Below are 54134 nucleotides of genomic sequence, written 5' to 3'. Positions count from 1 at the left end.
CACCCGCATCCGAGACGCCGACGGCAACGAGCACAGCGGCCACGAGTACTTCCGGCGCGGGGGATATCTCAACAGCCACACCTGATCCCCAGGCGGTAGGACCGGTGCTGCTCGGCGGGCTCGCAGCGCCGTCGCGCTCAGATCGTGATGATGAGGAAAATCGATGCAAACCAATCCCTTTGACGATGACAATGGCAGTTTTCTCGTTCTGGTCAACGACCAGGAGCAGCACAGTCTGTGGCCGTCCTTCGCCGATGCGCCGGCGGGCTGGCGCGTGGTCTACGGCGACGCGGGCCGCGCGGCATGTCTTGAATACATCGACGAACACTGGCCCGATATCCGGCCGAAGGACCTGCGCCAACGACTCGCGTAGAGGACGTGTCCGCCCAGAGCGACAAGTCATCTCAACGCTGACATTTCAGACGCCAGTTTGCAGGCCCAAGTAGGGAGTTCGTCGTCCTCATGCTCAATTACGGAACGCAGACAGAAGTTCTCGGACCCCTGACAGCCGCGCAACGGTCGATATGGGTTGCCCAACAACTGCGGCCCGAGGTTCCCTACAACTTCGCCGGATTTGTCACGATCAACCATGACGTAGACACCGAAAGGCTCATGGTCGCCTGCGAATCGATGGCCGCGCGATTCGGCACTCCCTGTGCGCGGCTGGCCCTTGAGGACGGTGAACCGGTCTTTGTGGTGGACCGTTCGTTCCCGCAGACCATGCATTGCATCGATCTGCGAGCCGAGCCCGATGCTGCCGCTGCCGCTCGTCGTTGGATGGACGAGGAATACCGCCGGCCCATCGACTTACTCAGTGAACGGCTCACGCACTTCACCTTATTGCGGATTGCCGACGATCTGTCGTACTTCTACATGCGTACCCATCACGTTCTCCTGGATGGGTACGCCACCAACAATCTGCTGAGGCATATCGCAGATGTGTACTCGGGATCGGTCGCACCGCAGACCGATGTCGATTTCTCTGAGTTCTCCGTGATTCGCGACGCCGACCAGAAGTATCAGCAGTCCGCGCGCAGCGATGCGGATTTCGAGTACTGGAAGAAGGTCTTGGCCGAGCCCGTGGAGACGGCCGACCTTGCGGGCATGGAACGTGTGGTCACGCCGCGCCACCCCCAGGTGCGCGATTTGGTTTGCGACGAGCTGTTGTCGCAGAACGGACTTGGCCAGATCGAGGTAGCCAGAGTCATCGCAACGCTGGCCACCTTCATCGCGAAAACAACCGGACGCCAGAATGTTTCGCTGTCGCTGCCGGTATCGGGGCGCACGACGGCGGCGCTGAAAAGATGCGGTGGCATGGTGTCCAACCTGGTGCCGTTGTCCGTCACCGTCGATGCCGCGGACACCATCGGAGCGCTCGACGACCAGGTCGCCAAAGCCGTTGTGGGCGCGTTGCGGCACCAACAGTTCCGGCGCTGGCCGGAGCTGGTGGCCGATGCGGGTCGCCGCGACACCAACATCGAGTTCGGTCAGGTCATCAACGTCTTCGATTTCGCGGATGTGTTCTTCTTCGGGCCGTCGGAGGCGGTGGTCAATGTGCTGACCACCTTCCCGGTCCAGGACATCGCGATCAACATCTATCCGCGACCGGGTGGTGGCACCTCGCGCATCCAGTTCGCGTGGAACCCCGACAGGTATACGACCGGCGAGATCGACAGGCACATAACCCGTTTGGAATCACTGCTGGGGCGTCTGCTGGGTGCCGATCCCACGGTGGTGGTGGGTGAGCTGCCGCTGCTGGACCAGCGGGAGCACGATCTGGTGCTGTCACAGTGGTCCGGTGCGGGAGCGCAGGCGCAGGTTGGGGTGGCGCCGCAATTGCTGGCCGCGACAGCAGCCAGCAGGCCGGATGCAGTGGCCGTGGTCGACGGCGCGCGGGAGCTGACCTACCGGGAACTCGATGAATGGTCGACGCGGTGGGCGCGGGTGTTGATCGAGAATGGGGTCGGCCCGGAACGTGCGGTGGGCGTGGCGATGGATCGCTGCGCCGAGCTGGTGGTGGCGTGGTGGGCCGTGGCCAAGGCCGGCGGCGTATACGTGCCGGTGGACGGCGCTCATCCGGTCGAGCGGATCGCCACGGTGCTGGATTCGGTGGCAGCGGTGTGCGTTGTGACCCGTGGCACCGAAGAGGTTTCCTGGGCTGGCGCGCGCCCCGTGCTGCGTATCGATGGCTGCGACGTGTCCGGGCAGTCGTCCGAACCCATCACCGATGCCGATCGGTCAGCGGCGCTGCGGGCCGAGAACACCGCATACGTAATTTTCACATCGGGCTCCACCGGTACCCCCAAGGGCGTGGCCGTTGGTCACGCGGGGTTGCCGGGAGTCGCTGCAGCACAATGTGATCTGCTGAAACTGGGCGGCGATGCGCGGGTGCTGATGGTGGCCTCGCCGACATTCGACGCCTCGGTCTTCGAGATGGTGTGGGCAGTGAGTGCGGGGGCAGCGCTGGTGGTGGCACCGCGTGACGTCTACGCCGCAGACGCGTTGACTGAGTTTTTGCAGGCACAGCACGTCACTGCCGCGGTGTTGACCCCGACGGTGTTGTCATCGCTGGACCGGACGCGGTTGGCGGCGGTACGTACGGTGGTCACCGCGGGTGAGGACTGCCCGCGTGAGCTGGTGGACGCGTGGGCGCCTGATCGGCGGTTGATCAACGCGTACGGCCCCAGCGAGGCGACCATCTGGGCAACCTCCACACCGATGACAGCCGGGCAGCCGGTGGGTATCGGTGCCCCGATTCCGGGCATGCAAACCCTGGTGCTGGATGCGGGGCTGAACCCGGCGCCCATCGGCGTGGTGGGCGAGTTGTATCTAGCCGGTGCGGCACTCGCATCCGGCTACGTGGGCCGCGCGGTGTTGACGGCGGAACGGTTCGTGGCCAACCCGTACGGTCCGACCGGGCAGCGGATGTATCGCACGGGGGACCTGGTGCGCTGGAACGCCGATGGCGTGCTGCAGTACATGGGCCGGGCGGACGAGCAGGTCAAGATCCGCGGTAACCGCATCGAACTCGGCGAAGTACAAGCAGTACTCGCCGATGTACACGGCGTAGAGCAGGCCGTGGTCACCGTCCGCCAGGACCGTCCCGGCGATCGGCGCCTGGTGGGCTACGTCACCGGCGCCATCGATCCCGCCCAGGCCCGCGCGGCGCTCGGTGATCGGTTGCCTGCCTACATGATTCCGTCCGCGATCATCGTCCTGGATGCGCTTCCGCTCACCCCCAACGGCAAGCTCGACATCCGGGCACTCCCAGCGCCTGAGCTCACGGCCGGCGCGTACCGAGCACCATCAGAGGAGGTAGAGCAGACGCTCGCTGCTATCTACGCACAGGTCCTCGGGCTCCCGCGGGTCGGCGTGGACGATTCGTTCTTCGACCTTGGCGGAGACAGCATCATGTCGATGCAGGTGGTGTCGCGTGCACGAGCTGCCGGGGTGCTGTGCCGACCGCGCGATGTCTTCGTCGAGCAGACCGTGGCACGGCTGGCCCGCGTGGCCACCCTGGTCACCGGCGATGAGGATGCGGCCGATGACGGGGTGGGCGAGGTGCTTGCGACGCCGGTCATGCGATGGCTGCAGGGCATGCAGGGTGAAACCGGCCACTTCAATCAGACAATGGTCGTGTCGGTCCCGGCCGCGGTGACCGAAGCCGATGTGACGGTGGTGCTGCAAGCGCTACTGGACCACCACGCGATGTTGCGGCTGCGTGCCGAGGACACCGGTGCGGATGGGTGGTCATTGACAGTCCCCGAGGCGGGGGCGGTGGACGCGCGCGACTGCCTGCGTTGCGTGGACGCCTTGTCCGACGAGGCATTGTTGCAGGCCCGAGACCGACTGAACCCGGCCACCGGGACGATGCTGAGCGCACTGTGGGTGCGCTCCACAGCGCAGCTGGCATTGGTTGTGCACCACCTCGCCGTGGACGGAGTGTCTTGGCGAATCCTGCTGGAAGACATCAATATCGGTTGGGCTCAGCATCACGCCGGGCAACCGGTGGCTCTACCGTCGACTGGCACGTCCTTCGCCCGGTGGGCGGCGCTGATCGATCGGCACGCGCGCACCACCGAGGTGGCTGGGCATGCCGAGGCGTGGACGAGGGTACAGACGACCCCTGCGCTGCTGCCTGCCGTGCAGCCGGAGGTTGACACCTACGCGACCGCCCACACGATGTCGGTGTCTGTGGACGCCGACACCACCCGCATCTTGCTGGGTGAGGCCCCTGCGGCGTTCCACGCCGGGGTGGGCGACATCTTGTTGATCGCGTTCGGGCTGGCAGTCGCGCAGCTGACGGGTAACACCGGTGCGCCGGTCGGTATCGACGTGGAAGGCCATGGGCGCCACGAGGACTTGGATCCCAGTGTGACCGCACGGGTCGATCTGTCGCGCACTGTCGGGTGGTTCACCAGTAAATACCCGGTGGCCCTGAACCTTGGCAGGCTGGACTGGGCGCAGGTGAGCGCCGGCGATGCCGCGTTGGGTGCGGTGATCAAGGCAGCCAAGGAGCAGCTGCGTGCGCTGCCCGACGGCATCACCTACGGTCTGCTGCGATATCTGAACCCCGAGGTGGATCTCGCTGGGGCAGAACCGGTTATCGGGTTCAACTACCTGGGGCGGCTGGGCGGTGCCGGCGATCAGGGCGGCGAGCTGTGGCTGCCGAGCCCCGACGCCGTCGCTGCGGCCGCGGTGACCGCTGCTGTGCCGCTGGCGTTGGCTCATACCGTGACCCTGAACGCGGGTGTTTGGGAAACGGGCACCGGCACCGAGCCTCGTCTGCAGGCCAACTGGACCTGGGCGTCCTCGATGGACGATGCGCAGATCGGCCGATTGAGCCAGCTCTGGATCGAGGCGCTGACAGGTATCTGCGCACATGTGCGTTGCGGCGGAGGGGGATTGACGCCGACAGATATCCTGCCCGCATCGCTCACTCAACATCAGATCGACGAGCTGGAGCGCCAGCACCGAGTTGCCGATGTGCTGCCGCTGACGCCGCTGCAGCAGGGGCTGCTCTTCCATGCCACCGCCCATGCCAACAGCGATGATGTGTATGCGGTGCAACTGGACCTCACTCTTGCGGGTGCGCTCGATGCGCAGGGGCTGCGCGACGCGGTGGATACGGTCATCGCCCGACATCCCAACCTCGCGGCTCGCTTTCACCCACAGTTCGATCCGCCGGTGCAGATCATCCCCGCTGATCCCGAAACCCCTTGGCAGTACATAGAAATCGGCGGCATCGATATCGACGACCAGATCGAGCAGGTGTGTGCGGCCGAACGCGCAGCGGTCTGCGATCTGACCAGCCCGCCCCTGTTCCGGGTGGCGTTGATCCGGATCGGACACGACCAACACCGCTTTGTGCTCACCAGCCACCACAGTGTGCTCGACGGTTGGTCGTTGCCCATCCTGTTGCAAGAGGTCTTCGCGACTCTGGGCGGGCACGCGCTGCCGCCGGCCGTCCCGTTCCGCAGGTTCGTGACATGGCTGACCGAACAGGATCATGACGCCGCACTCGCCGCTTGGCAGGACGCGCTGGCCGGGTTCGAGACGCCCGCGCTGGTGGGTCCCTCGCACAAGCTGGGATCGGGGCGGCGCGAGACTCAATCACTGCGACTGTCCGAGCCGGCCACGCGCGCACTGACCGACCTTGCACGCACACATCACACCACCGTCAACACCGTCCTGCAGGCAGGCTGGGCGCAGCTGCTGGTCTGGTTGACCGGTCAGCACGACGTGGCATTCGGGGCCGCCGTCTCCGGCCGTCCTGCCGAGGTGGCAGGCGCCGAATCGATGGTGGGCCTGTTGATCAACACGGTCCCGGTGCGCGCACGCATTACCGCGACCACCACCACCGCCGGGCTGCTGGAGCAGCTGCAGAGCCTGTCCAATCGCACCCTGGACCACCAACACGTCGCGCTTCCCGAGATTCACCGCGTCACCGGGCAGGACCAGCTCTTCGACACCTTGTTCGTCTACGAGAACTACCCGATCGACCCGGCGGCATTCGAGACGATCATGGGGACAGGCGAATTGGCCATCGCGGGGTTCTCCAGCCGGGAAGCCACCCACTACCCACTGGCACTACAGGTGACGCCCGGTCGGGAACTGGCGCTGACCATCGAACATGACACCGAAGTGTTCGATGCCGAGAGCGCCGAGGTCTTGGTTCGTCGACTCGAACTCGTGTTGGCGGCAATGGCCGCCGATCCATCGCAGAGATTGTCCGCGGTGGACGTGCTGGGAGCCGACGAGCGTGAACGTCTGGACGCGATGGGCAACCGGGCAGTGCTGCTCCGCCCGGCGACGGGGACGTCGATTCCGGCGTTGTTCGCGGGACAGGTGGCGCGGACCTCCGATGCGGCCGCGCTGACCTGCAGAGGCCGGTCGTGGACGTACGGTGAGGTTGATCGGGATTCGAATCGGCTGGCGCACTATCTGATTGGCTTAGGTGCTGGCCCAGGCCGGTGCGTTGCGGTGATGTTCCCGCGCTCGGCGCGGGGCATCATCGCGATCTTGGCGGTGCTCAAGACCGGGGCGGCATACGTGCCGATTGACCCGGCGGTGCCCGATGCCCGGATCGATTTCGTGATCGGCGATGCGGGGCCGGTGGCCGTGGTCGCCACTGCCGAATTGGCGAGCCGGTTCGCGGCGCAGAATGTCGTGGTTGTCGACGTCGATGACCCGGTGGTCGGCGAACAGTCCGATGCATCGCTGCCGTCGCCCGCCTCTGACGACGTCGCGCATGTCATCTACACCTCGGGCACTACGGGTATTCCCAAGGGAGTGGCGACAACTCACCACAACGTCACGCAGTTGTTGGAGTCGTTGCACGTCGGTTTGCCGTCGGGGCCGGGGCAGGTGTGGTCTCAGTGGTACTCGTACGCCTTTGATGCCTCGGTGGAAGAGATCTGGGGTGCGCTGTTCCACGGTTCGCGGCTACTGGTCATACCGGAGTCGATCGGTCCGAATGAGTTCCAGGCCTTGCTGATTGACGAACATGTCACCGTGCTGCATCAGACCCCGTCGGCGGTGTCGGCGCTGTCCGTGGAGGCACTCGATTCGGTGGCACTGGTGGTGGCCGCCGAGGCATGTTCGGCCGAGCTGGTGGATCGTTGGGCACCAGGGCGAGTGATGACGAACGCCTACGGGCCTACCGAGACCACGATGTGCGTGACGGTCAGCAAGCCATTGGCCGCGGGTTCTGGGACGCCGACGATCGGTGGCCCGGTGCCCGGAGCCGCACTGTTTGTGCTCGATGCCTGGCTGCGGCCGGTGCCGGTCGGTGTGGTCGGCGAGTTGTATGTGTCGGGGCTCGGCCTTGGACTCGGTTATGTGAGCCGCTCGTCGTTGACCGCCTCGCGGTTTGTGGCGTGCCCCTTCGGCGACCCGGGCCAGCGTATGTACCGCACTGGCGATTTGGTGCGGTGGCGTGCGGATGGAAACCTGCAGTACCTGGGCCGCGCTGATGCGCAGGTCAAGATCCGCGGCTATCGCATCGAACTCGGCGAGATCCAGGCGGCCCTTGCCGACGTCGTAGGTGTCGACCAGGCGGTGGTGATCGTGCGCGAGGATCGGCCGGGCGATAAGCGTTTGGTCGGTTACGTCACCGAGTCGGTAGCGGGACTGGTCGATACCGCCGGCGCGCGTGTGGTGCTGGGTGAGCGCCTGCCGCCGTACATGGTGCCTGCCGCGATCGTGGCGGTAGACGCCTTGCCGTTGACGGTCAATGGGAAACTCGACACCCGCGCCCTCCCGGAGCCGCAGTATCAGGAAACCCAATACCGGGCCCCGTCCAACGCGGTCGAGGAGATCCTGGCTGATATTTATGCGCAGGTGCTCGGTCTGGTACGCGTGGGCGTCGACGATTCGTTCTTCGATTTGGGCGGGGACTCGCTGTCGGCGATGCGTTTGATCGCGGCCATCAACAAGTCGATGAACACGCACCTGACCGTGCGTGCTCTTTTTGACACCCCCACGATCGCCCAGCTGGCTCCGGGCCTGCGCACCGAATCGGGCGGCCGCGCGCCGTTGGTGTCGGTACCGCGTCCCGCGGTCGTTCCGCTGTCGTTCTCGCAGCGGCGGTTGTGGTTCCTTGACCAATTGCATGGTGCTTCACCGGTGTACAACATGGCGGTCGCGCTGCGGCTGAGCGGGCAGCTGGACCTGGACGCATTGGGTGCGGCATTGTCCGATGTGGTGAGCCGCCACGAATCGCTGCGCACCGTGTTCCGCGATGAGGACGGCGTGCCGTACCAGCAGGTGCTGCCACCCGAGAGCGTGGAATTCGGCTGGGATGTCGTCGACGCCAGCGCTTGGCTGCCCGCGCAGCTGGATGACGCGATCGGCTCCGTGGCGCGTCACACGTTCGATCTCGCGGCCGAGATACCGCTGTATGCACAGCTTTTCGCGGTGTCCGACGTCGAGCACGTGCTGGTGGCCACGGTGCATCACATCGCCGCCGACGGCTGGTCGGTGGCCCCGCTCATGCGCGATCTGACCGTGGCCTATGCCAGCCGGTGCGGGGGATATGCACCCGACTGGGCGCCGCTGCCGGTGCAGTATGCCGATTACACGCTGTGGCAACGGGATCAGCTGGGCGATCTCGAAGACAGCGGGAGCGCCATCGCCACCCAGGTCGCCTATTGGCAGGATGCGCTGGCCGGGATGCCTGAACATCTGTCGCTGCCCACCGACCGGCCCTACCCGGCGGTGGCCGATTACCGCGGCGCCAGTGTGGATCTGGACTGGCCGGAAGAGCTGCAGCAGGGAGTGCGTGCATTGGCACGTGCGCATGGAGCGACCAGCTTCATGGTGATCCAGGCGGCGCTGGCGGTGCTGCTGTCCAAGATCGGCGCCACCTCCGATGTGGCGGTGGGGTTCGCGGTCGCCGGGCGTGATGAGCCGGCGCTCGACGAGCTGGTCGGTTTCTTCGTCAACACGTTGGTGCTGCGGGTCGATGCCGGCGGTGACCCCACGTTCGCGGATCTGCTGACACAGGTCCGCGCTCGCAGTCTGGGTGCGCTCGAACACCAGGACGTGCCCTTCGAGGTGCTGGTGGAGTGGCTCAACCCCATCCGGTCCCGCAGTAGTCATCCACTTGTTCAGGTCGGGTTGACCTGGCAGAACCTTCCCGGGCAGGATGCCGCGGCATTGGCGCTGGGCGATCTGCGGATCACGCAGATACCGGTGCACACCAACACCGCCCGGATGGACCTGACGTTCTCTCTGGGTGAGCGTTTCACCGACACCGGCGCGCCCGCCGGGATCGGTGGTGCGGTCGAGTTCCGCACCGACGTCTTCGATGTGGAGAGTGTGCAGTCGCTGATGGCACGGCTGCGGCGGGTGCTTGAGGCTGTCGCGGTAGATCCTTCGCAGCGGTTGTCGGCGGTGGATGTGCTCGATGCCGCCGAAGGTGCCCGGCTCGATGAGCTGGGCAACCGCGCGGTGCTCTCTGCTCCGGTAACACCGACGTCGATACCGGAACTGTTCGCAGCGCAGGTGGTTCGCAATCCAGCGGCGACCGCGATGAGATGCGGGCAGCGGTCGTGGACCTACCGCGAGCTCGATGATGAATCGAATCGTTTGGCGCACTTGCTCGTTGAGCACGGTGCGGGACCGGGTCAGTGCGTGGCGTTGCTCTCCGAACGCCGTGGTGAGGCGATCGTCGCGATTCTGTCGGTACTCAAGAGCGGGGCGGCGTATCTGCCGATTGCTCCGGCAGTTCCCGATTCGCGCATCGAATTCATGATCAACGATGCGCGACCGATCGCCGCGATAACCAGTGCGGCACTGCGCTCACGCCTGGACGGGTACACGCTGCCGATCATCGATGTCAGTGACTCCGGGGCGAACACCCAGCCCGGCACCGCCCTGGCGGGGCCGTCCCCCGATGACATCGCGCACATCGTGTACACCTCGGGTACCACCGGTATTCCCAAGGGCGTGGCGACAACTCACCACAACGTGACACAAGTGCTGGGGTATGAGCACCTCGGTGTGCCGTCGGGGCCGGGGCAGGTGTGGTCTCAGTGGTACTCGTATGCCTTCGATGCCTCGGTGGAAGAGATCTGGGGTCCGCTGCTGCACGGTGGCAGCCTCGTGGTGGTACCCGAATCGTTGGTCCCGGAAGACTTCCAGGAATTCCTGGTTACGGAGCGCGTCACGGTCTTGCATCAAACGCCGTCCGCGGCGGCAGCACTGTCGCCGGAGGCGCTGGAGGGCATGGCCCTGGTGGTGGCTGCCGAAGCATGCTCTGCGGAGATGGTGGACCGGTGGGCGCCCGGACGGTTGATGGTCAATGCGTACGGCCCCACCGAGTCCACACTGTGCGTGACAGTGAGTCCGCCCCTGGCCGCTGGCTCGGGCACACCGGCGATCGGTGTGCCGGTCGCCGGCGCGGCGCTCTTCGTGCTGGACACCTCGATGCGACGGGTTCCGATTGGGGTGGTCGGGGAGCTGTATATCGCGGGCCACGGGCTGGGGGCCGGGTATCTGCACCGGTCCGGGCTAACCGCTTCGCGTTTTGTGGCATGCCCATTCGCGGGCCAAGAAGGACTCCGCATGTATCGCACCGGGGATTTGGTGCGGTGGGGTACCGACGGGCAACTGCACTACATGGGGCGTGCCGATGATCAGGTGAAGATCCGCGGTTATCGCATCGAGCTCGGCGAGATCCAGACCGCGCTAGCCGATCTCGAGGGCATCGAGCAGGCAGTGGTGATCGTGCGTGAGGACCGCCCGGGCGATAAGCGACTCGTCGGATACGTCACCGGGACCGTCGAGCCGGCCCAGGCACGAGCCGCACTGGCCGAACGGATACCGGCCTACATGGTCCCTGCGGCGATTGTGGTCATCGACGTTTTGCCGTTGACAGTCAACGGAAAGCTCGACACCCGTGCGTTGCCGGAGCCGCAGTATCAGGAAACCCAGTACCGGGCCCCGTCCAATCCGGTCGAGGAAGCCCTGGCCGGCCTGTATGCCGACGTGCTCGGTCTGGAACGGGTGGGCGTCGACGACTCGTTCTTCGATCTGGGCGGAGACTCGCTGTCCGCCATGCGCCTGATCGCCGCCATCAACAAGTCGATGAACACCCACCTGACGGTGCGCGCGCTCTTCGACACCCCCACGGTGAGCAGCCTGAGCGGACAACTGGACAAGCATGCCAGTGACCCGCGCTATGTGGCGGTACACGGCTCCGAGGTCGCCGAGGTACGTGCCGCGGACCTGACGCTGGACAAGTTCATTGACGCGGAAACCCTCAGCACCGCAACGACATTGCCGAATCCCAGTGGGGAGGCGCGCACCGTCCTGCTGACCGGGGCGACGGGCTTCCTCGGTCGCTACCTGGTGCTGCAATGGCTCGAAAAGCTGGAATTGCTTGACGGCAAGCTGATCTGTTTGGTGCGGGCCTCATCGGATGAGGAGGCCCGCCGCCGCCTGGAACAGATCTTCGACAGCGGCGACCCGGAACTGTTGCGGCACTTCCATGAACTGGCCGAAGACCATTTGGAGGTCATCGCCGGTGATAAGGGTGAAGTAGACCTCGGTTTGACCGAGCAGACCTGGCAGCGACTGGCCGATACCGTTGACGTGATCGTCGATTCGGCGGCCGTCGTCAGTGGCGCCCTGTCCTATGGCGAGTTGTTCGGGCCCAACGTGGCCGGTACCGCAGAGCTGATCCGGTTGGCCCTCACCACGAAGCTGAAGATGTTCACCTTCGTGTCGACGGCCAATGTGGGTGATCCGGTCAAAAAGGTGGCCTTCACCGAGGACGCCGATATCCGTGACATCTGTGCCACGCGTGTCATCAAGGACACGTACGCCAATGGCTACGGCAGCAGTAAGTGGGCCGGCGAGGTGCTGCTGCGAGAAGCCCATGATCTGTGTGGACTGCCGATCGGGGTCTTCCGCTGCGACATGATCCTGGCCGACACCACCTATGCGGGTCAGCTGAACTCGTCGGATGTGTTCAGCAAGATGATCCTGAGCATCGTGACCACCGGCCTGGCACCCAAGTCGTTCTATCGCCTTGACGCTGAAGGCAATCGGAGGCGTGCGCACTTCGACGGGCTACCCGTGGAGTTCGTTGCCGAGGCCATCACCACCTTGGGTGTTCAGGTGGTTGACGGATTCCAGACCTATCACGTGATGAACCCGCACGATGACGGCATCGGTCTCGATGAGTATGTCGACTGGTTGATCGAGGCCGGGTACCCCATCGAGCGTGTCGACGATTTCCAGGACTGGTTGCAACGGTTCGGGACAGGATTGCAAGCACTGCCCGAGAAGCACCGGCGAAACTCGGTGCTGCAGATGTATCTGACGCTGGTGCAGGATCCCGAGCGGGTCAGTCCCATCGTGCCGACTACAGGTTCATTCGCCCCAGCCGATCGGTTCCGTGCCGCGGTGCAGGAAGCCAAGATTGGCTCCGAGAGAGACATTCCTCAGGTCGGGGCGCCGAACATCGTCAAGTACGTCACCGATATGGAGCTGCTCGGGATGCTCTAGGCGTCGGCTGGCTGCTGTTCAGTCGCGGGGCCGATGAATTCGAGACCGGCGTTGATCGCGGGGCGGTGCCGCAGGATCCGGAAGTGCGCCAGGCGCCCGAGTCCCTTGGTCGCCATGAAACGTGCACCGGGCCATGACTGCGCCAGCCGCTCGCTCGATGCGTACGGCGTGTCTGGGTCGTCGGGATCGTGGATCAGCAGCAGCGGCGGATGCCCAGCAGTCGCCGCGACGCGAACCAACTCGGTTTCGGGCAGTGTCATCTCGATACGGCGCTCGAGCTGGCGCTGCAGTCCGGCGCGTATCCGCTTGCCGAAGCCGTGGCGTGCGGCGAAGAGGTCCAAGTAAAGGGGGAAGTCGCCCATCGGTGCCAGGTACACCAAGCGGCCCACCGATGCGCCATAGGAGGCCGCGAAGGTGGTCGCGTTGGCCCCCAGGGAATGGGCGACCACCGCGTGGGCGGGCCCATGCTCCTTGATGACGGCCGCCACCGCGTGTGCGCACTCGATGAGCGTGGTGCGCCCCGGTGCGAGCGCGCCCCCAGCGGACTCGCTATGGCTGGGCAGGTCGAAGGCGATGACGCGGTAACCGGCCTGCAGCAGAGGCTTGATGAAGATCCCGAGGTGCGTGCGCTGCCCGCCCCAGCCGTGGACCAGGTAGACCGTCGGCCCCTCGCCCCATGACTCACCCGCAATACGGTGCCCGTCCCAGTGGGCCTCCAGCGGTTCGCCGGGGGGCACACCGGGCGGCATGCGCAGACTCGATTCGATGACCGGCGGGGTGCACCACAGTTCGACCGCCCAGCGGGAACCGATGGCCGGTGCGAAGCGCTCCAGCCACCAGAAAGCCCTGCGTATCCGGTCGGACACCGGTGGCTGGACACCGGAGCCCTCCACGTCGAGGGCGGCCCCCGCGTCCTTGGTGGGTGCGGAATCCGTCTTCTCTCGTTCGGTCACGTCGAAGGAGTCTATTGGCGCCACCCCGGGACGCACGAGGCGCGACCGTCAACGGTCTTCGAGGGAGGCCCGTCCTGCCGCCGTGAGGTCACCGAAGAGGCGCAGGCGCGCCAGCCCACCGTCGGGGTAGATGTCCAGGCGCACGTCGGTGACGGGCTGCTGGTTCTCCAGCAGGAAACGGTGCCGGGTGTCGGGCTGCAGCGGGGTGCGTGGCAGCAGCGGAACCCAGTCACCTTGGGCGGTCCGGCCTTGCAGCCCCGCCGCACCGGGACTGTTGCCCACGAAGTACGAGGTGTCGATCTCAGCCAGGCGCAGTACCCCTTCACCGGCGAGCCGCACCTGCACCCAGTCGTTGGCATCGTCGCGGCGGCGCGCGGTTTCCCATCCGTCGCCCATCACCCGGGCAACGCCGGGGAACAACAGATTCTGCGGTGAGCTGTAGAAGCGGTTGGAGCAATCGGTCACCAGGCCGCCGTTCTCGATGGCGGCCAGGTCGAACTGCCCGGCGTCAAGGAATCGCGGGTCGGGCCGGCCATGGCCATGCACGCGCAGTCGGGCGACTCCGCCGTCCGGGTGCATGGTCAACCGCACATGTGTCCACCGTTGTGTGGAGTGGACGTCGAAGACGTTGCGGCTGTCTCCGTAGACCTTGGTGCGCCCGATGATACTGTGCCAGTGAGTATTCCGCGCGATATCTTCGGCGGGCGGGTACCCCTCGATCTCGGCGGCATCGACCGATATCTCCGGCGGGTAGTTGCCCTTGAACCATGCGGTGTCGACGACGATGCCCGCGATCAGACCGGGGACACCCAGCCGGACGATGGCGGAGTCGTGGCCGGGCTCGCCCGCGGGGTCGCGCCGGCGCCGGGTCTCCCATCCGTCGTACACCTGTCCCTTGTGCCCGAAGGTTGCGGGCCGGTAGTCGGCGGGCCCGGGCTTGATCAGGTTCTCTTTCTCGGCGAAGAGGTCGTCGTTGGCCCAGATCACCGCGCCGCCGAGCGGCCGCAGCGCCAGATCGGGCAGCATCGTGAAATCTGGCAGCCCGGTGGGTGTATTGCCGGTCATTGCTGGTCGGTATCTCCTGTTGTGGTGCGTTGCACGAGTTGGTCCAGTACCGCCCGGTCGCATCCGGGCGCGATGGCGACCACGTCGTCGGGGGAGTAAGCGCCGCAGTCCAGACCGCGCAGAACCCCGGCGGCCAAGGCCTGCGCCGTCGCCGGTTCGTCGATGACACCGCCGCCCTGCCGTTGCAGGTAGGCGACGATGCGCGGGCCGGCCACCGCGAGCGCGCGCCGATGGAAGCCGTAGGTCGCCAGCCAGCGGGTGATCAGATGTCCCGGGTGCATGTCCCAGCCCTGCCAGTAGCCGCGTTCGAGGGCGCGGGTGACCAGCCGGTGATGTCTGGTGAGTGCCGCCGCCTGCTGTTCGAGGGTGCCGTCGGGGATCACCTGGGTGGAGCCGTCGCATACCCATACCCCGGTCTGTGCGGCGGCGGCGAGCATCACCGCCTTGGCGTGATCGGCCGCGGGATGCTCCAGCGACTGATGCTCGGCGGCGATCCCGCATGCCGCGCTGTAGTCATAGGTTCCGTAATGCAATGCGGTGAGGCGCCCCTGCCCTAGATGGATGGCCTTGGCCAGGGTGGCGGTGCCGTCGGCGCCCAGCACTGCTTGCGGGCTTTCGATCTGAAGCTCGAAACGCAGTGAATCATGGGGTAATCCGTGTACCCGCTCGAGTTCGTCGAACAAACGCAGGGCCGCCTCGACCTGAGCCAGCGCGCGGAATTTCGGGATGGTGGTGACAAATCCGCGCGGCACGCCCGACGCGCCGTCCAGCACCAGTTCCAACGTGCGCACGCTGCGCCGCAGGTGCAGTGAGGTCAGGCCCTTGATCCGGATGCCCAGTACCGCAGGAGGATTCGCCGCGATCGACAGTGAGCGCAAGGTGCGTCCCGCCTTGCGTGCGTCCGCGTCCTCGGTGCTGTCTTCGCGCCAGCCGTAACCGTCCTCGAAGTCCACCCGCAGATCCTGGATGGGGGAGGCGGCAAGCCGTTCCGAGACGCGGGGCAGGACGCCCTGTGTGTCGAGTGCCGCGAGCACGTCTTCGTGGCGCCCGAGGAGTTCGAGCGCGGATTCACCCCACTGCGCAGGGGTCTGCACGCCGGCCAGCGCCGCGCTGACGTACGCGGTGTGGATCGGTTGCGGTTCGCTGCGGCCATCGGGGTAGGCAGACGCCAGCTCGGCGTCCAGACCGGCCACCAGCGCTGCGATGGGAGCCAGCCAGTCGGGACCATCGGCCTCTGGTGGGTGGGACGTAGAAGCCGCTGACACGGGTCCCATGCTCGCAGACTCGCTGCGGCGGCGCTCAGGCGTGTGCAGCTGAGGATTCCTCCTCGGGCTCGTCGGCGACCTGTTCACCGGCGAGAACCGCGCGCATGCGGTCCTTGTCGAGTTGGCCTTCCCAGTTGGCCACCACCATCGTCGCCACGCAGTTACCCAGCAGATTCACCGACACGCGCATCGAGTCCATGATCCGGTCGGCGCCCAGCAGTAGCGCCACGGCGGCCACCGGGATGGCGCCGTGGCCAATCGCCGCGACGGTCGCCGAGAGCGCCAGGAACGATGAACCCGGCACGCCTGCCATGCCTTTGGAGGTGAGCATCAGCACCAGCACGGCGGTGATCTGTTCTCCGAGGGTCAGGTCGACCCCGAGTGCCTGCGCGAGGAACAGCACACAGATCGACAAGTAGAGGGTGGCCCCATCGAGGTTGAAGGAGTACCCGGTGGGAATGACCAGGCCGGTGGTCGTCTTGGAGCAGCCTGCGTGATTGAGCTTGGTCATGATGCGCGGCAGCACCACTTCGGTGGATGCGGTTCCGAGCGCCAGGAAGAGCTCGTCCTTGATGTAGACGACGAATTTCCAGAGATTCACTCCCGCGAAAATCCGCGCGATCACCGCCAGAACTCCGATGAACAGCAGCGCCGCCGCGTAACAGGCCGCGATGAGCTTGCCGTAGCTGCCCAGCGAGCCGATGCCGTATTGACCCACGATGTAGGCCATCGCGCCGAGCGCTCCCAGCGGCGCCAGCCGCATGATCCACCCGATGATGGTGAAGAAGATGTGGCTGAGGTGGTCGATGAACTCGAGGACCACCGGTGGCCCCGATTCGCCGAACTTGGCCAGCGCCAGGCCGAACAGCACCGCGAAGAACAGCACTTGCAGCAGCGCATTCTCGGCGAAGGCCGAGACGATCGAGGAGGGGATGATGCCGAGCAGGAACTCGACGGTATGGGGCAGCTCACCGTTGTTGGTCTTCTTCGCGATGGCATCGGCCCCCGTCGCCAGGGTGCCCGCGTCGATGTGAAATCCCGCTCCCGGTTTGGCGAGATTGCCCACCAGCAGGCCGAACACCAGGGCAAATGTGGTGACCGCCTCGAAGTAGATGAGGGCCTTGACGCCGATCCTGCCGACGGACTTGAGGTCGCCGACATGGGCGATCCCGAGCACCACCGTGCAGAAGATGATTGGGGCGATCAGCATCTTGATCAGCTTGATGAAACCGTCCGCCAGGGGGCGCAGATCAGCGCCGACCTCCGGCCACAGCCACCCGATAAGTACGCCCGCGATGATCGCCACCAGAAGCTGGACGAACAGTGATCGGTACCAGGGCGGTTTGTTCGCCAGGCGCACCATCTCACTGGCGGGTGTTTCGATGGCGGTCGACATGTGCGCGACCGTAACGACGGCCTGTTTATCGGATGTGAACACGGTATTCAGCCCGTATTACGCACGGCGTGCCCGTGCGGTTCGATGGATGTATGCAACCGGATACCGCCACGGGCCTTGTCATCGGTGCGGTGCTGGCAGCCGGCGCCGGAAGCCGCTACGGCATGCCGAAGATCCTTGCCGAGAATGGGCGCTGGCTCGAACTGGCCGTCGCCGCACTGGACCGGGGCGGTTGCGACGAGATCTATGTGACGCGGGGCGCTGCGCCGGCCGAGATACCTTTGCCCGCACGAGGTATCGACGTCGCGCGGTGGCGCGGCGGCGTGTCGGAATCGGTGCGGGCGGTGCTGGACGTTGCGCACCCGCGCACAGATGTGGCCGGGGTACTCATTCATCTGGTGGACCTGCCATCGGTGGGGCCGGAGGTGGTCGGTGCGGTGCTGCACGCCAGTGAGCGCCGCCGATCGGCACTGGTTCGCGCGACATTCGGCGGTCGGCCGGGCCATCCGGTGTACATCGGCTCGGATCATTTCGGCCCGTTGTCGAGCGCGCTGGCGGGCGATCGGGGAGCCGGGCCGTACCTGGCCGCACGCGGCGATGTGATCGAGGTGCCGTGCGAGCATCTCGGCGACGGTTGCGACCACGATTACCGGCCGTAAATCAGATGCCGCGGCGTGTATCGCATGCCGAGGAGATAGACGGCGAAACCGATACCCGCGCCCACGAACCAGGTAAAGGCGGCCAGATACGCGCTGCCCCAGATCACCGTCGCAATGGCCACCGCGGCACCGACCACCGTCGCGGTCACCGCGACCGGGTTGATGCCGCCGCGGTAGTAATACGCCCCCGACGGCGACAGCGTGAACAGATCGTCCACGATGACCGTGCGGCCCCGAACCAGATAGAAGTCGGCGATCAGGACTCCGAAGAGTGGGCCGATCACGGCGCCGAGAATGTCGAGCGTGTAGTGGATGGTGTTGGGGTTGTTGTAGAGATTCCAGGGCGTGATCAGGATCGAGCCGACCGCCGCGATCATCCCGCCGGCACGCCAGCTGATCCGTGTCGGGGCCAGATTGGAGAAATCGAAAGCGGGCGAGACGAAGTTGGCCACGATGTTGATCCCGATGGTGGCGATCGCGAAGGTGAGCACGCCAAGCACCGCCGCGGTGGTGTTGTTGATCTTGTCCACGATCAGCACCGGGTCGGTGATGATGGCGCCGTCCTCGCCGCGTCCGATGACCGTTGCGCCGGCCGACACCGTGCACACCGCCAACACGGCGAAGAACAGGAAGTTCAACGGCAATCCCAGGAAGTTGCCGCGTTTGACCTCGTCGAAGGTGCGGCCATATCGGGAGAAGTCACCGAAATTGAGCATGGGACCCGAGAAGTACGACACCACCAGTGCGATCGCGCTCAGCACCGTCGCCGCTGCGGCGAACCCAGTTTTCGGCGGGCCCGACGCCAAGCCGAAATGCACGTTTTCCCAACCGGCCGCGACGACCAGATAGAGCGCAAGTGCCAGCATCACCGCGTACACCGCGGGCCCGCAGAAGTCGATGAATTTACGTATCGCCTCCATGCCGTTCCAGAAGACTGCGGCCTGCAGCACCCACATCAGCAGGAAGCCGCCCCAGCCAAGGAAAGATAGACCCAGAAAGCCATACTCGTCGGCATTGGCGTAGCGGCCCAGTGAAGGCTCGAACTTCACCGCCAGAAGCACGAATGCCGTTGATGCCAAATAGGTTTGAATGCCATACCAGGCCACGGCGATGAGTCCGCGGATCACGGCCGGAAGATTGGCGCCGCGCACTCCGAACGCGATGCGCGTGGTCACCGGGTAGGGCACGCCGGTCTGTTGCGAAGGGCGCGCCACCAGGTTGCACAGCCAGTACACCGCCACGATGCCGACCAGCAGTGCGAGCAGCACCTGCGATGCTGAGATTCCCAGCGCGAAAAGACTTCCCGCAAAGACGTAGCCGCCGACACTGTGTACGTCGGACATCCAGAACGCAAAGAAGTTGTAGCTGATCCAATTCTGAGTCCGCAGCGGCGCCAGGTCGCCATTGGTCAACGCCGGGTCATAGCCGGGCTTGATCACACTTTCCCCGGCAGCACCGTGTCCGCCGGTCGGGGCGATGGCCTCAGCCGTGAGTGCGCCGCTCACACAACCTCCTCCGAATGTCGACCAGCCAGGAAAGCTGGTGACACCCGAAACTAAGCGGCCGGTGTTGCCACCGTGTTGCGCGGAAACAATATTTTCCCGGATCAGAATCGATCCACCGGAACGTGATTCGATGCGGTGAATCGGGCCGCCTACTATCGTGCGCACGATGGCTCATAACGAGGCTGGACAGCCGGCACCCCGCGACATGGTGGGTTACGGGCGCACGCCACCACACCCGCGGTGGCCTGGCGAGGCGCGGATCGCGGTGCAGTTCGTGCTCAACTACGAAGAGGGCGCGGAAAACAACGTCCTGGATGGCTCGGCGGGCTCGGAGACATTTCTCTCGGAGATGGTCCCGGCCGAGGCATTCCCCAACCGGCACATGAGCATGGAATCGCTGTACGAATACGGCTCACGGGCCGGTCTCTGGCGCGTCTTGAGGGTCTTCGAGCGCCGTGGCCTGCCGTTGACCGTCTTCGCGGTGGCGCAGGCGTTGCAGCGCAATCCGGAGGCGGTGGCCGCGTTCGGTGGGCTTGGGCACGAGATTGCCTGTCACGGGCTGCGCTGGCAGTCCTATCAGTTGGTGTCGCCGGATATCGAGCGTGAGCACATGGCGCAGGCGGTTCAGATCGTGCGCGATCTCACCGGCGCTGCGCCTCTGGGGTGGTACACGGGGCGAGACTCCCCACAGACCCGGCAGCTAGTGGTCGAGCACGGGGGGTTCACCTACGACTCCGACTCGTACGCCGATGATCTGCCGTACTGGGTTCGGGTGCCCGCCCACGGCGGTGTGATCGACCACCTGGTGGTGCCCTACACCCTGGACACGAATGACATGCGGTTCGCCTCACCGGCCGGATTCCCCAGTGGGGAACAATTTTTCACCCATCTGCGTGATGCCTTCGATTGTCTGTACGCCGAGGGGGAGGCGGGCAGCCCGAAGATGCTGTCGGTGGGTTTACATTGCCGGCTGGTGGGTCGGCCGGCGCGCACGGTTGCGCTCGAGCGGTTTCTCGACCACGTACAAGCTCATGAGGGGGTGTGGATCGCCAGACGGCTCGACATCGCCGAGCATTGGCGCCGGATTCACCCCGCCGGTATCGAACCGAACGAATCCAATAGTCCGGCATAGGGTTTGACCGGTGGCTCGGCGAACTCGCCGTGCCCGGATTTACGCAGGCCCATCGACACCAACGATTGCACCAGGTTCACCGCGGCCGCCACGCCGTCGATTACCGGGAGTCCGATCTCTGCCGAGATATCCCGGCACAGTCCGGCCATTCCCGCGCAGCCCAGCACGATCACCTCGCTGCCGTCGTCGCGGGCCGCGCGGCGGCATAGTTCTATGAGAATGTCCTTGGTCTGGGGATTGGTTTCCAAGTCGAGCACCGCGATGTCGCAACCGTGCACGCCCCGGCAGAAACGTGACATCCCATAGCGTTCGGCCAGATCCCAGGCGCGCCCGGCGGTGCGTTCCAGCGTGGTGACCACACTGAACCCCCGGCCCAGGTGACTGGCCATGTGCATGGCGGCCTCGGCGATACCGAGCACCGGACCGGTGGCAAGTTCCCGGGCCGCATCGAGGCCGGGATCGCCGAAGCATGCGAGTACATACCCGTCGGCGCCTTCGATTTCGGCGCGGCGGATTTCGGCCAGCACACCGGGCACACTCAACGCCTCGTCGTAATGACTCTCTATCGATACCGGCCCCATCGCCGGGTTGACGGCGGTGATGCTGGTTCCCGGCCAGGCCGCCGACTCCGCCACCACGCCGATGGCCTTCGTCATGGCCTCGGTGGTATTGGGATTGATGACGCGTATCCGCATGGCCCACAGGGTACGTCGCCCGCGTAGGGTGCGGGGTGTGGCGTTGTCACAGTGCACCGCGTCATGAAACGTTCGCGTTAACTCTGTGTCGCCAGCGATGGCGGCCCGGCGCGAGCGCTGGGAAGATCGGGTGTGAGGCGACGGCGATGGAGGGCGAATGTCACGTACGTTCCGCTACCGGAGGCTGATCAACGAGCTGCGTGCCAACCGGTCCGGGCATGACCAGACGAGCGTGCTCGACGGGCTGCGGCGGGCCATCCTGGACGGTGCGGCGCCGCCGGGCTCGATGATCCCCATCAACGAGGTGGCCGACACGTACCAGATCAGCCCGATCCCGGTGCGGGAAGCACTCAAGACCCTTGTCGCCGAAGGACTTGTCAATCATCGGGCCAATGGCGGATACCGGGTGGCTCAGCTCACGCTGCCGGAACTTCGTGAGATCTATTTCACCCGAGGCGTTCTCGAGCGTGCCGCGCTGGCACAGGCCGCAGCGCTGGCAACCTCGGAGGACCTGGATCGAGCGCTGGCGGAACACGAGCTGCTGCAACAGGCGACCGTCGAGGGTGATGCACGGGCCTTTCACCTGCACTCCCGACGTTTTCACCGCGCCCTGGTGACCCCTTGTGGTATGCATCGCCTGTTGCACATGTTCGAGGCCACCTGGAATCTGACGGAGCCGTTTCAGGTGATGCGGACGGTATCGGCGTCGGATCAACTGCAGCTGCATGCCGACCATGAGGCGATGATCACAGCGGTGGCAAGGCGCGATACCGAGGCCCTGCTCGCGGTGGCGAGCACGCACCACGACCGCTTGGAGTCGGCGATAGTCTCTGCCGCAGGGCAATTGGATGTGATCGTCGATACTTAGCGGATTGACCGGTCGGCAAAATATAGACACCCGGCAACCTGGCCGCAACACGCTGGCCCTAGCGTCGCTTGCGCGGCCGGCGGGTACGCACCGAGACCAGGGAGGTTCCGCGATGAGGAGAGTCCATCCCGTCGATGAGGTGCCGTCCGCGGGCAAGCTCGTCACGCTGGGCATTCAGCATGTGATCGCGTTCTATGCCGGCGCGGTGCTGGTGCCGCTGCTCATCGCGCGCGCCATCGACCTGGACGCCGAGGCGCTGACCATGCTGATCACCGCTGACCTGTTCACGTGCGGTATCGCCTCCATTTTGCAGGCGGTCGGGTTCTGGAAGATCGGTGTGCGCCTGCCGCTGCTGCAAGGGGTCACCTTCGCCACCCTGGCCCCGGTGATCAAGATCGCCAATGACCATGGCGGCGGCCGGGTCGGGCTGCTCACCGTCTACGGCGCCGTCATTGCCGCAGGTGCGTTCACCTTCCTCATCGCCCCGTTCTTCGCCCGCCTCATCCGCTTCTTCCCGCCCATCGTGACCGGCTCGGTCATCACGATCATCGGGGTATCGCTGTTACCGGTGGGCATCGGCGACGCTGTCCGCAACCCGCACAGCCCGGTGGCCGCGCACGATCCCGGCAACGGGCGCTGGCTGATGTACGCGGTGGGCACCATCGTGCTGATCGTGTTGATGCAGAGGTTCTTTCGTGGCTTCTGGAGCACCATCGCGGTGTTGCTCGGGTTGATCGCCGGTACCGCCATTGCCTGGCTCGCCGGTGACACCGATTTCACCCGGGTGGGCGAGGCGGGCTGGATCGGATTCACCTCGCCATTTGCTTTCGGCGCACCGCGTTTCGACGTCATCGCGGTGGTGTCTCTGATCGTGGTGCTGATGGTGACGGCCGTCGAATCCACCGGGGCGGTCTTCGCGACCGCCGAGATCGTCGGCAAGCGGGTGCGCGGGGCGGATATCGCCGCCACCGTGCGTGCGGACGGCATCGCCACCATGATCGGCGGCACCTTCAACTCATTCCCGTACACGGCGTTCTCGGAGAATGTCGGTCTGGTGCGCCTGACCGGGGTCAAGAGTCGTTGGGTAGTAGCGGCCGCCGGGGTGATCATGATGGTGTTGGGCGTGCTGCCCAAGACCGCCAAGGTCGTGGAGTCCATCCCCGCCCCGGTGCTGGGCGGGGCCGCGATGACACTGTTCGCGACGGTGGCTGTGGTCGGCATCCAGACACTCGGCAAGGTCGACTTCAACGACCACCGCAACCTGATCATCGCCAGTACCTCACTGGCCATGGGGATGTACGTACAGTTCTCCCAATCATCGGGCCCGTCGACCGTGCTGGATCACGGACGTGAAGTTCAGGTTCCCGCATTGCCGGGAATCGATCAGGCCGTGCCGGGCCTGCTGCAGATCCCGTTCAGCACCGGTATCACCATGGGCGCTATCACCGCGATCGCCTTGAATCTGTTGTTCTTCCACACCGGCAGCCGGGGTATTGCGGTCGCGGGCGGCGGCGCCATCCGGCTCGCACAGGTCAACGAGATGACGTTGGAAGAGTTCCGTCGCACCTTCGGCGCACTTGTCCAAGACGTGCACTGGGTTGTCGATCGTGCCTACCGCCAGCGTCCCTTCGCCGACGCACACGATCTACGCAGCGCTTTCCAGGAGGCGATGCTCACCGGTAGTGACGAGGAACAGCTCGAACTGATCAGATCGTTCCCCGATTTGGGCGCCGAGGACGAAGCTGGAGAGATGACGGCCGTCGACCACACCATTTTGCAGACTCTCGACGAGGGCGAGTTGAACAACGTGGTGAGCCTGGCCAACGCCTATCGCGAGCATTTCGGTTTTCCGCTGGTGATCTGCGCGCGCGAGACCGAGCGCTATGAGCGGGTGCTGCGCAATGGGTGGAGCCGCATGGAGAACTCCACGACCAGCGAGCGGTCGTTCGCCCTTATCGAGATCGCCAAGATCGCCAACTACCGGTTCGATGATCTGGTGGCCGACGCCAACCCCATCACGACGGCCCGCTTCGGGCGCTTCGAGGACTTCCATGCGGCGCGTTGATTGGCGGGGGATCGAGAGTTTCAACGAGCTCAGCGACGGCCAGGCGATCCACTGGCTCTACGAGTGCTGCGCGTCGCGGATATGGGCAGTGCGGGTCGCTGCAGGCCGGCCATTCCGCGATGAGGACGCGCTGTACCACCGGGCAGATCTGATTTTGGCCGAGCTGACCGACGCGGATGTGGACGAGGCACTCGACGGGCACCCACGGATCGGGGAGCGGGCCGATAACGCGGCGTCGCGCCGCGAGCAGTCGGGGGTCACCGGTGCCGACGCCGCGGTACTGGAGCGTCTACGGGAATGCAATGCCGAGTATGAGGAGCGGTTCGGCTACGTGTACCTGGTCTTTGCGAATGGTAGGCCCGCCGAGGAGCTACTGGCGATTCTTCAGGAGCGGCTCAAGAACGACCCGCAGCACGAGCGCCGGGTGATGAGAATGGAATTGGGAAAGATCAATCGCAGCCGCCTGGAGCGGATGCTGGGTCCGGCGGGCAGGCATGCCGATGACATCGAGACGGAAGGTGGATTGTGACGGGTTTGAGTACCCATGTGCTGGACGCGGTATCTGGGCGACCGGCGCGGGGCGTGCCGGTGACGCTTCTGGACGGCACGGGCACCGAGCTTGCCAGCCGTACAACAGATTCCGACGGCAGGATCGCTGACCTTACTGGTGAGGCGCTGGCCGCTGGGCGGTACCGGCTGGTCTTCGACACCGGCACCTGGTTCACCGACAACGGGATCGAGGGTTTCTACCCGGAAGTGATCATCAGTTTCCAGGCGGACGGTGGTGGGCATCTGCATGTCCCGTTGCTGCTGAGCCCGTACGCCTACTCCACCTATCGCGGCAGCTGAGAAAGGAAACGCACCAGTGGCAATCGTCCTCGGAGGCAATCAGTACGGCAAGGCCGAGAATCGGGTAGTCAGGATCTATCGCGACAGCCCGCGTCATGAGATCAAGGACCTCAACGTTGGCAGCGCGCTGCGTGGGGATTTCGCCGCCGCCTACACAGACGGCGATCAGCGCAAGGTGCTGCCCACCGACAGCCAGAAGCAGACCATCTATGCCTACGCCAAGGAGAAGGGCATAGAGACCATCGAGCGATACGGCCTGGACTTGGCGCATCACTTTGTGGACGAGTACGAACCGGTGACCGGTGCGCGGATCGAGATCGACGAATATTCCTGGGAGAGAGTCGTTGTCGACGGGCGCGAGCATGACCACAGTTGGGTTCGCAAGGGGCAGGAGGTGCGTACCGCGGAGATCACCGTTGACGGTGTGGGTGCGGCGCAGCGGAGTTGGGTGATCGGTGGTCTCAAAGACCTGGTCGTGCTGAAGTCGACGGGTTCGGAGTTTCACGATTTCCTCGAGGACAAGTACACGATCCTGCAGCCCACCAGTGACCGGGTGATGGCCACCTCGCTGGTGGCCAAATGGCGCTTTGTCGGTACCGATATCGACTGGGATGAGACGTATCTGGGGGTCAAGCGGATCATTCTGGAGCGCTTCGCCACCGTGCATTCGCTAGCCCTGCAGCAGACGCTGTACGAGATCGGCAAGGCGATCCTGGAGGCGTATCCGCTGATCGCCGAGGTTCGGCTCTCGGCGCCTAACAAGCACCACTTCGTGTACGACCTGTCACCGTTCGGGCTGGAGAACCCCAACGAGGTTTTCCACGCAGACGACCGTCCGTACGGGCTCATCCAGGCCATCGTGGCCCGCGACGACGCTCCTGAGGCCGGGCCGGCCTGGGACCCGCATCTGGCCTGGCTGGTTTAGCAGCCGCGGTCGAGGTAGCCGGTGATATCGCGCCCACGCACCCGCACCGAGCTGATGGCTGGTTCGCGTAGCCCCATCAGCAGCCGGAACAGCAGCTGTTCGGTGGCCAACCGCTCATCGTCAGACCGGACGCCACGGAAGAGGGTGTCGGCCAACGGTTCCCATCGGTGTGGATCGATGATCAGGAAGTCCGCGTCCTTGCCTTCGTCCAAGTTGCCAAACGTTTCCTCGCGATCCAGCGCGCGGGCCCCGGCAAGGGTGGCGGTGAACAACAGCTCGGCGGGATGCAGGGACACCGCGGCCGACGCCGGTTCGGACATATGGACTTTGAAGCAGTCGTTCAGTACACGCGTCATCAGCCATTCATCGCCGCCGCCCACATCGGTGCCCAGAGCGATGGTGACTCCGCTCTCGACGGTCCGGCGCCACGGCATGGTCCCGGAGCCCAGGAACAGTTGTGAGGTAGGGCAATGCGCTATGGAGGAACCGGTTTCGGCCATGCGTGCCAGTTCGGCATCCTGGCAATGCACCGCGTGCGCCAGGATGCTCCTGCGGCCTAACAGGGTTGAGCCGCCCTTGCGAGAGCCGGGCAGGAAATGACCGTCATAGGTATCCAGATAGCTGCGCACCCCGAACGTGGAGAGAGTGACGTCCACCTCGCCGGTGCCGGGCCGGGCGTTCTCGTTGAGGTGAGAATGGAAGTAGACGCCGCTGCCGCGCACCCCGTCGTACAGCTCACCAAGCGCCGCGAGGGTATCGGGCATGACAGACAGCGAGAACCGGGGCACCAGTGCCACGTCGGTGAGCGGGCCGCCATGCCAGCGCTCGATTTCGTCGGCACAGAGCTGGATTGCGCGCTCGGTGGTGGTGAGCAGCGGCGCGGCGCTGTCGGGCCCGGTGGTCTGCACGCCCCGTCCGCTGACCATCCGCAGGCCCGCGGTACGTGTGGCCGTGAACAAGGCGGCCTGCGCGTCGGGGAAGGCCGAGCCCATCACCATCGCGGCCGTGGTGCCGACGGCGATGCGGCGCCGGCAAAAGCTTTCGGCGGTGTGCTGGGCGAGCACCGGATCGGCCAAACGGGCCTCTGCCGGAAAGATGCAGCGCTGCAGCCACTCCAGCAGTTGGCCGCCGCCATAAGAATCGGTGCAGTAGGTCTGCGGGAAGTGCATGTGGGTGTCGACGAAGCCCGGGAGCAGGAAACCGGGGCGATGATCGCGCACCGGCCACGCGGAGTATGCCTGCGGCAGTTCGGTATAGGTGCCGCAGTAGGCGATCACACCGTCGGATTCGACCGCCAGCACGCCATCGGGGATCGACTGCAGGTGCGTAGCGGCATCGGCGACACCGGGGGAGCCCGCGATGTGGAAGATATGCCCGCGGTAGACGGTGGCGGCAATCGGGTCCATCGCACTATAGTGCACATCGCACGTCAGGTCCGCAGCCCAAGGGTTACCGGCAGGTCGCACCGATGAGTCCAATTACGTTGATCGAGAATGTATTCGTGGCCACCGTGGATCGCGACGGTCGTGAGCTCGACAGCGCGACTGTGGTCATCGACGGCAATCTGATCGCCGCGATACTGGACACCGGTCAGCTGAACCCCTGGCAGGCGCTGCCGGGCATCGAACATGTGGATGGCCGTGGCTGTCTGCTCACACCCGGGCTGGTCAATACACACCACCACCTTTATCAGTGGATCACCCGCGGGCTTGCCGCCGATCACACACTCTTCCAATGGCTTAGCGCCCTGTATCCGGTGTGGGCGGGCATCGACGCCGATGGTCTGCATGTGGCGGCGCAGGGTGCGTTGAGTTGGCTGGCGTTGTCGGGATGTACCACCACCACCGATCACCACTACGTCTTCCCTTCGGGCGCAGGTGATCTGCTGGAAGCCGAGATCGAGGCGGCGCGGGAGGTCGGCCTGCGGTTCGACCCGACACGCGGGTCGATGGACCTGGGGCAGTCGGCCGGCGGCCTGCCACCCGATGATCTGGTGGAGTCGATCGACACCGCCCTGGAGGCCAGCGCCGCGGCCGTCGAACGCTGGCATGACCCGGCACCCGGATCGATGGTGCGCATCGGGCTGGCCCCCTGCTCGCCGTTCTCGGTGACAACCGAGCTGTTGCGGCAGACGGCGGTGTTGGCCCGCGAGCGCGGTGTCCGGATGCACACTCACCTGGCCGAGACCCAGGACGAGACCGACTACTGCACCCAGCGGTTTGGCTGCAGCCCCCTGGATTACATGGACGAGCTGGGCTGGCTGGGACCCGATGTGTGGTTCGCGCACGGTATTCACTTCGACGACGCGGCCATCGCCCGGCTGGCCGGCACGGGAACCGGAATCGCGCACTGCCCGACTTCCAACGGGCGCCTGGGCGCCGGTATCGCCCGTACCCGGGAGCTGCTGGCGGCCGGGGTGCCGGTGGGTCTGGGCGTGGACGGCGCTGCATCCAATGAGTCGGGGCGGATGCTGGAGGAGGCGCACCAGGCGCTGCTGTTCGCCCGCGCGGTCGGAGGGCCCACGGCGCTGAGCACGCGCACCGCGCTGGAGCTGGCGACGTTGGGAGGGGCCCGCCTCCTTGGTCGTGCCGACGAGATCGGCTCTATAGAGGTCGGTAAGTACGCCGACTTGGTGTTGTGGGACCTGCGCACGCTGGGGCACCGCGGAATCGATGATCCGGTGGCCGCATTGGTGCTGGGTGAGGTACCGCCCGTGAAATGTTCGTGGGTGGGCGGCCGGTCCGTCGTCAGGGACGGGCAGATGCTGACGGTGGACACCGATCGGATCGCGGCCGCGGTGCAGGCGGAGCATCATGGATTGATGGGCAGGGTGCGCTGATGGACTTGCACACCATCGACTCGGTGCTGATTCCGCGGGACCGCGCTGATCTGGGCGGTCTCGGGACGCAGGACGGCGTGCTGGCGGGCGGCACGTGGCTGATGAGTCAGCCTCAGCCGGGGTTACGGCGTTTGGTCGACCTCGCCGGTATGCGCTGGCCGGACCTGGTGGTGACCGAAGAGGGCCTGCAGGTCGCGGCTACCTGCAGCATCGAACGACTGATCACTGCCTCATATCCACCCGAATGGCAGGCCACCGTCCTTTTCGGGCAGTGCGCGCGTGCCCTGCTGGCCTCCTTCAAGATCTGGCGCGCCGCGACGGTCGGAGGCAACATCTGCCTGGCCCTGCCCGCAGGGGCGATGATCTCGCTGTGCGCTGCCCTGGATGCCGAGCTACTCATCTGGCGCGGCGACGGAACCGACGAACGCTGCGCCGTTACCGACTTCGTGACCGATATCAACACGACAGTATTGCGTCCCGGTGATGTGTTGCGTGCCATCATCTTTCCCGCCGCGGCGCTCACGCAACCGACAGCATTGCGCAAGGTCGCGTACTCGGCGCTGGGGCGCTCCGGTGCATTGGTGACCGGGCGCCTGGACGGCCGCGACATCGTGCTCGGGGTCTCGGCCGCAACGCGTAGGCCAATCGTGCTGCGGGTTCCCGCTGAACCGGAACGTGTCGCGCGGGCCGCGGCGGCCATCCCGGGCGCGCAGTTCCATACCGATGCTCACGGCACCGCCGACTGGCGGCGTGCGGTCACCTCCCAACTGGCCCGCGAGGTCGCTGACGAGCTGACCGGAGGCCGCGCGTGAAGGTCAACGGTCACATCATCGACAGCAGCCCCCGACCCGGGCAGTGCCTGCGCACCTTCCTGCGCGAGCACGGCCACACCGAGGTCAAAAAGGGTTGCGACGCAGGTGATTGCGGTGCCTGCACGGTGCTGGTGGACGGGGCATCGCAACACTCGTGCATCGTGCCCGCACATCGCGTCACCGATGCCGAGATCCTCACCGTGCGTGGCCTCGGGGACGAGCAGGGCCTGCATCCCATGCAGCACGGCTTCATCGGCCATGCCGGATTCCAATGCGGATTCTGCACCGCCGGAATGGTGTTGACGGCGGCCACACTCACCGAGGATCAGACCGAAGACCTGGGAAATGCGTTGAAAGGCAACCTGTGCCGGTGCACCGGTTACCGGCCTATTCGCGCCGCGATCTGCGGTGCGGCGCCCCCGCAAGGGGTCGTCAGTGCCCCTGCAGCGGCGAAGGTGGTGACCGGCACCGAGCCGTACACCATGGACCAGCTGCCTGCCGGGGTAGGACATATCGCGGTGCTGGGCAGCCCGCACCCGTCGGCCCGTATCACCCGGATCGACACCCGGAAGGCCCGCGACGTGCCGGGAGTGCGCGCGGTGCTGTGTTATCGCGACGACCCAGGTGTGCCGTTCTCCACCGCACGCCATCACGAGCGCACCGACGACCCCGACGACACACTGATTTTCGACCGTGTACTGCGGTTCGCGGGACAGCGCGTCGCCGCGGTGGTGGCGGACTCGCCGACCATCGCGCACCGGGCGCTCGAGCACATCGACATCGAGTACGAGGTACTGCCGGCGATCTTCGATCCGGAGCTCGCGCAGCAGCCCGGTGCACACATGGTGCATGGGGATAAGGGGCCTGGCGCCAGGATCGCCGATCCCGCACGCAATCTGGTCGCCGAGGTGCACGGTGAGGTCGGTGATGTCGAGGCTGCGGTGACCCGGGCCAGGGAATCAGGGGCGGTGGTCAGCGGCAGCTGGCAGACGGCGCGGGTGCAGCACGTGCACCTGGAAACCCACGGCGCGGTGGGCTGGCAGGACGAGCGCGGGCGCTATGTGCTGCGCACCAGCAGTCAGGTCCCGTTCCTGGTGCGCGACGAGCTGTGTCATGTTTTCGGCCTTGCACGCGAACAGGTTCGGGTGTTCGCACCACGCGTCGGCGGCGGGTTCGGCGCCAAACAGGAGATGCTTACCGAGGACTTGGTGCTACTGGCGGTGCGTGTCACCGGGGCGCCCGCGGTCTATGAGTTCAGCCGCACCGACCAATTCACCATCGCGCCGTGCCGTCACCCCATGCGGGTGAACGTGACCGCTGCGGCCGGACCCGACGGGGTGCTGACCGCCCTGGCCGTCGACGTGCTCTCCGATGCCGGGGCCTACGGCAACCACAGCGTCGGGGTGATGTTCCATGGCTGTAACGAGTCGATGGCCCAATACCGCTGTGCCAATAAACGTGTCGACGCGCAGGCCGTGTACACCAACAACATTCCGTCCGGTGCGTTCCGTGGCTATGGGCTGGGGCAGGTGCTGTTCGGTATCGAATCGGCCCTTGATGAGCTGGCACGTGAACTCGGCATCGACCCGTTCGAGTTCCGGCGCCGCAATGCCATCGTCCCGGGAGACCCGTTTGTCAGCTGGGAGGTCGAGGAAGACGACCTGGAGTTCGGCAGCTACGGGCTGGACCAGTGTCTGGACCTCGCGCAGGACGCGCTGGCTCGAGGCGGTGCCGATCCGGCCCATAACGGGTCGGCCCTGTCTGCGGAGTGGAAGGTAGGGGAGGGCATGGCGATCGCCATGATCGCGACCGTGCCGCCGCGTGGGCATGTGGCCGATGCGCGCGCCGAGCTGGACGAGCAAGGGCGTTATCGGATTACCGTGGGCTCCGCCGAGTTCGGCAACGGCACCACCACTGTGCACGCGCAGCTCGCGGCTGCGGTACTGGGATGCGCACCGGGCCAGGTCGACATTCACCAGGCCGACACCGACGGGGTGGGCCACGACACCGGTGCGTTCGGCTCGGCCGGCACCACCGTCGCTGGTCTGGCCGTGCACCGTGCGGCAGAGCTGTTGCGCGACAAGATCATCCGGTTTGCCGCGGCGAAGCTGGCGGTGCCGGAATCACGGTGCGTGTTGGCACCCGACGGCGTGCGAACCGGCGAGGAGCTGCTGGGGCTGGCCGATATCGCGGGGTCGGCACCGGAGCCGTTAGCCGCACTGGGCCGCCATGAGGGCACGCCCCGGTCGGTCGCCTTCAACGTCCAGGCATTCCGCGTCGGTGTGCATCCGGGCACGGGCACCGTGCGCATCCTGCAATCGATACAGACCGCCGACGCGGGGGTGGTCATCAACTCGCAGCAGTGCCGCGGCCAGGTGGAAGGCGGTGTGGCACAGGCCATCGGTTCTGCGCTCTACGAAGAGATCCTGGTGCAGGACGGCTTTGTCAGCACCACGGCACTGCGCAACTATCACATTCCGCGACTGGTGGATTTGCCCGATACCGAGGTCTACTTCGCCGACACCTATGACGCGTTGGGGCCGCTGGGAGCCAAGTCGATGAGTGAGTCCCCGTACAACCCGGTGGCCCCCGCGCTGGCCAACGCGATCCGTGACGCCGTCGGGGTTCGGATGCATCGCCTGCCGATGAACGCGGCACGCGTGTGGCAGGCCATCAACGCATCCGGTACGGGAGCGTCCTCATGAAGAACGTGCTCGGTGATCTGATCGACCTGCTCGAGGGCGGTGGCGCTGTCGCCCTGGCGCGCGTCGTGGAGGTCAGCGGTGCGGCTCCGCGTGAGCCCGGTGCGGCGATGCTGGTGACGGCCGATTCGGCGGTCATCGGATCGCTGTCCGGTGGATGCGTGGAGGCTGCGGTCATCGAGACCGCGCGGGACGTGCTTGCGACGGGGCTGTGTGTGAATGAGCGGTTCGGTGTCGACGACGGTATTGCTCCCGGACTCACCTGCGGCGGTGAGATCGAAGTCGTCACCGAGAGGGTGGGCACCGACAAACTGCCGCTGTTGCAGCGGTTGCGTGCGCTGATCGAGGCGGGGGAGCCGGTGGGGTTGGTGGGCACACTGTCGGGTGTTCCTGATTGGGCTCTGGTGCGGCCGGGTGAATCGGCGCCGTGGTCGCAGATCGACGGCACCATCGCGTCGTTGGTGCGGGCGGGGCGCAGCGCGGTGGCGGGTGCCGATCGCTGTGAGCCCGATCAATCGGCGCGGCCACGCGTGTTTGTGCAGGCGTTCGGAGCACCGCCGCGGATGATCCTGGCAGGGGCCAACGCCTTCGTGCGGGCGTTGAGCCACACGGGAACCCAACTGGGTTACCGGGTTACGGTCGTCGATGCGCGTGAGGTGTTCGCGACGGCGGCGCAGTTCCCGCACGCCCATGAGGTGGTGGTCGACTGGCCGCATCGATACCTGCGCGCCGAGGTGGCGGCCGGGCGCGTCGACGGGCGCACCGTGGTGTGCGTGCTCACCCACGACCCGAAGTTCGATGTGCCGATGCTGGCGGCGGCGCTGACGACAGCATCGGTGGCATTCGTCGGCGCGCTGGGCTCGCGCCGCACCCACACCGAGCGGGTGGCCCGCCTGCGGGAGGAAGGCGTCACCGACGATCAGTTGCGGCGCTTACACAGCCCGCTGGGCCTGGACCTCAATGCCCGCACACCCGAGGAGACCGCGATATCCATTGCAGCGCAAATCATTGCGGAAACCTCGGGAGGATCAGGGCGGGCACTGAGCGACACCGAAGGACCGATCCACCGGTGACGACTAACGGCTAGGCGGCGCGCCTGGCCAGCTGCTCCCGGTGCCATCTACTGCGCTCAGAATGGTGCGCCGAGAATCCCTCGTTGGGATGTGTCCCCAGCCGGCCGTTGGGTTTGTCGAACTGAACGAACACATCGAGATCCTCTGGGGACAAACTGAAATCGAAGATCTGAAGATTCTCCGCCAGCCGGCTCGGCGAGCAGGTCTTGGGAATCACCACATGTCCCAATTCGATATGCCAACGCAGGATGAGTTGCGCGGGGGTCTTGTTGTGTTTTGCGGCCAGCGCAGCCAGTGGGGAGTCCTCGGTGGTGCCGATTCCCTGGGCCAGCGGGCTCCAGGCCTCGGTGACAATTTCCCGATCGGAGTTGAACTGCCGCAACTTTCGCTGCTGGAAGTACGGGTGTAACTCCACCTGGTTGATCACCGGTAGTACGCCGGTCGCATCGACGATGGCGTGAACGTGCTCGGGCTCGAAATTGGATACCCCGATGGCGCGGATGCCGCCGGACAAATAGAGCTGCACGATCTGCTGCCAGGCGGTCACATACTGCCCGTGATCCGGTGCAGGCCAATGGATCAGGAACAGATCCACGTAGTCGGTGCCGAGCATGTCGAGGCTGCGCGCGAAAGCGCCCGCCACATCACAGAAGTCGTCTACCCACAACTTCGTGGTGATGAAGACGTCTTCGCGGGGTATGCCCGAGCGGGCGATGCCCAGACCGACTCCTCGCTCGTTGCCATATCTGGTGGCGGTGTCGATATGTCGGTATCCGGTGTCAAGTGCTTGCCGGACAATGGTTTCCGCTTCGGCATCGGGGATTGCGGCGACGCCGAGCCCGAGCTGCGGGATGTCCACACCATTGTGGAAACGAACTTTCGGGACAGTGCATCGTTGCATGACGGACTCCAATCACTCTGCGGCTGAAGGAGCAGTGGAATTGATACCCGGGAGCGACACGTCCTTGTGACAGTTGAAACTGTAGAACTGTCAGTTGAATTCGGCATCTATGACGCTGCTCACAGAATCGCTGTGAACTTGCTGAAATCGCTGAACAGTAAGGGGATTTGGTGCCCGCAGAACTATTCGATTTACACGATCCTTACGTCGCGAGTGTCGCGATTGGTCCGTGTGCGATGGCAAAAACGAGCGCAGGAGGGGGCTTATGCGGTGGCGTTGGCCTTGACCAGGCGGGCCACGGATTGGGCTTTGTCACTCGTGGCGTCGGTGCGTCCGCGTACCGATACCTCGATGATGTACTGCGATGTCTGGATGGCAGCTCGTTGTGTTTGGCGTGGCGCCAGATGCTGCGGTCCGGTCGAATCGGTGACAATCGCATGCACAAAATCTGATGAAATATGATCCTGCGCAACTTTTTTGATTTCCACATTGGTTGCCGCGCCGGTCCCGGTGCCTTGTGTGGTGAACGGCGTGTCCTGGCAATGGCGCCAGTTGGTCTCCAGGTTGGTGAACCAGATTCGGGCACTGCCCGGAGAATCCAGCTCAATAATCTGGATCTCTATCGTCGTTCCCGAACCAGTTCCCCGGATTTTCCAGCGTGTGGACCATTGCTGCTGTATCGCCTGACGTACCGGAGCTTCGGCGAATGTGGTGCCCCAACTGGGTGAGGCAACACCCAGGCACTCGACAGAACTTGTGCGGGTATCCGCGCTGTGGGCATTGGCTGCCGCGAGATCGAGCCTTTCGACGCGCGCATCCGAATGGAGCCGGAGCGCCAAAAGCGAAGACATCTGGGCATCATCGGGCAGGATCTCGGCGGCGGAACCAACGTGTCCTTGACCCACATTCGCGGCGCCGGGAACCACACACCCGGCCAACAACCCGCCCGCGATGAACAGGCCAGTCAGCTGCACTCGTAGCGCTTGCACCAGCAATTTCTAGTGCGGAAAAGACAGATGGTCAAGCCGCAAATATCGCTGGATTCTTTGTGTTTCAGCTACCGATAGGGTGAAAAAGTGAATGCTTACTTCACCCCGATGCAATGAGAAATGAACACCTGACGGCGAACTGTTCTCAGGTCAACTCAGCGACGAGGCGCGCGCTCTGTGGTTAAGGGCATCTGAACTACCGGTTGACGGGCCAGGTGTGGTGGCTCACGCTTATGCCATGTCTGGAATGAGTGAGCAGGCATTAGTGGCGGCGGTCCAGCAGCGGTTGATGGCGATGTACTCGTGGTTGTCGGCCGAACACGTCTCGGCTGTGGTGCAGGGTGCGCACGCACAGTTCGTCGATTGCCGGGTGCGTGAGTTTGTGCCGTTGTTGGTTGAACGACGTGCCCGCGCGGAGTTGGCGACGGCGAGTTCGTCGAGTGCTGTGACGGCCGAGGGGGCTACCGCGCGTCTCGCGTAGTGGGGTACCGGTGATGTATGCCGTCTATGAGGCGGTGGGCCTCATAGAGGTCTCTGCGCATCGCGGCCGCCCGGCGGTGGTGATGCCGGTGGGTTGAGCTGTGCTTCGGGGTATGTCGGATGAGGTGCTCTGTCTTGGCCATGTTTTGTGACACTTCGCTGACATGCTCGTAGAGCGATACCAGGAGTGTGCGGGCCTGTGCCACAGAGGCATCCTCAGTCACGTGCGCATTTTTACATCTGATCACTCACGTGTACAGCTACCTGCTGGGCCCGGCGAAAGTGCTTCAACTGTCTGTTGAGTCGCGAGCGTGGCTAGGCGTGGGAAGAGCGCTTGTGCAGTCTTTTGACCTGCGGAAAAACTGTGGTGCGCGATACTGGGATTGAACCAGTGACCTCTTCCGTGTCAGGGAAGCGCTCTCCCGCTGAGCTAATCGCGCGGGTCTTTATGGAGGTGGAGACGGGAATCGAACCCGTGTGCACGGCTTTGCAGGCCGTTGCCTCACCACTCGGCCACTCCACCGCTAGGGATGCCTGTCTACCCCTTCGAGCGGATGACGGGATTCGAACCCGCGACCCTCACCTTGGCAAGGTGATGCGCTACCAACTGCGCTACATCCGCGCGCAACGGGTGAGATCGTCACCCGGTGCGAGTTGAAACAGTAGTCGAACGGAAGGTTTATTCACAAATCCCTTGCGTGCGCGGCCCGTCGGCGGCCGGACTGCGGTGTTTCCGGCGTCTCGTGCTAGCCTTTCACCTCGGTTGATCAGCCATCAACGATCAACATGCGGTCTCGTAGCTCAGTGGAAGAGCACTCGCCTCACACGCGAGGGGTCGCTGGTTCGAACCCAGCCGGGACCACCGAAGAAGTACAGGCAGACGAGATCAGCCACTTACTTGCGCCCGTCCAGCTCGGCCAAGAACTCATCGATAGCCGGCCACGTCTCATTGACACCAGCCGACAGCGCCACCAGTCCGAGGTGACTCGCCTCCACCGTGGTGAACCGAACGTCCGCAGACTTGAGCATCGTCATGCCGTGATGCACACACTCCCACGGTGCGATGGCATCACGGTGGCTGCCGAACAGCTGGATCGGCAACGTCAGAGCCGTCAGATCCAGGGTGTAACCGGCCACGTTGACCACGCCCGCGGCGATCTCATCGTGATAGATGAATCGGCCCCACATCTGCGAGACGGCCCGTCCTGGATAACCGGGGAAGGCGTCCTGGAAGCGGTCGATCACTTCGGCCTTGGCCAATGCTTCGGTGTTGTCCAGATTGTTCAGGAGGAACCAGGGCCGCTTGATTTCTCGGTCCCATGAGGTGGCGCGGTAGGCGGCCTGTACCACTGGTGCGGGAATACCGCCGAGCGCTCGTAACACCGTGGTGACGGCATAGCCGTTGGTGCGTTTGGTGATTCGGCGTGCCTCGGGATATCCCGGGATTTTTCCGTAGTCCAACGGGGTGCCGATGGCGACGATCGAGCGGATCGGCAATCCGCGGTCGGCTGAGGCGGTTAAAAGGCTCAGGGTGCCGCCCAGGCTCCACCCAATCAGGTCCAGCTGTGCCTTCCCGGAATCGATGAGTACCCGCTCTATGGCCTGCGGAATGATATCGGCGAAGAAGGCCTCTAGACCCAAATGCCTATCTGCCCAGCCGATCTCGCCGTAGTCAACGACGTACGGTGTGCGTCCCTGCTCGAGCAGGTGTGCCACCAGCGACTGCCCCGGTGCGAGGTCGTAGCATGTCGCCGACGCGGCCAGCGGCGGGACCAATAGGACTGGAACAGCACTGGACTCACGCGGATCGTCAGTGCCGTAACGGCGCAACTGGCGATGTGGCTCGTCGAACAGGGCGACATGGCTGGTCGGTGTGGGTGGGCGCACCCCGTCGCCGAGAGTGAGGGCGAACAAGTTCCTCGCTGAGACCGGAATCGAGACCATAGTGAGTTCGTGTTCTCCTTCTTGCTGACACTGCCCGGTTTAGTGATGGGCACCAAAGCCTTTCAGTAGACCGGTCGATGTACAACGGTTTGTGGCGCGCACGACACGTGGGTGCACAGGCCACAGAGCCTGGGTTGGATCGCAGCGAGGCCGCGCGTTGTCGTCACTGCACTGTGCGTCGTCAGCTTTTGAGGTAGTCGATCGAGGTGTCGATGGCTGCGGCCAGATTGTCTGTGGTGCCGGTGGTGAACATCATGACGACGCCGCCGTGGATGCCGGCCAGGAGCGAGGAGGCGCTACGGTCCGGGTCGATGTCGGGCCTGATGTCGCCCGCCATTTGCATCTGCTCGATACAGGTCCGGATGAACGCGTGCCATTCGCTAAGGAGCTTGGCTGCTATCGCCGTGGCGGCGGGTGTGGTGGGTGCCAGTTGATTCATCAGCACAGTCAGTGAGCAGTCTGCGCCGTGACGGTCGTATTCGCCGAGCAACTGGTCGCGCCAGGCCGCCCAGGCATGCCAGCTCAGGAGTGGGTCGATCCGATCCCGGACGGCGTCGAGCACACCTGTGGCCAGGAAATGAGAGACCGCTGTAAACAGTTCCTCCTTACCGTCAGGAAAGTAGTGAAACAGCTGACTCTTGCTGATCCCGGCGTGTCGGCAGATGTCGTCGAGGGTGGTGTTGATGACGCCGCGATCGATCAGAACTTCGGCGGCGCCGGCAATGATCAGCTGCTTGGTCGCTGTGCCTTTCGCTGTCAAACCCGAGGGCATTTTTTGAGCGTAGTCAAACCGTACTTGCGGGTCCATTTTTCGTGCTGAATCCTGTCTTCAGGGCCGCTACCAGCGGCGTTACCAAGAGGAGGAACGATGTTGCCGGTATTGGTCACGGGTGCGACAGGCAACACCGGAAGGTTGGTCGCCGCGGGATTGCGCCAGCTCGGGGTTGAGGTGCGCGAGGGTTCGCGTCGGGGCCATCCGACGTTCCAGTGGTATGACCAGTCGACCTGGCGGCGCGTACTCGACGGCGTTGGCGCCGTCTACATCGCGACCCCGATCACGGCCTGGGTTCGCAAAGGCGAGCAGTCCCCACCGGTCGGATTCGCTGCGGATGCGGTGGAAGAGTTCGTTGAGGTTGCGGTCACCCAGGGTGTGCAACGTCTGGTGTTGCTGGCCGGGCGTAGCGCCCGAGCCGAACCGGTGAACGAGTTCATGGTGGATCTGGAACGCCCGGTACGTCAGTCGGATGTGGAGTGGACAGTGTTGAGTCCCAGCGTGTTCAGTCAGAGCTTCGCGCTGAGCCCGGTCCGTGAGGGCATTGCCGCTGGGCATGTCGACTACATCGCAGTATCTGATGAGGTCCCTATCGACTTCACCGATGTCACCGATATCGCGGAGGCGGCGGTGCGCGTGCTCACCACTCCAGGACATGGCGGCATGACCTACGAGCTGTCCGGCCCGCGCGCGCTCACCGAGCGCGAAGCCATCGCGATCATTAGTCGTACCCTCGGCCGCGAGATCACTTCTCGCCGGATCGACTTGCAGCAGGCCCTGCAATCGGGCAGCGGCGCGGGCGGACTCACAGAGGATTCGATGGCTCTCATAGACATGGCGATACGAGGGCGGGCAACCAGCGCTTACTCCCTGCCCTCCAACGGAATCCAGCAACTGCTCGACCGCGAACCACGCTCCTTCGAGGAGTTCGCCCGCCAAGCCGCCGCATCTGGCGTTTGGACCTCGACGACCGAGATCACGTGACTTCTTGGCCACCTGTCTCGACGTAGCCACGATGCCGCCCACGAGTGCACGCGTCTGCTCTGCCACTCGACCGTTGCGGATTGCATGACCGCGCGGAGCTCTGCCTACCCGGCGAGCTTATCTGCGTGCGTAGGACCACATCATGTTCGGGCAGCAGGATTCAAGAGTGGTGGCCCAGGTCGGAGGTCATTTCACAGGGGACAGTGGGCTAGTTCGCCGTGAAGGCGTGAGCGAGGATGGTGTCACGTTGGCGGAGTTGCGGTTTCAGTTCCTGTGACTTGGGCTTCTTTGGCTTTCAGGTGGGTATGCAGGGTGCTCGTCGGATATGCAACGGTTTGTGGCATGCACGACATGTGGGTGCACGGCCGCCACCACGCCAGATCGTCTTCACATGAGGGCAGTCTTGCCACTCTGGGGATCGTGTGTTGCCATACTTGCCTCGGTCGGGATGAACTGAAGCACGATAGGGGATACATGGGTGCGTTCACCGGCACCGGAGGAGTCACGAGCGCTTTGCCTCTCGGTGACCTAACACGGTGGTGGAGCTCGCCGTCACGCTACGACCAGATGATGGGCTACTTCTCGACGCGCTCCATGCGTGTGGCGCTGCGTGCTGCCGTCGGCGGATGCGCCGGCGCACTGGCTCTCATCCCACTCGCGATGGAGTTTTCGCCGATGGGGCCGCGTACTGGCGTATGGCGTTGGCTCGACATTCTGGCGAGCCTGCTCGCATTTTTCTGGATGCTGCGCTGGTGGTTAGGGCCGCTGCCGAAGGAATCCGAATCTGTGGTGTTTTCGGTTACTTCGGTTGCCTCCGTGTGCATAGCCTGCTTCGCGGACTCCGACAGGGGCACCGGCATGCACGGCCTTATCTCCTTGTCTCTGATGGCGATCTACATATGTTCCTTCCACGGCGCTCGGCTCATCGTTCTGTACTTGCTTACATCTCTGGCCACACTGACCTTCCTCGCGATTGCGATTGATCTGCAGCAGGGGTGGGCCGTGGCCATGGCGGATTCGGTAGTCACCGCGACGCTGCTGGTTGGGGTGCCGCCGATCATCCACTTCGCGCAACTGGCGCTCACCAGCGATGCCAGGGCGGCTGGGATCGACCCGCTCACCGGCCTGCACAACCGGCGAGGATTCGATGATCAGTCGATGGCCCTGGCCCAGGCGGCACGGGCTGATCGATCTGAGCTGAGCATCATCATGATCGACATCGACCGGTTCAAACAGATCAACGATCGGTTCGGGCACGGTGTCGGCGACCAGGTGATCGCCGATGTGGGTTCGCGCATCAAGGCGATCTCCGGCAGCGCTGCCGTCGTTGGGCGTGTTGGCGGCGAGGAGTTCTGTGTCGCATTACTCGGGCCCGCCGCGCAGGCGCGAGAGGTCGCCGAGCAGATCCGGGCGGGCTCGGAATCGCTGGATGGCATGGTCACGGTCACGGTCAGTGTCGGGCTCGCCACCAGCACGCTGCCCACGTCGAATGCCGCTCCGGACAACCTCATTGGGCAATTAGTCGCCGACGCCGATCACGCGATGTATTCCGCCAAGCGGCAGGGCGGTAACCGGCTTGAGGTCTGGAGCGTCACCGGGTAGGACGGCGCCGCTATCCGACACCGGACATCGTCCCTACGGGCTGGGAGAACGCGCGCAGCATGGCAGGGAAGGCCAGGCGTTCCAGCATGCGTGTCTCGGCCAGCTCAGGCTCGACGTAAAACTGTGCGGCCACACCTTCACGCAGGGCGGTGGCAAGCCGGGCGATGAGCTCGGCATCGATGACTAGTTCCCGCTTCGCGATCGTCATCAGTTCGTTGATGATGCCGGCGGCCTCGCGCCGCAGCCGTGCGTCGTGCTCGGCCAGCACCGCCGCGGCGCTTGGCTCACGGATCGCGTACAACGTGAACTCCATGCTGATGAGATACCAGCGGCGTTGCGCAGGGCCCTTGTCGTCGATGGTGGCGATGAAGGTGCTGATGGGGTCGGGACTCGTGCGGCATTTATCCAGCGCTGCCCGCAGTGCGGCGATCAGTTGGTCGCTGCTGGCATCGAACAGAGTGAAGAAGAGTTCATCCTTGCCCGTGAAGTTTGAATAAAACGCGCCTCGCGTGAATCCTGCCTTTTCGCAGATGTTCTCGATGCTGGCGCCATGGAATCCGCGGTCGGCGAACACATCGAGTGCGGCCTCCATCAGGCGGGTGCGGGTCTGTTCGCGTCGGCGCGTCGAACCGGTCGGCATGGGCGCCCCTTCGGTGGTGTGATCCGTTAAACGTATTTTCGATACAGATACGTATCCTACAGTGATCACGCGCAAAATAGCTGGAGAACCTGCGAGATGGCGGTAGGACGATTCGTAATGGTCAGCCATCTGGTTGATCTGTAATCAAACACTATTCGCTTCAGAATCTTCGGATGCTGCTCCTCTTGACGGGTTTTCCGCAGCGGGAGTAGCTTGTGGTCATCAGATACAGATATGTATTGAAAGGTGAGTACATGACCTCCGGAGATGTTGTGGTGGACGAAGGGTTGTCCGCGTACATGGTCGGTTCCTCCGATGCCGTCCCGATGAGTCCGGCACCGGAGGTGACGGTCGAGCAGGAGCGTGATCGCCGGCTGCGCGAGTTGGCGGCGGCATTCCGGATCTTCGGGGCATTCGGCTTCTCCGAAGGGGTGGCCGGGCACATCACCGTCCGCGACCCGGAGTTCCCCGACACGTTTTGGGTGAATCCCTTCGGTATGAACTTCCGGCACATCACGGTGTCCGATCTGATCCAGGTCGATCACGACGGCAACGTGATCACCGGCAGCCGGCCGGTGAACAGGGCGGCGTTCTGCATTCACTCCGAGGTGCACAAGGCCAGGCCCGATGTGATCGCCGCGGCGCACGCGCACTCGATACATGGCAAGGCGTTCTCATCGCTGGGGCAGCCGCTATTGCCCATCACGCAAGATGCATGCGCCTTCTACGAAGACCACGCGGTGTACACCGACTACCGCGGTGTGGTCAGCGACCTCGAGGAAGGCCGGGCGATCGGATCCGCGCTCGGATCCACTAAGGCGGTGATCTTGCAGAATCACGGGCTGCTTACCGTGGGCCACTCGGTGGCGGAGGCCGCCTGGTGGTTCATCACGATGGAACGCTCCTGCCAGGCGCAGCTGCTCGCCATGGCCGCCGGTGAACCGCGATCGATCGACCATGACACCGCCGTCTCGGTCTACAACCAGATCGGCACCCCTGTCGCCGGATGGTTCCAGTTCCAGCCGCTCTGGGACGACGTGATCAGAACGGCCCCTGAGGCCCTGCGATGATGCCCGGAATTGAGGGGCGCCCGATATGAGCACCACGGTCGAGCAAGCCAGGAAGCTCAACGACACCGCGCTGACCATCGACATGCACACCCACGGCCTGAGCATTGTGCCGCGATGGCTGCGCACATTGGGCGCCAAGACAATAGACATGCAGTCCGAACCGCTGTCGCAGCTGCCCAAGGGCAAGGTAAACCTCGCAGTCGTCACCGCGGTCGGGGACGCATTGCTGGGTACCGCATGGCGACTGCGCTCGCCATGGAATGGCGTGAAGGCCCAGCTGGAGCTGGCCCGGGCCGAGGCCTCCGCGGCGGGTATCGCGGTGGTGGAGACCGTAGAGCAGATCGAAGCAGGAGACACCGCCACAGTCATGCTTGGTGTCGAAGGCGCCGATGTCGTGGGAGCACAACCGGATCGGCTGATCGACCTTCACCGCATGGGAGTGCGGGTGCTGGGTCTGGTGCACTACGCGGACAACGCCCTCGGAACGATCGGTACGTCGGTGACCGGGAGCAGGGGCAGCCGGGCAGTGCGGGCCGGACGATACTCCTCGGGCCTGACCGCCCTCGGTAAAGAGGTTGTCGCAGAAGCCAACCGGCTGGGCATGCTGATAGATCTGGCGCACGCCGACGCGGCTACCACCTTGGCCGTCTGCGATCAGACGTCCGCACCGGTGGTCAGTTCGCACACCGGCGCGTTGGCGGTCCATGAATTCCCGCGCTACATCAGCGACGAGGAGGCGCGTGCGATATCCGCCACCGGCGGCCTGATCGGATTGTGGCCGATGGGGTTTCGCGGCGTCGGCATGCGAGACCTGGATGAATTCGCTCGGCACGCCTCGCACCTGGCAGAGCTGGTCGGTCCCGAGCACCTCTGCATTGGAACGGATATGAACGGCATACCCAGGTATGTCCCGGGGTTCGACGGGCCCACCGGATTTCCGTCGCTGATCGACGCACTGTTGCGCACCGGCTTCGATGCGTCCGGGGCGGCCGGGGTTCTCGGCGGTAATGCCCTGCGTGTCCTGAAAGAAGCCCTTCCCGGTCCGTCCGCGAGCGGGCGCACCTCATAACCCTCTCATTCATTGGTAGCAAAGGAGTTCGGATGGCCAAGGCTCAGATCGAAACCAACGCGGCGCCAGATCCCGTCGGCGCCTATTCGCAAGCCGTTCGCATTGGTGACACTCTGCAGGTGTCCGGGCAAGTGGGGATCAATGCCCAGACCCGTTCGCTGGCCGGAGAGACCGTCTACGCGCAGACCGTCCAGACATTGCGCAACATCGAGGCGATCTTGAATGCAGCCGGAGCCGATTTCGCCGATGTGCTAATGCTGCGGGTATTCCTTCATGCCCCAGAAGGATTCGCCGAGCTGAACAAGGCGTTCGAGGACACCATCAGCAAGCCCTACCCGGCGCGGACCACCCTTTTCGGTGGGCTCTCGCCCGGGCTGCTGGTGGAGATAGATGCGCTCGCGAAGCTTTCCGGGACAGAGGATTGACCATGCGCATTCATCACCTGAACTGTGGCACGATGGCGCCCGTCGGGAAGCGGCTCATGGAAGGTGCGGGAGCACCCTGGCAGCGCGGCCGGCTGATTTGCCATTGTCTGCTCGTCGACACCGGAACGCGGCTGCTACTTGTCGACACCGGATTTGGCCTCCGTGACATCGCTGATCCGGTGGCAAGGATCGGCCGTCCCCTCAAGCTTCTGCTCAACCCTCGGTTCGCCGAATCGGAGGCAGCGGTGCGCCAGGTGCAGGCGCTCGGTTATGACCCTGCCGATGTCACCGACATCGTGCTCACCCATCACGACCACGATCACGTCGGCGGAGTCGACGACTTTCCCAACGCGCGTTTGCATGTGCACGCGATCGAAGCAGAATCCATACGCGCGCAGCTGACACTGCACGACAAGGTGCGCTACAGCGGGCAGCCCGAACTCATGGGACGTAGAGAAGGTGACCGCTGGTCCGAGTATTCGATCGGTGGCGATCAGTGGTTCGGCTTCCGCGCCGTGCGGCAACTCCACGGTCTGCCGGAGGAGATCGCGATCATTCCGCTTCCGGGGCATAGCCGCGGGCATGTCGGCGTGGTGATCGACACCGGTGGCATCGGGCGCCGGCGGTGGCTCGTGCACGCGGGTGATGCCTTCATGCACCCCGATGAAATGCTCACAGATCCGCGATGCCCATTGGTGTTCAAGGTGTTTCAGAGCCTGGTGCAGGCCGATGCCACCTCGCGGCTGTACAACGCGCAACAGCTACGAGAGCTGGCCACGCGCGACGACGTGGAAGTCATCAACTCGCACAATCCGTACTATTGGGACCGCGCCCACGCGACCGCGCGGAGCGTTGAGGTTGGAGCCCAATGAGAATCGCTGTCGCGGGAGCCGGAAGCATCGGCTGTTATGTGGGCGGCAGGCTGCAGGCCGCCGGGCATGACTTGGTGTACATCGGCCGCGCCGCCCTAGGCGAGTCGATCACCGAGCGTGGTCTCGCTCTTTCGGACTATCTGGGTTGGTCGGCGACGATTCCCGGAGACAAATGCGTGTTCTCCGAAGACATCGATGCGGTGCGCGCCGCCGATGTGGTGCTGGTGACGGTGAAATCGGCCGCGACCGCGGAGATGGCGGCGTCGCTGGCCGACAGGCTCCGCCCCGGAGCTGTGGTGGTCAGTTTGCAGAACGGGATACGCAACCCCACCGAGATATCGCGATACGTCACGCAGCACCGCGTCATCACCGGAATGGTCGGCTTCAATGTCGCGCAGGTCGGGCCCGCGCACTTTCATCAGGGCACACAGGGAAAACTGTCGATCTCCACGGGTGCAGAATCCCTGGCACAGGCACTGACCGGCAGCGGGTTGCCTACCGCCGTGTATGAGGACATGTCGGCGGTGCAGTGGGGAAAGCTCGTGGTCAACCTCAACAATGCTGTCAACGCACTCTCCGGCTTACCTCTGAAAGCCGAACTGGGACAGCGAGACTACCGCCTGGTGCTGGCCGCCGCGCAACGCGAGGCACTGGGGCTGCTGCGCCGCGGTAACCAGCCGGTGGTCAGTCCTCTTGCGGCGCCGCTCGCGTTCATGCCCTGGGTGCTGCGGATGCCGGACGCCGTGTTCGCCCGGTTGGCGCGGCAGATGGTCGAGATTGACCCTCAGGCGCGTTCGTCCATGCTGGACGACCTCACCCGTGGCAGGCCGACCGAAATCGACTACATCAACGGGGAGGTGGTCGAGCTTGCCAAGAAGCTCGGCGTGAGTGCGCCCGTCAACGCTACGCTCGTCAGCCTGATCCACCAGGCAACCGCATCCGGTGAGAAGTGGTCGGGTTCGGAGCTGCGCCGCGAAATCGACGATCGGACAGCGGCGCATGTGATGACCATCCGGGGGAAATAGACCGCGATGTGACCACGGCGCGAAACATCGAGACCGCATAGATGCTGTCAGGAGGTTTGGGCCGATCGACTTGATTTCCAATCGACTTCCAACCTGTCGTCTATAGCGTAAGTGGTCGCGATCGCGGCGATTCGGTGTCGAAAGGTCAGGTGCGGTTATGCGAATCAGCGTTGTTGCGGTTGCGGCAGTCTTCTTAGTGGCAGGCACGTCCGGATGCCAGGCAACAATCAAGCCCGACGGAGCTGCCAAGTCTGTGACCGACATGGTTTCCGGCAAGACGGGATTCACGCCGACAGATGTGACGTGCCCGTCGGGAATGAAAGCCAAGGTTGGCGTCGAGTTCGATTGCCGATTCACCGGCCCCGAAGGGCCTTACACGGCACATATGCGTGTCACCAAGGTCGATGGCGAGAACGTTGAGTTCGCGATCGACTCTAAGCGCGGGTGACCGACACATGGCCTTGGGCCCTGTCGGGGCTTAACGTAACGGCGGCAATCGTTTTACCGTCTAGGAGGTTAACGCTCCGTAAGCGGCATGGATCTGCTTTCGCGATCGCGTTTCCTGCGCCAGGATGGCCGCATGGCTGAGATCGACCTCTCGCTGTTGGACGTCCCGCGAACCGGGCCCGTCCCGGATCCCGAGGCCTACCTGCGTGCCGCGATCGCCTGGCATTTCGGCGAGGACACCGGGTCGGCGTTCTGGTTGCGCACCGCGCAGACCCTGAACTTCGACCCGTTGACCGACGTGAAGGTTTTTGAGGACCTTCGGCTGTTCCCGAACCTGGTCAACGAGCTGCGTGATGCACCCGTCGAAGACCTCATCCCGCGCGGCTATGGAACCCCGGCGCCGGTGCCCAAGATCTTCGAATCCGGTGGCACCACCGGTGCACCCAAACGCACGGCGCAACTACCCGATTGGGTTGAGCAGGTCACGCAATGGCAGATCGAGGACTTCACCGCCGGCGGCTTCGTGGCAGGGCAAGGACTGTTGTTCCTCATGCCCAGTGGCCCGCACGGGGTCGGTCATTTCTCGCGTGCGGTCAGCGAGCGGCTCGGTTCGGTGTTCTATCCGGTGGACCTCGATCCACGGTGGGTCAAGAAACTCTCCGCACGCAACGCCACCGCCGAAGTGTCTGGGTATGTTGAGCACGTCCTGGAGCAGGCCAGGTTCGTGCTGCAGACCCAGCGGGTCGCCAACCTGCACACCAGCCCGCCGCTGCTGGGCGCCATCGCCCGCGACGACGCCATGGTGGACCTGGTCAACCAGAAGATCCGCTACATACTGATCAGCGGCGCCCACGTAGACCTGGACACTCTCGATCTGCTCCGCGAGATCTTCCCGACGGCCGAGATCGCGATGGCCTTCGGCAGCACAATGATCTTGTCCCAGGCCAGGACTCGCGTTGACGGGGACGCCATCGTCTTCGATCCGCGCTCACCCTACGTGGTGTTCTGGGTGATCGATCCCGACACGGGGGAGCGTGTGCCCTACGGTGAGCGCGGCCAGGTGGTGATGAATCACATCAGCAAGGGCATGTTCATTCCGAACAATCTCGAACGCGACACCGCGATTCGAATGAATGGCCCGGACAATCAGATTGGTGATTCCGTCAGTGAAGTGGTCCCGGTCGCCAGCTTTGAGGGCGAGCCGGTGATCGAGGGCGTCTACTGATCGTGATCGCACTTGACGCCCTTGGCCCCGGTGGCGAGTACCGCACCCGAAACCGTGAGGTGATCACCGATGTGGCCGGAGCGCCGGTCGCCGAGCTGAGCATCGTGCCCCCGCTGTATGTGAGCCGCAGCATTCAGGCGCAGCGCAAGGTCAAGCCTCTCCCGCACGATCGGTATAACGCCGCGCTGGCAGACGCTGCCGCGATCTTCGTCGACGCGCACCTCGGCGGCCTCGGCTTCGAGCAATACGTCGAGGTGGTCAGCCGGGTGTCGGGGCTACCGATCGCGATTGCGCGGATCAGTGCGCTTGGTATCGCAGACGCGGTACGGGTCGCCGCCGATTCGGTGGCGCCTGCCCGCCCGATGGGCGCCGCCATCGACTGGCGCGACGAGCGCACCCGGCGAGGAAGCGCGGTGTGGGCGCGCCGCGGTGAAGTGCTCGCCGTGCACGCGTCGGGGAACAGCCCCGGTGTGCACAGCACGTGGGCGCAGGCGCTGGCGCTGGGTTACCGGGTGGCCATCCGTCCATCGCGGCGCGAACCCTTCACCGGACACCGGCTTATCAATGCCCTACGCGAGGCCGGATTTCGGCCCGAAGACGCCCTCTATCTACCCACCGACCATGCGGGCGCGGCCGAGATCATCACCGCCGCCGACCTCGCCGTCGTCTACGGCGGCCAAGACGTCGTAGACGGCTATGCCGACGACCCGACGGTGCTGACGAACGGGCCGGGCCGCACCAAGATCCTGATCACCGCCGAACAGGACTGGCGCGATTACCTTGACGTCATCGTCGAGTCGATCAGCGGGCAGGGTGGGATGGCCTGCACCAACGCCACCGCCGTTCTTTACGAAGGCGATCCGCGACCCCTGGCCGACGCGATCACCGCCAGGCTGGCGACGATCCCGGCGCTTCCGATCACCGACGAACGCGCTGCGCTACCGGCTCAGCCCATAGCGGCGGCTAGGCGCTATGCCGAGCACCTGGCGGCCGTATCTGTCGGCACCACAGCGCTGCTGGGCGCCGACCAGGTGGTCGCAGACCTCGGTGATGGCTCGGCGGTACTGCGACCGGCAGTACACCTGCTGGCGCGACCAGACATCGGCCCACTCAACACGGAGCTGGCGTTCCCATGCGTGTGGGTCTCGCCGTGGACACGCGCCGACGGCCTTGCCCCGCTGCGGCATTCCTTGGTGATCAACGCGATTACCAAGGACGAGGAGCTGATCGACGATCTGCTCAACGAGCCGACGGTGGCCAACGTGTACAGCGGCAGGCATCTCACGTCGTATGCGGCTTTCGACGTTCCGCACGACGGATTTCTCGCGGACTTCTTGATGCGCACCAAGGGCATCATCCGCGACTGATGTCAGGGTTGCGGTGCCCAGGGGCCGTGGCCGCCAACCGACTCGACATGGATGCGGGTGAGGTACCCCTCGGGAGAGCCGGGCGGCGGGAAGTGCTCGTCGGAGCCCAGCAGGGCGATGGCCAGCTGACTGAGCAGCTCGGGTGCGCCGCCTTCTACGACCCGAGCCGAACCGGTGACCGACAGGTACTCGCGCTGCTGTCCGGGCTGGCTGGGCGCCAGGATGGTCACGGCAACGTGGGGATCGCGCCGGATGTTGCGCAGCTTCTTGTAATTGCCGGACAGATGAGCGGCCACCAGCTCGTCGCCCTCGGGCGTGGATTGCAGGGCTACCCACACCACGGACACCTGTGGAGTGCCGTCGGGGTTGATGGTCACGAGCGTGGCATCAGCGCCCGCCCCGATGAGTGTGCGCGCGGCCTCATGAAGTTCCATGTGTGGTAGCTACCTCTGCGCCGATGATTTCATTCCCGCACGGCGTCAATGTGCCGGAAAAACCGCGCGATGGCGGGGCGCAGACGCGAGGTCTCGAAGTCGTCGATGGGCAGCGCGAGCTGCTCAAGAACCAGGCCGTTGACGGCGGTGAGCAGGTCGGCGGCATCTGCCTCCGGATTGCTCACGCCGGCTCCGCGCAGCTCCTGGGCGAAGGCGGCGCGCTGGGTGGTGCCCCATTCGTCAAGGGTGGCCCGCAGGCTGGGGCGGCGTGCGACCTCGAGGAAGAATTCGTAGCGGGCGATTGCCGCGTCGCGGTCATCGGACAGGGTCTCGGTGACATACCGGGCCAGCCGGTCGATGCGTTCGGAGATCTTCGCGTCGGGCAGCTCGGTGAACAGCGCCCGCACTTCTTCGATCTGCCGGGTGGCCAAGCGCCGCAGCGCTTCGTCCAGGAGCTGATCGAGGGTGCCGAAGTAGTAGCGGGCGATTCCATGAGTTGTCCCCGCCTCGGCGGCAACCGCCCGGTGGGTCACGGCGCGCGCACCCTCACGTGCCAGTAGACGGATCGCGGCATCCAAAAGCGACTCTCGGCGGGCAGCGCCCCGGGCCATGCGTGGCTCGCGCACCGGAGACGTCATGGGCGTCATCGTACTGGCGCACATTTCCTTAAACTTCTCCATTTGGAGAAAATAAGGGATACGGTGGCGCCTATCGACGAACGGCGGGAGGCCTCAATGACCAACACACTCATCACCGGCGCACTGGTGCGCACCTTCGACCCGGCCATCCCCGAGGCCGACGCGCTGGTGCTTTCGGACGGGCGCGTTGTCGCCGTGGGGGACCGGCGCGAGATGGACGATGTGGCCGGAGCCGGTGCGCACCGCGTCGATGCCGGAGGCGCCGTAGTACTGCCCGGTCTGGTCGACACCCACCCGCATGTCATGCATTTCGGGATGCTCTCTGGTGGACTCGTAGATCTCACCGATGCGGTCGATCACGCGGACATCGTGGCCAGAATCCGCGCGAAGGCCGCGGAAACCGAGCCGGGTGAATGGATCATGTGTACCCCGGTGGGCGAGCCGCACTACTTCATTCGCCGCTCGGAGCGCGATCTGGCCGAGCGTCATCTGCCCGACCGATGGATGCTGGACACCGCGACCGACGCACACCCCGTGCTGATTCAGGCGTGGGCGCCGCGCATGCCGAATGTTGTGGCCTTCAACAGCATCGGCCTGCGCACCGTAGGTCTGAGCGCACTCATCCCGGACCGGGTATGTGACGTTGAGATCGAGAAGAACGAGGCCGGTGATCTGACCGGGATTCTGCGCGGACCCGTCACCAACTACTACACCTATGACCCCTTCTGGGGGCAGATCCTGACCAAGCTGCCGCGCCCGAGCCTGGGGAACGCCGTCGCCGGAACCCTCGCGGAGATGAGTCGCTATACCGCGCAAGGAATTACCAGTGTGTACGAGGGGCACGCCATGGAACCCGAACACGTGGCGCTGTACCGGCATTTACGCGCGACCAACGCGCTGAGCATGCGGGTGCTGGCGACTCTGGATGTCGAGTCCGTCATCTTCTATCCGTTTGACCCGCTGCCGCAGCACGAGTTCAGCGCCAGACTGCGCGAACTCGCCGGCCAGGCACTCGATCTGGAGGACGACATGCTGCGCCTCAACGGGCTCACGATGAGTCCGGGCGGCCCATGTTTCTCGGGATACTTCACGACCTATGAACCGTGCGCCGACCCCTTCGGGCGCCCGACACGGGGCAAGCGCTTCTTGTCGCTGGACAAAGAGGAAGCATTTGTGCGGTTCTGTGCCGCCGAGGGGATCCGTGCGAATCTGTGTCTGGGTGCGTTCCGAGAGCACGACGATTTCCTCGATATCGCCGAACGTGTGGTGCGGGAGCACGACTTCCGTGACAAGCGCTGGATTCTGCAGCACGCCATGACCATCACACCCAAGCAGGCACAGCGATACGCGGATCTGGGATTTCAGGTGACCACCAGCGCGGGCTTCGCGTGGGGAAAGGGCGCCATGTATGGCGATCGCATCGGTCAGCATGTGTGGCAAGACCTGGAGCCGCTGCAGCGATTGATCGACACCGGGCTGGATCTGGCCGGCGGTTCGGACTGGGGTCCGAAGAATCCGTGGGAGCAGATCGAGCTGGCCCAGACGCACCGTTTCGCAGGCAGCGACCGTCGCAACGACGGGCCCGACCAGAAGATCTCGAGGCTCGAGGCACTGAAGATGTGGACCACGGGTGCAGCCGCGGTGCTGGGCTGGCCCGAAATTGGCTCACTGACACCGGGCAACTACGCGGACGTGATCATCGCCGACCGAGATCCGCTGACCTGTCCGCTCGACGAGCTACGCGGCACGCGGGTGCTGCGGACCTACCTCGGCGGCGAGACGGTATACGACAGTGGCGAGTTGACGTCGCCGGCCGCACAATCGCAGGCGGCGCACTCGTGAGCTCGGCAGACAAAGTGCTCGACCGTGTCGACGATCTTCGCGATGAGCTGCTCGACACACTTACCCACGCCATCAGGCTGCGCAGCGTAAATCCGACCTACCCCGACCAAGACTATGACGACCTGGTGGGCGGCGAATCCGATGTGGCGCGTCTACTGGCCGGCGTCTACCGGCAGGGCGGAGCCGAAACGGAGCTGTTCGGCGAGGTGACCGGACGAGACAACGTGGTCGGTGTGCTTCGGGGGAGCGGTGGAGGGCGATCGCTGATCTTCAACGGCCACCTCGACGTCGTGCCCGCCAACGACTCCGACGAATGGACCCACGATCCGTTCTCGGGATTTCACGATGAAACCCACGTTTGGGGACGTGGCTCCGTGGACATGAAGAGCGGACTGGTGGCACAGGCCTTCGCCACCAAGGCATTACGAGAATCAGGCGTGCAACTGCGGGGTGACCTGATCCTGCAGGGCGTGGTCGGCGAAGAGAACTTCGAACATCACCTGGGCACCTCGGCCGTGCTTGCCCGCGGCTACACCGCCGACGGTGCGATCATCGCCGAACCCACCGGGGCGCGACGTCCTCTGACCGTCATGCCGGCCACCCCCGGCGTGCTCGTCATGCGCATCACCGTCAGCGGCCGCTCAGGTCACGCGTCGGCGCGTTCCCTGATGCGCGCCCAAGCAGCCACTGCTCCAGACGCCGAACCCGTTGCGGTCAGCGCCATTGATGCGGCACTGTCGATTCACGCGGCGCTGTGCAGGCTGGAAGTCCAGTGGGAGCAGACACGCACCGACCCACTCTTTGAGCGCGGGCAGTTCACCATCGGTCTGGACGTGATCGACGGGGGTGCCCGCAGCGGCCGCAATGTCGCCTTCATCCCAGACGAAACCGTGCTGGACTATGCGGTCTTCTACCCGCCCGCGGCCCGCCTGGCCGAGATTCAGGCCGAGATTCTCGAGACGGTGGCCGCCGTCGTCACGGCAGATCCCTGGCTGCGGCGCGAGCCTCCGCGCGTTGAATGGCCGATGCACTATCCGGGCGGGCGAACGGACATGTGTGACCCGTTCTGCCAAACCGTGATCGCCGCATGCGAAGAGGCTGCCGCTGGGTCCACGTTCAGCGGGCGCCCGGAGGTACAACCATTCCCCACGGCAACCGATCTCACCTGGTTCACCGCTGCGGGGATTCCTGCTGTCGGCATGGGCCCGGGTGCGTTGGCCATGGCGCACACGGTGGACGAGCGCTGTGCGATCGACGAAATACTCTGTGCCACCAAGGCCTACGCACTGGCCGCGATGCGTTGGTGCGGTGTGCAATGACCGAGATAGCCCAACGTACGCCGGTCGCCCCGTACATGGCGGTCGGGTTGTCGACCATTGTCCACGGCATCGGTGCCCGAGACGACATCGCGCGCAACCTGGACAACATCGAGGAGGCCATCCATGCTGCGGTCTCGATCGTCGGCATCAACCTGCCGGTGAAACTGGTCGCCCTCGCCGAGGGCGCGCTGACCGGCTTTACCGACGAGGTCTTCAACCTTCCGCATATCCGCAGTGCTCGTGAGCTTTTCATTGACATTCCGGGGCCGGAGACAGATCGCCTGGCCGCGCTGGCGCGGACGTATGAGACGTACATCATCGTGCAGTGCAAGGCCCGCTGGCCCGAGATCATCGCAGACCGATTCTTCAACGTCATGGTGGTTATCGCGCCCGACGGTGAGATCGTGCACCGAGCGGCCAAGAATCACGTCTGGTGCCGCGAGCACTCGTGCACCCCGCATGACGTGTACGACCGATGGGTGCAGCTGTTCGGCGACGGGATCGATGCCTTCTATCCAGTGCTGCGTACCCCAGACATCGGCGCTATCGGCACGCTGTGTTGCAGCGACGGTGAGTATCCGGAAGCCGTGCGGGCCTTGGCATTCAACGGCGCAGAGGTGGTTTATCGGCCCAGCGAGGCGGTGCCGATGACGGCGGCCGGTTCGGACGCCGGTGGTACCTGGTTGCTGCAGAACAGAGCGCACGCGCACTTCAACGGTCTGTACATGGTGTGCCCCAACTCCGGACCGGTCTACTCCACCCCCGCCGCC

General features: G+C 64.8%; 40 protein-coding genes, 4 tRNA genes and 1 pseudogene (1 of these 45 cut by a window edge). 28 read left to right on the top strand and 17 right to left on the bottom strand.

Annotation, left to right across the window (positions count from 1 at the left end):
* Positions 1-163 precede the first annotated feature (163 nt).
* Both AOT83_RS10600 and AOT83_RS10595 read left to right on the top strand, forming a co-directional pair.
* The gene (locus AOT83_RS10600) at positions 164-373 is read left to right on the top strand and encodes an MbtH family protein (RefSeq protein WP_030093729.1); all 210 of its coding nucleotides are present in this window, start codon (positions 164-166) and stop codon (positions 371-373) included.
* Between the two features lie 89 nt (positions 374-462).
* Complete coding sequence (locus AOT83_RS10595) at positions 463-12516, top strand: non-ribosomal peptide synthetase (RefSeq protein ID WP_057966021.1); 12054 nt, start codon at positions 463-465, stop codon at positions 12514-12516.
* Here the strand turns inward: AOT83_RS10595 and AOT83_RS10590 are convergent.
* The 4 genes from AOT83_RS10590 to dctA form a co-directional block, all read right to left on the bottom strand.
* Complete coding sequence (locus AOT83_RS10590; RefSeq protein WP_057966056.1) at positions 12513-13469, bottom strand: alpha/beta fold hydrolase; 957 nt, start codon at positions 13467-13469, stop codon at positions 12513-12515. The genes AOT83_RS10595 and AOT83_RS10590 overlap by 4 nt on opposite strands.
* A gap of 48 nt (positions 13470-13517) precedes the next feature.
* Positions 13518-14534 carry an allantoicase gene (gene alc / locus AOT83_RS10585; protein ID WP_057966020.1) on the bottom strand — a complete coding sequence of 339 codons (1017 nt, stop codon included), beginning with the start codon at positions 14532-14534 and terminating at the stop codon, positions 13518-13520.
* Positions 14531-15730: an aldolase/citrate lyase family protein gene (locus AOT83_RS10580; protein WP_057966055.1), complete on the bottom strand. Its 1200-nt coding sequence runs from the start codon at positions 15728-15730 to the stop codon at positions 14531-14533. Before AOT83_RS10580 ends, alc begins: the two co-directional genes overlap by 4 nt.
* Before the next feature lie 103 nt (positions 15731-15833).
* Positions 15834-17195: a C4-dicarboxylate transporter DctA gene (gene dctA, locus AOT83_RS10575; protein ID WP_057966054.1), complete on the bottom strand. Its 1362-nt coding sequence runs from the start codon at positions 17193-17195 to the stop codon at positions 15834-15836.
* A 92-nt stretch (positions 17196-17287) separates the two neighbouring features.
* On the opposite strand from dctA, the gene AOT83_RS10570 reads away from it, so the two are divergent.
* Complete coding sequence (locus tag AOT83_RS10570; RefSeq protein WP_057966053.1) at positions 17288-17854, top strand: NTP transferase domain-containing protein; 567 nt, start codon at positions 17288-17290, stop codon at positions 17852-17854.
* Here the strand turns inward: AOT83_RS10570 and AOT83_RS10565 are convergent.
* Positions 17842-19524, bottom strand: a complete 1683-nt coding sequence (locus AOT83_RS10565; RefSeq protein ID WP_057966019.1) for an NCS1 family nucleobase:cation symporter-1 — start codon at positions 19522-19524, stop codon at positions 17842-17844. The genes AOT83_RS10570 and AOT83_RS10565 overlap by 13 nt on opposite strands.
* Before the next feature lie 40 nt (positions 19525-19564).
* On the opposite strand from AOT83_RS10565, the gene puuE reads away from it, so the two are divergent.
* Positions 19565-20491, top strand: a complete 927-nt coding sequence (puuE, locus tag AOT83_RS10560; RefSeq protein WP_057966052.1) for an allantoinase PuuE — start codon at positions 19565-19567, stop codon at positions 20489-20491.
* Here the strand turns inward: puuE and AOT83_RS10555 are convergent.
* Complete coding sequence (locus tag AOT83_RS10555; RefSeq protein WP_057966018.1) at positions 20446-21186, bottom strand: aspartate/glutamate racemase family protein; 741 nt, start codon at positions 21184-21186, stop codon at positions 20446-20448. The two genes, puuE and AOT83_RS10555, sit on opposite strands and share 46 nt — an antisense overlap.
* A gap of 157 nt (positions 21187-21343) precedes the next feature.
* Between AOT83_RS10555 and AOT83_RS10550 the strand changes: the two genes are divergently transcribed.
* From AOT83_RS10550 to pucL, 5 genes are all read left to right on the top strand, one after another.
* The gene (locus tag AOT83_RS10550; protein WP_030093719.1) at positions 21344-22054 is read left to right on the top strand and encodes a GntR family transcriptional regulator; all 711 of its coding nucleotides are present in this window, start codon (positions 21344-21346) and stop codon (positions 22052-22054) included.
* A gap of 112 nt (positions 22055-22166) precedes the next feature.
* The gene (locus AOT83_RS10545) at positions 22167-24119 is read left to right on the top strand and encodes a solute carrier family 23 protein (RefSeq protein WP_044103953.1); all 1953 of its coding nucleotides are present in this window, start codon (positions 22167-22169) and stop codon (positions 24117-24119) included.
* Positions 24106-24648: a 2-oxo-4-hydroxy-4-carboxy-5-ureidoimidazoline decarboxylase gene (uraD, locus tag AOT83_RS10540; protein ID WP_030093717.1), complete on the top strand. Its 543-nt coding sequence runs from the start codon at positions 24106-24108 to the stop codon at positions 24646-24648. Before AOT83_RS10545 ends, uraD begins: the two co-directional genes overlap by 14 nt.
* Positions 24645-24968 carry a hydroxyisourate hydrolase gene (uraH, locus tag AOT83_RS10535; protein WP_030093716.1) on the top strand — a complete coding sequence of 108 codons (324 nt, stop codon included), beginning with the start codon at positions 24645-24647 and terminating at the stop codon, positions 24966-24968. The genes uraD and uraH overlap by 4 nt, the downstream gene beginning before the upstream one ends.
* A 16-nt stretch (positions 24969-24984) precedes the next feature.
* Entirely contained in the window at positions 24985-25893 is a 909-nt protein-coding gene (gene pucL / locus AOT83_RS10530; protein ID WP_057966017.1) for a factor-independent urate hydroxylase, read from the top strand.
* On the opposite strand, the gene AOT83_RS10525 is transcribed toward pucL, so the two are convergent.
* A complete protein-coding gene (locus tag AOT83_RS10525; protein WP_057966016.1) occupies positions 25890-27299 on the bottom strand; it encodes an amidohydrolase family protein in 1410 nt (469 codons plus the stop codon). The genes pucL and AOT83_RS10525 overlap by 4 nt on opposite strands.
* Before the next feature lie 77 nt (positions 27300-27376).
* Between AOT83_RS10525 and AOT83_RS10520 the strand changes: the two genes are divergently transcribed.
* The 4 genes from AOT83_RS10520 to AOT83_RS10505 are packed head-to-tail and all read left to right on the top strand — an operon-like array spanning position 27377 to position 33319.
* Positions 27377-28732 carry an 8-oxoguanine deaminase gene (locus AOT83_RS10520; RefSeq protein WP_234797660.1) on the top strand — a complete coding sequence of 452 codons (1356 nt, stop codon included), beginning with the start codon at positions 27377-27379 and terminating at the stop codon, positions 28730-28732.
* Entirely contained in the window at positions 28732-29544 is an 813-nt protein-coding gene (locus AOT83_RS10515) for an FAD binding domain-containing protein (RefSeq protein ID WP_030093712.1), read from the top strand. The genes AOT83_RS10520 and AOT83_RS10515 overlap by 1 nt, the downstream gene beginning before the upstream one ends.
* Positions 29541-32249, top strand: coding sequence for a molybdopterin cofactor-binding domain-containing protein (locus AOT83_RS10510; protein WP_057966014.1), 2709 nt, complete (start codon positions 29541-29543; stop codon positions 32247-32249). The genes AOT83_RS10515 and AOT83_RS10510 overlap by 4 nt, the downstream gene beginning before the upstream one ends.
* A complete protein-coding gene (locus AOT83_RS10505; protein ID WP_057966013.1) occupies positions 32246-33319 on the top strand; it encodes an XdhC/CoxI family protein in 1074 nt (357 codons plus the stop codon). Before AOT83_RS10510 ends, AOT83_RS10505 begins: the two co-directional genes overlap by 4 nt.
* 10 nt (positions 33320-33329) lie before the next feature.
* On the opposite strand, the gene AOT83_RS10500 is transcribed toward AOT83_RS10505, so the two are convergent.
* Both AOT83_RS10500 and AOT83_RS10495 read right to left on the bottom strand, forming a co-directional pair.
* Positions 33330-34220, bottom strand: a complete 891-nt coding sequence (locus tag AOT83_RS10500; protein WP_030093709.1) for an aldo/keto reductase — start codon at positions 34218-34220, stop codon at positions 33330-33332.
* A 263-nt stretch (positions 34221-34483) separates the two neighbouring features.
* Positions 34484-35209, bottom strand: a complete 726-nt coding sequence (locus AOT83_RS10495) for a sensor domain-containing protein (RefSeq protein ID WP_131726958.1) — start codon at positions 35207-35209, stop codon at positions 34484-34486.
* A gap of 238 nt (positions 35210-35447) precedes the next feature.
* On the opposite strand from AOT83_RS10495, the gene AOT83_RS10490 reads away from it, so the two are divergent.
* Entirely contained in the window at positions 35448-35690 is a 243-nt protein-coding gene (locus AOT83_RS10490) for a hypothetical protein (protein ID WP_057966051.1), read from the top strand.
* Positions 35691-36054: 364 nt separating this feature from the next.
* Here AOT83_RS10490 and AOT83_RS10480 read toward each other — a convergent pair.
* From AOT83_RS10480 to AOT83_RS10470, 3 genes are all read right to left on the bottom strand, one after another.
* Positions 36055-36129 (bottom strand) — tRNA-Val (locus tag AOT83_RS10480).
* 9 nt (positions 36130-36138) lie between these two features.
* Positions 36139-36212, bottom strand: a tRNA-Cys gene (locus AOT83_RS10475).
* Between the two features lie 26 nt (positions 36213-36238).
* A tRNA-Gly gene (locus AOT83_RS10470) sits at positions 36239-36311 on the bottom strand.
* Between the two features lie 168 nt (positions 36312-36479).
* Here AOT83_RS10470 and AOT83_RS10465 point away from each other — a divergent pair.
* Positions 36480-36551: transfer RNA gene (locus tag AOT83_RS10465), tRNA-Val, on the top strand.
* 32 nt (positions 36552-36583) lie between these two features.
* Here the strand turns inward: AOT83_RS10465 and AOT83_RS10460 are convergent.
* A complete protein-coding gene (locus AOT83_RS10460) occupies positions 36584-37633 on the bottom strand; it encodes an alpha/beta fold hydrolase (RefSeq protein ID WP_057966010.1) in 1050 nt (349 codons plus the stop codon).
* A 181-nt stretch (positions 37634-37814) separates the two neighbouring features.
* A complete protein-coding gene (locus AOT83_RS10455; protein WP_030093651.1) occupies positions 37815-38405 on the bottom strand; it encodes a TetR/AcrR family transcriptional regulator in 591 nt (196 codons plus the stop codon).
* A gap of 96 nt (positions 38406-38501) precedes the next feature.
* Between AOT83_RS10455 and AOT83_RS10450 the strand changes: the two genes are divergently transcribed.
* Together AOT83_RS10450 and AOT83_RS10445 are read left to right on the top strand one after the other, a co-directional pair.
* Complete coding sequence (locus tag AOT83_RS10450) at positions 38502-39389, top strand: hypothetical protein (RefSeq protein ID WP_057966009.1); 888 nt, start codon at positions 38502-38504, stop codon at positions 39387-39389.
* A gap of 474 nt (positions 39390-39863) precedes the next feature.
* Positions 39864-40991 (top strand): diguanylate cyclase, encoded by a 1128-nt coding sequence (locus tag AOT83_RS10445; RefSeq protein ID WP_057966008.1) that lies wholly within the window; start codon positions 39864-39866, stop codon positions 40989-40991.
* A gap of 10 nt (positions 40992-41001) precedes the next feature.
* Here the strand turns inward: AOT83_RS10445 and AOT83_RS10440 are convergent, their stop codons facing one another.
* Positions 41002-41631: a TetR/AcrR family transcriptional regulator gene (locus tag AOT83_RS10440; protein WP_057966007.1), complete on the bottom strand. Its 630-nt coding sequence runs from the start codon at positions 41629-41631 to the stop codon at positions 41002-41004.
* Between the two features lie 254 nt (positions 41632-41885).
* On the opposite strand from AOT83_RS10440, the gene AOT83_RS10435 reads away from it, so the two are divergent.
* The 8 genes from AOT83_RS10435 (at position 41886) to AOT83_RS10400 (ending at position 49131) form a co-directional block, all read left to right on the top strand.
* Entirely contained in the window at positions 41886-42701 is an 816-nt protein-coding gene (locus AOT83_RS10435; RefSeq protein WP_057966006.1) for a class II aldolase/adducin family protein, read from the top strand.
* Positions 42702-42726: 25 nt separating this feature from the next.
* Positions 42727-43770: a membrane dipeptidase gene (locus AOT83_RS10430; protein WP_057966005.1), complete on the top strand. Its 1044-nt coding sequence runs from the start codon at positions 42727-42729 to the stop codon at positions 43768-43770.
* Between the two features lie 32 nt (positions 43771-43802).
* Complete coding sequence (locus AOT83_RS10425) at positions 43803-44195, top strand: RidA family protein (RefSeq protein WP_057966004.1); 393 nt, start codon at positions 43803-43805, stop codon at positions 44193-44195.
* A gap of 2 nt (positions 44196-44197) precedes the next feature.
* Positions 44198-45067, top strand: a complete 870-nt coding sequence (locus AOT83_RS10420; RefSeq protein ID WP_057966003.1) for an MBL fold metallo-hydrolase — start codon at positions 44198-44200, stop codon at positions 45065-45067.
* Positions 45064-46092, top strand: coding sequence for a 2-dehydropantoate 2-reductase (locus AOT83_RS10415; protein ID WP_057966002.1), 1029 nt, complete (start codon positions 45064-45066; stop codon positions 46090-46092). The genes AOT83_RS10420 and AOT83_RS10415 overlap by 4 nt, the downstream gene beginning before the upstream one ends.
* Positions 46093-46249: 157 nt before the next feature.
* Positions 46250-46540: a DUF4333 domain-containing protein gene (locus tag AOT83_RS10410; protein ID WP_057966001.1), complete on the top strand. Its 291-nt coding sequence runs from the start codon at positions 46250-46252 to the stop codon at positions 46538-46540.
* 132 nt (positions 46541-46672) lie between these two features.
* Positions 46673-47764, top strand: a complete 1092-nt coding sequence (locus AOT83_RS10405) for a phenazine antibiotic biosynthesis protein (RefSeq protein WP_057966050.1) — start codon at positions 46673-46675, stop codon at positions 47762-47764.
* Positions 47765-47766: 2 nt separating this feature from the next.
* The gene (locus AOT83_RS10400) at positions 47767-49131 is read left to right on the top strand and encodes an aldehyde dehydrogenase family protein (RefSeq protein ID WP_057966000.1); all 1365 of its coding nucleotides are present in this window, start codon (positions 47767-47769) and stop codon (positions 49129-49131) included.
* A 2-nt stretch (positions 49132-49133) separates the two neighbouring features.
* Here the strand turns inward: AOT83_RS10400 and AOT83_RS10395 are convergent, their stop codons facing one another.
* Together AOT83_RS10395 and AOT83_RS10390 are read right to left on the bottom strand one after the other, a co-directional pair.
* Positions 49134-49565 (bottom strand): PPOX class F420-dependent oxidoreductase, encoded by a 432-nt coding sequence (locus AOT83_RS10395; protein WP_057965999.1) that lies wholly within the window; start codon positions 49563-49565, stop codon positions 49134-49136.
* A gap of 29 nt (positions 49566-49594) precedes the next feature.
* Positions 49595-50203, bottom strand: coding sequence for a TetR family transcriptional regulator (locus AOT83_RS10390; protein ID WP_052399391.1), 609 nt, complete (start codon positions 50201-50203; stop codon positions 49595-49597).
* Positions 50204-50299: 96 nt separating this feature from the next.
* Between AOT83_RS10390 and AOT83_RS10385 the strand changes: the two genes are divergently transcribed.
* From AOT83_RS10385 to AOT83_RS10375, 3 genes and pseudogenes are all read left to right on the top strand, one after another.
* Positions 50300-52045, top strand: a complete 1746-nt coding sequence (locus AOT83_RS10385; RefSeq protein ID WP_057965998.1) for an amidohydrolase family protein — start codon at positions 50300-50302, stop codon at positions 52043-52045.
* Positions 52042-53364: a M20/M25/M40 family metallo-hydrolase gene (locus tag AOT83_RS10380; RefSeq protein WP_057965997.1), complete on the top strand. Its 1323-nt coding sequence runs from the start codon at positions 52042-52044 to the stop codon at positions 53362-53364. The genes AOT83_RS10385 and AOT83_RS10380 overlap by 4 nt, the downstream gene beginning before the upstream one ends.
* Positions 53361-54134: pseudogene (locus tag AOT83_RS10375) on the top strand (nitrilase-related carbon-nitrogen hydrolase) (its annotated part continues 123 nt past the right edge of the window); the annotation flags it as partial. The gene AOT83_RS10380 and the pseudogene AOT83_RS10375, both read left to right, overlap by 4 nt.

The sequence above is a fragment of the Mycobacteroides sp. H001 genome, assembly GCF_001440005.1.
GTDB lineage: Bacteria > Actinomycetota > Actinomycetes > Mycobacteriales > Mycobacteriaceae > Mycobacterium > Mycobacterium gwanakae.
Note: the sequence above shows the minus strand (reverse complement) of the source record. Positions and strands in the feature narration are given on the sequence as shown.

Coding starts and splice junctions, on each gene's coding strand:
- AOT83_RS10600 (WP_030093729.1), top strand. CDS start 164: ATGCAAACCAATCCCTTTGACGATGACAATGGCAGTTTTCTCGTTCTG.
- AOT83_RS10595 (WP_057966021.1), top strand. CDS start 463: ATGCTCAATTACGGAACGCAGACAGAAGTTCTCGGACCCCTGACAGCC.
- alc (WP_057966020.1), bottom strand. CDS start 14,534: ATGACCGGCAATACACCCACCGGGCTGCCAGATTTCACGATGCTGCCC.
- dctA (WP_057966054.1), bottom strand. CDS start 17,195: ATGTCGACCGCCATCGAAACACCCGCCAGTGAGATGGTGCGCCTGGCG.
- AOT83_RS10570 (WP_057966053.1), top strand. CDS start 17,288: ATGCAACCGGATACCGCCACGGGCCTTGTCATCGGTGCGGTGCTGGCA.
- puuE (WP_057966052.1), top strand. CDS start 19,565: ATGGTGGGTTACGGGCGCACGCCACCACACCCGCGGTGGCCTGGCGAG.
- AOT83_RS10555 (WP_057966018.1), bottom strand. CDS start 21,186: ATGCGGATACGCGTCATCAATCCCAATACCACCGAGGCCATGACGAAG.
- AOT83_RS10550 (WP_030093719.1), top strand. CDS start 21,344: ATGTCACGTACGTTCCGCTACCGGAGGCTGATCAACGAGCTGCGTGCC.
- AOT83_RS10545 (WP_044103953.1), top strand. CDS start 22,167: ATGAGGAGAGTCCATCCCGTCGATGAGGTGCCGTCCGCGGGCAAGCTC.
- uraD (WP_030093717.1), top strand. CDS start 24,106: ATGCGGCGCGTTGATTGGCGGGGGATCGAGAGTTTCAACGAGCTCAGC.
- AOT83_RS10525 (WP_057966016.1), bottom strand. CDS start 27,299: ATGGACCCGATTGCCGCCACCGTCTACCGCGGGCATATCTTCCACATC.
- AOT83_RS10515 (WP_030093712.1), top strand. CDS start 28,732: ATGGACTTGCACACCATCGACTCGGTGCTGATTCCGCGGGACCGCGCT.
- AOT83_RS10505 (WP_057966013.1), top strand. CDS start 32,246: ATGAAGAACGTGCTCGGTGATCTGATCGACCTGCTCGAGGGCGGTGGC.
- AOT83_RS10500 (WP_030093709.1), bottom strand. CDS start 34,220: ATGCAACGATGCACTGTCCCGAAAGTTCGTTTCCACAATGGTGTGGAC.
- AOT83_RS10490 (WP_057966051.1), top strand. CDS start 35,448: ATGTCTGGAATGAGTGAGCAGGCATTAGTGGCGGCGGTCCAGCAGCGG.
- AOT83_RS10460 (WP_057966010.1), bottom strand. CDS start 37,633: ATGGTCTCGATTCCGGTCTCAGCGAGGAACTTGTTCGCCCTCACTCTC.
- AOT83_RS10455 (WP_030093651.1), bottom strand. CDS start 38,405: ATGCCCTCGGGTTTGACAGCGAAAGGCACAGCGACCAAGCAGCTGATC.
- AOT83_RS10450 (WP_057966009.1), top strand. CDS start 38,502: ATGTTGCCGGTATTGGTCACGGGTGCGACAGGCAACACCGGAAGGTTG.
- AOT83_RS10445 (WP_057966008.1), top strand. CDS start 39,864: ATGGGTGCGTTCACCGGCACCGGAGGAGTCACGAGCGCTTTGCCTCTC.
- AOT83_RS10440 (WP_057966007.1), bottom strand. CDS start 41,631: ATGCCGACCGGTTCGACGCGCCGACGCGAACAGACCCGCACCCGCCTG.
- AOT83_RS10435 (WP_057966006.1), top strand. CDS start 41,886: ATGACCTCCGGAGATGTTGTGGTGGACGAAGGGTTGTCCGCGTACATG.
- AOT83_RS10430 (WP_057966005.1), top strand. CDS start 42,727: ATGAGCACCACGGTCGAGCAAGCCAGGAAGCTCAACGACACCGCGCTG.
- AOT83_RS10425 (WP_057966004.1), top strand. CDS start 43,803: ATGGCCAAGGCTCAGATCGAAACCAACGCGGCGCCAGATCCCGTCGGC.
- AOT83_RS10420 (WP_057966003.1), top strand. CDS start 44,198: ATGCGCATTCATCACCTGAACTGTGGCACGATGGCGCCCGTCGGGAAG.
- AOT83_RS10415 (WP_057966002.1), top strand. CDS start 45,064: ATGAGAATCGCTGTCGCGGGAGCCGGAAGCATCGGCTGTTATGTGGGC.
- AOT83_RS10410 (WP_057966001.1), top strand. CDS start 46,250: ATGCGAATCAGCGTTGTTGCGGTTGCGGCAGTCTTCTTAGTGGCAGGC.
- AOT83_RS10405 (WP_057966050.1), top strand. CDS start 46,673: ATGGCTGAGATCGACCTCTCGCTGTTGGACGTCCCGCGAACCGGGCCC.
- AOT83_RS10395 (WP_057965999.1), bottom strand. CDS start 49,565: ATGGAACTTCATGAGGCCGCGCGCACACTCATCGGGGCGGGCGCTGAT.
- AOT83_RS10390 (WP_052399391.1), bottom strand. CDS start 50,203: ATGACGTCTCCGGTGCGCGAGCCACGCATGGCCCGGGGCGCTGCCCGC.
- AOT83_RS10385 (WP_057965998.1), top strand. CDS start 50,300: ATGACCAACACACTCATCACCGGCGCACTGGTGCGCACCTTCGACCCG.